The sequence below is a fragment of the Flavobacterium sp. ACN2 genome (genome assembly GCF_002303885.1).
In the GTDB taxonomy this organism is placed as follows: Bacteria; Bacteroidota; Bacteroidia; order Flavobacteriales; family Flavobacteriaceae; genus Flavobacterium.
Genome location: NZ_MRCM01000009.1, coordinates 1 through 57,671 on the forward strand (window position 1 = coordinate 1; position 57,671 = coordinate 57,671).

The window sequence follows — 57,671 nt, forward strand, 5'->3', positions numbered from 1 at the left end:
AAATAATTATTATGGTTTTGATAGATTAAAAAATTATGTTGAAAATTTATGGGGACAAGATCAAAATGGTTTCAATGATAATTCAATTTATAAAATAAACGATCCTGACGGCTATACAAATTTAAGAAAAGAGAAAAATACATCTTCTGAAATTCTTCAAAAAATAAACACTGGTTCTGAGGTTCAAGTATTTGATAATTCTGGAGACTGGTGGTTGATACAAACTAAGGAAGGTAAAAAAGGTTATGTTTATAAAACTAAGATAAAAGAGGAGTAAAAAATGAAGGTTTAAAGAATAAAAAAATATTTTTCTTAGATAAAAAACTCTTGCATTTTAAATCATGAAAATAAAATCACAATATCTTATTTTGTTTTTATTTCTAGTAATAAATTGTTTTTCACAGAGCAAAATAAATTTGGAATATCAAAATGATAACCTAATAAATGAAATAGGAATAGGACTGATTCAACAAATTAATGCTAGCGAAAAAATTATTTTATATAGTGACATTGACTGCAAAAAACTCAAATCTAAAGATGCTAAAATTGGAAAAGATATTATTCCATTACTAAATAAAATAGATTATAGTATACTATTTTTTGTATGCATAGAAAAAAATAGCAAATCCTACAAAATTGTAACCTCTATGGGAAAATATGCATATATAAAACCGTCAGATAAATTTATATTTTATAGTTGGAATGAGTTTTTAAAAAACCAAGTTACAAGTGTGGAAAGTAAAAATAAAAACTTAAATCCATTGTTTGATAAAATTAATGGAAAATCGGTTAGTTTGAAAAATATACAATTTGATGATGAAATCGAAGTAATCACTGTGAAAGATAATTGGTATTGATGGAAAGGATTGGATGAAAAACGACAAAATGAATTTAATGATGCATTATTTAAATATGGATGGAAAAAAATGCTTTCATGGAAATATAATAGAAAGCTATTGCATCATTCGATACATTATGAAGATCACCATCATCATTTACATGTACAATCTTTTGAACCTAATTTAAAAAAAATAAAATGAGATTTTTAAAAATTACAATAATCTGTTTTTTAGGATGTCTTACAATTTACTGTAAAAGAAACAATAATAAAAAAAATGAAATTGTCAAAGAAATAAAAAGTCAATCTTTTACAGATACTTTAATAAAAAATATTGATTCAAAAAACATAGGAAAAGAGATAATAGGAAGAGAAAAAAAGAGCTTGATAGATAAGTATTATTATGCTATAAATAGAGAAGTTGAAAGACCTGAAATGGCAGATTCATTTATGTCAGATATTGATTCATTATTTAAAATTTATCAATATAAAGTATTTGTCTTAAACAGTGTAAAAATTAATTCTTATGTGGTTAAAATACGCTTTGAAGATGCTCAATATGTATCAATACTTTTGATAATGAATAAAGAAAATTATCCCAACAATTGTTTGGTAGTTTATGAAAATTTAAAATCAGAAGTAAATTATAATTGCTATTCTAAAATCACGAAAAATATAATAACTATTAATAAAGTTGGTAATTCAAAAAAAACAATCGAAAAGTATATTATAGAACAGAACAATTTTTTAGAATATTTTGACAATTCACAAATTGATATTCCTAAGTGGGGTCGAGAAGAAATTGTTTACACAAAAGACGGACAAGATTCTACATATGAATATCAGTATATATTGGAAGGAAAAATAAAAAATCACCTTAAGCATGGTGTTTGGGATGAGAAGAAATATATTCTGCAATACGACAAATCTGTTTGGCTTCATGGTGAATATATAAATGGTTTAAGAAATGGAGAATGGATTTATGATGAAGGAGACCCATTTAGTAAAACGGAAGTCTATGATATGGGAAAATTGATAAAAACATATTTTCCATAGTCTACTGGAAAAATCGTTTAAAATTCTTTATTTTAATTGTAAAAATGATACAGACAAAAATCTTGACTACATCTTCGACAAGAGTAAATCATATAATGAAAAAAGGGGATCATTTGCCTGGGGTTTGTGGCATGATCCATATTTGAATAAGAGTAGCTGTACAAAAAATAAGGAAAAAGCAATAGAAGGCTATTCAAGGTTTATTGAGTTAGCGGGGGAGGGCTATGGAGAAACAAACTGGTACAATATAAATAATATCCCAAGTTTTAATAACTTAACTTATACAGTTAGTAGGAAAAAATATGTAAAAGTACTTGATGCTGCAAAACAAAGATTACAAGTTTTAAAAAATTTATAAAAAATGAAAATACTTTTAAATTCGTTTTTATTTATAATGGCAATATGCTGCTATTCAAAAGAAAAACAAAACGATTATGATTACAAAAGTTTAAATATCTCTGACTCAACATATTTTTCATTTTCTAGTTCATGTAATATTCAATTAACAATTTTGAATAGAAAAAATAGTATCTTAAGTATAAATGGAAAAACGAAGAAAGGTATTATTTGTGAAAATAGATATTCTAAATTTTTTTTTTGATTTCAAAGAAAGCAATAATGTAATTATTACCTTTTCTTTTGAAGATTCAAACATAGTAATTGAAAATCAAAAATATCAATTTGAATGTGAAGAAGCAAAATTTATTGTTTTGTATAAAATTAAAAACGACAATGAATCACTTATTAGGATAAAAGAATATTTAAACGACAATCAAACAATTTTTGATGACAACATAGAATTAATTAATGATAAAGCCTATATTTTAGAAAAAAATAAGCAGTTTAAAACATCAGCCTATATTTTGGAAAAAATAATTTTAAAGAGACCTGAAAGAGTAGTTGCATGGTTAAATTTGGGTGATGTATATTGGGAAATTAATAAACGGAAAGAATCCAAAAAAGTGTATTCAAAATATCTTGAGTTAATGAAAAGCCAAGGTAAAGATTTAAAAAAAATTCCGAATAGAGTTTATGAGAGATTAAAATAGATGAACACTAATCTATAAAGCGTACGATAAGAAACCATTAAAAATAAAAATTCCAAATCAATATTTTCGGGCACGGATTGCAAATCCAAATGGTATAGATTTGAATCTAAAAAAAAATATGATCTTAATCAGGATAGCATTGAAGATGAAATTTATGCTTTTTGGAATAGTAAAGAGAAAATATTTTCTATATACATTGTTATTTTAAATGAAGATTTATCAGTCCAGAAAACGTTTAAAAATGAATATATTAGCTCCTGTTACCCCCGTTCCCGCACGAATCCTTTCGTGTGGGGATATGTTGTTCAAGTCTCCGCTTCTAAACCATCTGAAACAGAAACCCAAAAAACATCTCCCGTAGAACAAAAAGGCCCTTCTAAAAAAGAAACCAGAGGAATAGCAAAAAAAGATGAAAAAGCTCATTATTACCAAGAGCAGAAAGTTGATGTACAGCCTACTATTACTTACAATCCGCAACAGGAATTTATTAATAGCCTGATGATGGTTAATGTTGGGGATTCTATGTGGAATCAAAAAAAATGTGATTGTAAAAATTATGATCTTATTTGGGGAAGTAAAGTAAGTTGCGAGTTTCGAAAGAAAGTTATTGAAATAAGTGAACGTCAAAATATAGATCCTAATAATTTTATGGCTGCTATGGCTCATGAAACTGGCGGTACATTTGATCCGACTTGTGGTACATTTAAGAGACATAAAGATGAAGATAAGGAAGGATATGTAGGACTATTACAAATTGGGAAAGATGCTGCGAAAGATATTGGAATTACTAGGACGGAATTATTGAAATTAAATCCTGAAGAACAATTAAATTGGATGGAAAAATATTTAACACGTCCACTTGTCAAGGGTAAACTAAATACGCTAACTGATTTTTATTTAGCCATATTATTTCCTGTAGATTGTGGCAAAGGTAGCCAACCCAATACTGTTGTTTTTGATAATACTCTAATTATAACATATGATTCAGTCGGAAAACCAATTAAAAATTTAAATTACTGGAGGCATGTGGGGTATAGTGCAAATCCCTCATTTCATAAGGAAGGGGATAGAGAAATAGGAAAAACATACATATGGGAGATCGCCCAAAATATAAAAGTTTGGTATGAGAAAGGTAAGCTACATGAAGTAAAAACGTTTTCTTGTCAAAAAACAGAAGAAATTAGCAAAACTCCTTTTATGGATTCAGAAACTTGGAACGTAATAATTACAGAGTATTATACAGGTCAAAGATGCACTCATGTTGAAAGGACAGCAATTCGAAGAAATTGTAGAAGAGGGAAAATAGAAGTATATGATCATAATAAAAATGTGGTATTATCAATTTCAGACTGTTTATTAGAAGGAACTTCCGGAGAAAATCGATTAATTACTGATGGAGATGCTCCTTTTGGAGTATATAGAATTAATTCGGAACCTTTCATTCAAGGATCGGCATCTGGCGAAAAACGGACTGCTTATGGTCCAAACCCGCGATTATTTTTTGAACCCATAAACGGAAGTGGAGATGAAGCGGATAGAAGCGGACGATCACTAATAAGAATACACGGAGGCAGACAAGAAACAAGACTATTTCAACCAAGAACAACCCCAGATCTTTTAAGGACACATGGCTGTATTAGGGTATGGGATGCCGATGCAAAAAGATTATATGATTGGTGGATTGAATATCATAACGAATATCCTAATATTAAACCAGGAAAACTTAAAATTCAAAAATAATAATGAAGCTTTTAATATTATATACACTTTTCACATTACCTATTTTGGCTGGTTGCCAAAATAATAGCAACAAAAATAGTAGTAAAGAAAAAACTAATCAAATGAATGAGAAATTGATAGATGGAATAGATATTCGAGAATCGATGTTTAGTACAAAAGAAATAGAATTAAATCATTATAGATATAAAAATGTTTTAATTGAAAATATAAAAATTAAAGATTTAATAGATAAAGATTTTAGAAAAGATTTTTTTTCTTATTTGGGTAAAAGGGAAGATGAAGATGATTTTAAAGCTACTTTATTTACAAAATTATTATTTATAAGAATCCAGCAATTAAGTGATAGTGATTCTTATAGACTGTTATCTGAAACATTTAAAAACGAGGCCATATCTTCTAATGGTATTGAATTAATAGATAGTTATTTAGTTGAATTATTTCTTCAAAATCCTTACTTTTTTGTACAGCAAGGAACTAAGTATAATGATTTTGAAATAATTAATTATGCTTTGGATTTACTGAAAGGTTTTATTGTTAGTGAAGAATTTTTTCTGGAAAATTTTGGATATGCAAAATATAAAAAAGGTATGTTAATATTAGATGCCAAAATACAAAAAGAATTTAGTAATAAGCAGCTAATCGAACGGCTAAAATCAAGTTCTAAAATTGAGGTTATATTTTCACCATCATTTTATTCAGATTGGGAAAATCAAACTATTCAATTTACAGAAATACATCATTTTTTTGGGGAGCAACTACTAAGTAAATTTAATCTCGCCGAAAGAAATTTTTATAAAATTCATGTCTTATCAAAAATTTCTAAAATGTTTGTACAAAATGATTTTGCTGATAATGAGAAAGTTACTTTGGTTTCTGGTGAACAAATGGGCATTGTTGTCTTTTGCATACAGGATAGCGATGGATATACAAATTTAAGAAAAGAAAAAAATGCTTCTTCCGAAATCCTGCAAAAAATAATTACGGGCTCACAAGTTGAAGTTCTAGATAAATCCGATAATTGGTGGCTTGTAAAAACAAAAGAAGGTAAAAAAGGTTATGTTTATAAAACTAAGATAAAAACGGAGTAAAAAACATTATTTTATCTTACATAACTATACATTAAACTTTAAGCTAGATCAAAATGGATTTTAATAAAATTATACTTTTCATTACATGTATTATTCTATGCATTCAACTTAGCAGCTGCCAAAAAAGTACAAAAATAGCTGCCAAAAGCGAGCCACTTGAAAAATCAATTAAAGACCAGTTTTTTAAAGAATTCACTACAATATATGGAGATAATGGACTATTGCAAACGGGTAACACCGATTTAAAAAAAGGCAGTTTTGAAATTTATCTCATCTCTAAAAATGGTGCTAAACAATGGTTTGATAATTTAAATGCAAAAAATAAGTATGAAATTACAATAGAAAAACTAAATCATTCCTCACCAAATGAAATTGCACAAGATTTTGATATTTGGGTTTTCTATACAAATAAGAAATATCTAATAGAATTAGAAGACCAAAGTTTAGGAAATAAAATACCTGGGTTGGTTGAACTTTATTACTTGAAAGCTGGAACAAGTAAATGGAAAAAGACAAGAGAATATCAACTTAAAACAGATGATGATAAAATAAAATTTAATGACTGGAAACAAAAGATTCTTGAAGATTTTTTGAGTCTTTCAAACAAACAAAACATTAATCCCTCTTCAAAACTATCGGCGAAATGGATTGGCACTTATAACGCATACTTTAGTTACGGGCTAATTGGAGGCGAAAATGCTGGATGGAATTTAAGAATAGAAATTTCAAATGATACAATTAAAGCTACTGGAGATGGCTATCAAATTAGTTTTTCAGATGTTTTGACAGCCAAAGAAGATGGTGACAAATTAATATTAAACCATTATAAAAATATCTCGGGCTATACTCTGGGTGAAAAAATGAGTCCCGAATTTATTCTGACAGAAGATAAAAAAAGCTATTTTGTTACGACCAAATGGATTGATAAAGACATTATTACCAAATCAACAAAACTTGGTTTTGTAATTTCAAAAGAAAAATATTAAAGCCCCCGTTCCTGCACGAATCCTTTCGTGTGGGGATATGTTGTTCAAGTCTCCGCTTCTAAACCAACTGAAACAGAAACAAAAAAACATCTCCCGCAGAACAAAAAGGTCCTTCTAAAAAAGAAACCAGAGGAATAGCGAAAACTGAAACAAAAGCTCATGATTATCACGAACAGAAAGTTGATGTAAAACCTACAGTTACTTACGATGCTCAACAAGAGTTTATTAATAGTCTGATGATGGTTAATGTTGGGCATCCTATGTGGCATCAGAAAAAAGGTGCTTGCCCAAATTGTGATAAAGATATTACACTTGATGAAATTAAAAAGATTTGTGTAGACAAAAGAAACAATTGCCTAGTTGAGGATGAAACCATGATAAGAGCCGCTCTTCCTTATTTAAATATATATCGTAAAAAAGTTGGTATAAATACTTGCATACGAAAGGCTCATTTTTTAGCTCAAATTTCTCAAGAAAGTAAATTTTATAGTTTGCAAGAAAATCTTAATTGGTATTGGGAGAAGCTTATAGGCAAGTTCTCATCATATTTTAATCAATTTAGGACACGCCTTGAAAAAGAAACCGAGGCGAAAAGGTTAGGAAGAATTAATGGATCACCTACGCCTGGGCTAACTTTAAATCAACAAATTAAATTGGCTAATGCAATATATGGACACACACACACGCTAGGCAGATTACACGTAAATACAGGCGATGGATGGTTGTATAGTGGGAAAGGCTTTAAACAGATTACGTGGAAGGAGAATTATCAAAATCTAGAAAAATATTTGAATACTCATATGAAGGTTGATAATGAACCTGATGTAGATTGGACAGATGGAGACAACCCTTACAAATTGAAAAATAATCCAAAAGATGCTATAACTAGCGCACTGGCTTATTGGGGCAAGAATAATATAAATTCTCTTTCAAATGAAAATAATGCAAAAGCTGTTGAAAAAGTTTCTTTAAAAATTAATGCGATCGCTGATGGGTTGAAAGAGAGGCAAAGATTTTTTAAAAAAGCTAATGATATATTAAAGTTAAGTGATTGTAAAGCAGGTACTTTGTCAAATCTAGATATAGGAACTGTTGTAGTTGTTTCTGGTGAGGGTTCAAAAAAAATCCAAGATTGGGTTGTTTATAAAACTAATATTTATCTTAATATGTCGCTAGATACATACAAAAAACAAAAAACTGAAAATAAATTACCTGTTGAAGATTATTCTATTTTTCTATCAAGAGATGCACATGGTGATAAAACCAAATATGGGAAGCATTCTAATAAGAGATACGGAAAAAATAATGAAACTCCACCTGGAGAATATTATTTAATCCCTAAATCTGATGGTCAAAAATACAAAATATATCTGAGTGATGATGGTAAATCTGCATCCATTAATGGACCACATGGAATAAGAGCAGGTATTGCTATTCATCAATATAGTCCAAAATATTCTATTGGCTGTTTGACGACAGTAACTGGTCAAGATACAAAATTAGTAGAAGAATTGCTTTCGAAATTAGAAGACTTACCACTAAATGATGACCGACCTGTAAGGATTATTTTAGAACAGAGGTCTGTAAAAGAAGAAAAATGGGATAATACAGAAATAGGAGATACGAAATGGACTGGAATATTATAAAAAACAAAATGAAATATATTAGTATTTCACTAATTATTTTATCTGCTTCTTGCAATGGACAACATGAAAAAAATCAAAAAATGAATAGGCAAATAAAGGAAAAAATTTCATCATTCAATATTTTTAATGATGGAGGTATGAATATAAATTTTGAAAAATTTATTATTGACAATAAGGAAAGAATAAGATCTGAAGTAAATAAGTATGGTTATAAAGTACCAGCTACAACAACATTCTACGATAAGATTAAATTCTATTATAATTGGGATATCAAAGATTATACAAATGTTATTGTTTTAGAAAATGATATGTTTCCTGTTGTTGTTATTAAGGATTATAATTTAATTTATATTGAAAATGCTGATGGGAAAGAAATAGATGGTCAATTAATTAGTTACTATAATAAATTTATATTTTATGATGACAAGCCATCTTTAACTTGGTTAAAATTAAGACATCCATATCTATTAGATGATTTGGTATTTGTATATGGATTTACTGAAAATAATGATATATTAAAATTTGTTTTTAGCCGTAGTAATTTTGAAAGTAAATCAGTACTTATCGAACTTCTGTTTCAAAACCATGAAAGTAAATTGAAATTACGTGAAAAGATGGTTAAGAAATTAAGGGAAATAAAATTTAATAATGAAATTTCAACAGACTATGGTGTCGTTGTTGGAGGTGATGTTTATTCTACTTTTTCAGACTTAATTCAAGAAATCAGAAAAAAAACAAATGAATTTCAAAAAAGTGATTATCAAATTGCTTTCTTATTAAATGAAATTATTTTGTCAGGTATAACAGGAATTGTTGATGAGGATTTGGATGAAAATCCAAATTATATAAAAGTTTTAAAGGATAATAATTATTATGGTTTTGCAAGGCTAAAAAATTATCTTGAAGATGAATATTCAAATTCTTTCAGTGATAAATCTAAATATAAAATAAACGATCCTGACGGCTATACAAATTTAAGAAAAGAGAAAAATACATCTTCTGAAATTCTTCAAAAAATAAATACTGGTTCTGAGGTTCAGGTATTTGATAATTCCGGAGACTGGTGGTTGATACAAACTAAGGAAGGTAAAAAAGGTTATGTTTATAAAACTAAGATAAAAGAGGATTAAAAAATGAAGTTTTAAAAGAAAAAAAAATATTTTAGTTTCCTCAAAATTGTATAAATAATGAAAATGCAGAAAGCAAGATTCTATATGTAGAAATTCTGGACAACAGCGGAAGAAAGCCCACAAAACTATTTAGTTATGGCGAAACTATTACAGCTCGCGTACATTGTCTTAACATGGAAAAATTTCGCATAAACGTTACTTTATGGGAAAATGACGGAGGGAAAAAAGACCTTTCTGATATTAGTATTGAAACAAAAGAAGCCAATGTATTAAATGGAATAGCCGATGTCAAATTTACTTTTGACCCTAGCAAGGTTTGGCTTGCCAATGCAAAAACGGCACCGAATGAATCTAACGAAGGCGCGTTCCATGAATATTATGTAACCGCTGAGTTTTACAAAAAAGTTTCGAAACCTACGCAAGACATTAATGTCATTAACCCAGATTATAAAATAGATATACTTTCAAAAACTTCTGCTTCTAAACCATCTGAAACAGAAACCAAAAAAACATCTCCAAGAGAACAAAAAGGCCCTTCTAAAAAAGAAACTAGAGGGATAGCAAAAGCTGATAGAAAAGCGCATGATTATCATGAGCAGAAAATTGATATAAAACCTATTGTTATTTACAATCCGCAACAGGAATTTATAAATAGTCTCATGATGGTTAATGTTGGGGATTCTATTTGGAATCAGAAAAAAAATACTTGTGCATGCAAAGAAAATAATTTTTACTGGAGCAACAAATTAACCTGCGACGAACGAAAAAAAGTACTAGAAGTATGCGCAAAACTTTGGGGAGAAGATAAAAAGAAAGACAAGGCTAGTGAATTAATGGCAATTATGCATTTGGAAACTGGTGAAAAAAACATGTTCAAACCTTATGCTGACAATGGAGCTGACTATTCTGGTTTAATACAATTTAGCGACACTTCGGCTAAAAAATTAGGAATTACAAGAGCTGAACTAAAGAAGATGACTTTTATAAAGCAAATGGATTATGTTCATGACTATTTTGCTTCAAAGAAAGAAATTTCAAATATGGTAGACTTGTATTTACATGTTTTAAAACCGAATGCTGTAGGAAATGGAAATAATCCTGATTATGTTCTTTTTGACGAAAGTATCTCGGTACCAGATGGAGATGGAAGCCAAACAAGTTTTGAACAGCGAAAAATAAATATTGGAAAAGAACCTTGGGTAACGAAATATGGCTATTCCTCAAATCCTTCATTTATGAAAGGCGAGGAACATACCCAAAGAAAGAAATGGGTTTATACCAGACAGCGTTTTGAAGACCGCTGGGGATTTATAAACGGAAAAACCACAGTTGCTGATGTTATGTTAGAATTAGAGGAAACACATTTTAATCCTGGGGCAAACTTTCTATTTAGTGGCTTATGTGAGAATTTAGACGAAGAAAACTCTAAAAATACTGACGGAAAAAGAGCACCTTGGGTAGACGTTGCCTTTACCGAATTTGAAAAATATAAAGGCTTAAGGGAAATCGATAGCCCTCTAAAAGAAAAAATACATGAATATTTTGAAGCATCTTCTGGAAAAGGATTAAAACTTCAATTTTCAGACCCTTGGTGTGGTGCATTTGTTGCTTGGTCTTTTGAAAAAACAGATTATAAAAAAGATAAATCTAAAAAAAGTGCAGCCGCATTTGGTTGGACTTCTTCAAATTGGTCTAAAGGTGAAAGTTGCGAACCATTTATAGGTGCGATCATTGTATTTTCTTGGTCTCATGTTGCTATTATAATTGGAGAAAATATGGACGGTACAAAATATGTATATCTTGGAGGAAATCAAACTGGTTGGGAAGGAGATAAATCAGGGACTCAGGTTATTTCTTTTTCTTCAATAATAAAAACAAGCAATCAAATTAAAGCTATTACAAAACCTAAAGATTATGAAATCTCAGAAAGAGAAAAGAAACTTCCCAAATATGATGTCGAAACAGAAAATGATTTTAAATCTACAAGATAAAAAACTATATATGAAAGTAGTGATTGTTCTATTTGTATTTTTTTTATTTCAATCGTGTAATAAAGAAAATAAGCAAGAAATTCAAAGTAAAGAAAATTATCCATTACAAGAAAAAAAATTAAAAACAATGAATGACATTTTAGAAAAACAACTTAAAGAAGGGGCATTACAATATGCTTTAGATGATGATGGAAATAGTGTTAGTGAAACTTTGAAACATTCTTTTAGTATAGATGAATTAAATACATGTACAGTAGTCATATCAGAAATATTAAAATCTAATGGTTATAAAGCACCAAGTGATATTGACTTTAATAATAAAATAAATAAAATTTTCGGAAGATTAATCAATCCTAATTCCTTAAATAAGTATTTATATATTAATTATTATAATAAGTGTGACAAAGAATTCTGTAATCAATCAAATGACGGTGTTAATTTTAATGGGACTTATATAATAAAAAATAAAAATTTTATCACCGATTTTTTCTACTTACCAGAACTAATTAATTATCAAGAAAAATTTCCAAATATTGCTCAGTTAGAAAAGAAATATCCTTCTGAATGGTATAATGATGAACTTAAGATGAAAGTAGGAATTGAAAAATGGATGGAATTTGAAGCAAGAAAAGATGATTATAACTTATCAAAGGCCCGAAATTTTAATAAATTATTGATTATTTCACGCAACAAATATCTTTTCAATGATAACAAAGCAAGTTTGGTATGGCTAAAATTCAATGACCAATATTTTTTAGAATCACTTGTAAAAGTTTTTGGTTACGTTCAAGATAAAGATTTATTAAAATGGGTTTTAGACAGAAATCTAAACGATGATGAGTTTGATAAATTAATATTCACCAAAACCTGCGAAAATAAATACATTTTTCATAAAGAGATTTTTGAAGTAATGACTGAAGCAGATGAAAGAACCAAAGAGAAATACATTATGTTTTTGAGAGGAAAAACAGAACTTCCAAAAGTTGAGGATGCAAATTTCAGTGATAAGGCAAGAATCTATGCGCTCTATTGTTATTATGCAACAAAATTTACTCAAAGTATTGATCAAGGTTATGTTTATACCTTTTTTCCAAAATTGAATGATGAGAAATTTGAAGAAGAATTCAAAAGAAATAACTACTACAATATTCCTGATTTTAAAAAATTATTCGAGGATACTAAAAATGGTGGTATCGGTTTGCCTATGTAAAAGATAAGCTTATTGCTTTTCAGTTTCTAAACTACTCACGAGAGAAACACTCGCGCAAGCAAGGGCAAATTAACAACTATATAAACTCAATTGGAATTGAGAATGCCAAAATCATTATAACTGAAGAATATGAATAAATTTATCATTACAATAATATTATCATTTTTAGTTTCTTGCTCATCAAAATCACAAAGCAAAGAGATAAGAATAAACAACTTAAAAACAGCCTTTAAGAAAAATGATGATAAAGCCTTTTTCCAAAATTTCCCAAAAGACTATGACCAGTTTGTAAAAGATTTTGGTTGGAATGATAATTTAGATACCTCATATACTCTATACAATGAAAGTACAGATTATATAGACCGATTTTTTGCAATATTATCTAAAGACAAAACCAATAAATCTCTTACATCAATTATTGATATCGGCATAGATGGCAAATATCAAGCTGATGGAGTGAATTATTTTAAGTTTAATATTGAAAAACTATTCACGAAAAATCCTAGCCTTGTCTGCAATCTTTTAAAGAATCGTAGACCTGATGATATAGATAGTTTTTGGTATTTCTATTTGGACTCTCCCCAGCCTTTAACTTCTGTTCCTGATTACTTACAGTCTTTAAAAAATGAATGCGGGAATGTTTTTATTTCACTCGAAAAGCAGTTAAAAATAATTCAAAAAGAAAATCTTGTTTCAGAAGTTGTAGATGAAAGCAAAACAAATAAATTAAAAATTTTAAATGATTTTATCCCAAAAAATTATTTAGTACTTGATAGTCTATCTGTTAATATTAATCAAGATAATCTTTTAGATAAAATAATAGTATTGTCACATAAAGAGGAATTTAAAAATAACGAATCACGCTTATTTATGATTCTTTTCAACATCGGTAATAATAATTATTCTTTAAAATTTAAAAGCCCTAATGTAATTCCTTGTTTAAAATGTACTGGAGGAACTGGAGGAGAAGAATCTTATAGTGATTTAAGTTTCAAGAATAATATTTTAAGTTTTACTCAACTTAAAATTATTGATTCAAATCTTATAAAAATAAGATATGCTTTTTTGAATAATAATATTGATTTTATATTAAATGAAGTCAATACTGTCAATTCAGATTTAACATCTAATAACTTCTATAAGAATACTATTATCCCTAAAAACAAAATTGCCTTAAAAAACTTTAACTATCAAAATTACACTCAATATCTAAGACAGACAGCAAAAATAACAGATCCAGATGGATATACTAATTTAAGAAAAGAGAAAAATACATCTTCTGAAATTCTTCAAAAAATAAATACTGGTTCTGAAGTTCAAGTATTGGATAATTCAGGAGACTGGTGGTTGGTACAAACTAAGGAAGGTAAAAAAGGTTATGTTTATAAAACTAAGATAAAAGAGGAGTAAAAAACATTATTTTTCTTACTTAATAATGCCTTCCATTTTTAATATATTTGCAGTCCTTAAAGTAAAGTTATGATTTCAGAAAAAAAGTTTGCCCATGTGGTATGGTGGTGGTATTGGAAACAACCGCAACGCTCACTTTACAGCGTAGGACACCTTTAGCTACATGGGTTTTATATTTCCTTAAAGTAAAGTTATGAGTACCAAAATCCTTTCAAAAGAAGCCGAAATCAGGCTGATGAACTTCTTCAACAACAGAATTGACCCAATCGATATGGCAAAAGCCATAAGACAGGTAAATTTAACTCTAGCATTAGGCGTTATGAACGAAGAGCAAAATATTTCTTCTAATGCCTCTAAACTTGGAGACAGCTTCTATTGGCTCAATGAATTAGCCGAGATTTTAAATCCTTATCTGGATTTGGAGTAAGGTTTATTCTTTTGAAAAAATTAAAACCCTCAATCTTTTTGGAGATTGAGGGTTTTGCTTTTGCCGATGTTTTTGCACTTGGTTTTATTGTTGGCTATAACACAAAGAATATTGAATTTGGTGTATCTTATCAATTATAAAAAGAAAAAGCCCAATACGTACGATATTGGGCTTCTTTATTTAGGGTAATTGATTTTATGCTTCAGCTAAAGGATTTCTCTGAGCTCTTATGATAAAGAAAAGTCCAATAATGATAAATGGTATGCTTAACCATTGACCTGTTGAAAATAAGCCTAATTCGCTTTCAAAACCTCCTTGGCTTTCTTTTACAAATTCTACAACGAAACGAACAGCAAATAATAACACTAAAAACAATCCGAATAAAAGACCAGATTTAAGTCTTGCATTTGTTCTCCAGTATAAAAAGAATAAAATAGCGAATACAAATACATAACAGAAAGCTTCATATAATTGAGTTGGGTGTCTTGAAGGGACTTCTGCTAATAATGTTGCAAATTTTGGATCGGTTGCAATTGCAGTATAAGCTTCTTTTGGGTCTGCAATTCCCGTTTTTTGTACTGCTTCGGCTTTGCTGAATGTATCGTGAAGAAATCGAATTCCGAATGCAGAATTAGTTTCATGACCAATAATTTCAGAGTTGAAGAAGTTTCCTAAACGCACAAAAATAGCACCGCTTGCAACAGGAATTACTACACGGTCTAATATCCATAATAAAGAGCGTTTTAGTATTTTTTTGCTGTAGTAGTACATTGCAATAATAATTGCAATTGCAGCTCCGTGACTTGCTAATCCTTGGAAACCTGTAAATTGAAACTCAGGTTCGAATTTAAATGGCAGGAAAATTTCAAGTAAATGATTTCTAAAATATTCCCAATCGTAAAAGAAAACATGACCTAAACGTGCTCCAATCAAGGTTGCTAGAACAGTCCAAACAAACAAAGAATCTAGTTTTTCAATTGATTCATTTTCTCTTTCGAAAATCTTTTTCATTAAGAACCATCCTAATCCAAAGGCAATTACAAACATTAAGCTGTAATAGCGAATCATAAAAAATCCTAAGTTGATTCCCTCAGAAGGATTCCAAACTAAATTTAAGGCGTGTGTCATGTATAAATGTTTTTATATAGCTGTAAAAATAAATATTTAATGTAAAGTACCGCTTTCTAAAAAGTTAATGTTTGTGGTTACATTTCTTTTCTGGTACAGGATCGTAACCGGTTCTTCCCCAAGGATGACAACTCAAGATGCGTTTAATGCCTAAATATCCGCCATAAAATAGTCCGTGAATTTGTAGTGCCTGAATCATATAAGTCGAACAAGTTGGCTCAAATCTGCAGGATGCAGGTGTAAATGGTGAAATGGCAGTCTGATAAAAACGGACTAACAATACAAATGGATATATTAGAATTTTTGAAAACATATTTTTTTTGTATAAGTTAGTTTGTAGTGGTCAGTGTTCAGTATTTTAGTGTACAGTCAGTTCAAAGTTTGAATCTGAATACTAAAATACTGAACACTGACCACTTTTTTTATTGTATACTAAAAGTAGTTCCTTCTTTTCCGTCTTTAAGCTGAATCCCTAAAGCAATTAATTGATCGCGAATCTGGTCAGAAAGCGCAAAGTTTTTATCTGCTCTAGCTTGATTTCTCATGCCAATAAGCATATTTACTACACCTTCCAATTTATCGCTATCAGCATCAGCGGCTTTGTCATCGTTAAGGCCTAAAACGTCATACACGAAAGCATTTACCGCTGTTTTGAAATCAGCTAAATCTTCGCTAGAAATCGTTTCTTTGCCATCTTTTAATAGATTGATATAACGAACAGCTTCAAACAATTGCGCAATTAAAATTGGCGTATTGAAATCATCATTCATTGCATCGTAGCAAAGTTGTTTCCATGCGCCGAAATCTATTGAACTAGAACTTCCTGCAGTAATGTTTGGTAAAGCATCAAGTGCTTCCATTAATCTTTTGTATCCTTTTTCGGCAGCCACAATTGCATCATCAGAGAAATCTAAAATACTTCTGTAGTGTGCTTGAAGCATGAAAAAACGCGTCACTGAAGCAGAAAATGGCTTGCTTAAGATGTTGTTGTCTCCGCTAAGAATTTCGCCTGGAAGAATATTATTTCCAGTCGATTTTGCCATTTTCTTTGCGTTTAAAGTAAGCATGTTGGCATGCATCCAATAATTTACTGGAGACTGACCTGTGCAAGCTTCGTTTTGAGCGATTTCACATTCGTGGTGTGGGAATTTTAAATCCATTCCACCTCCGTGAATGTCAAAATGATTGCCAAGATATTTGGTACTCATTGCAGTACATTCCAAATGCCATCCTGGGAAACCATCGCTCCAAGGTGAAGGCCATCTCATGATATGTTCTGGCTCGGCTTTTTTCCACAATGCAAAATCTTGAGGATTTCTCTTGTCAGATTGTCCGTCAAGATCACGCGTATTTGCCAGCATATCGTCGATATTTCTACCGCTTAAGATACCGTAATTATTGGTTTCGTTATATTTTACAACATCAAAATATACCGATCCATTGGCAACATAAGCAATGCCTTTATCTATGATTTTTTTAATAATTTCGATTTGCTCAATAATATGGCCTGTAGCTGTAGGTTCAATGCTTGGCGGTAAAAAGTTGAAAGCTTTTAGAATGTTATGAAAATCTACAGTATAGCGCTGTACAACTTCCATTGGTTCTAATTGCTCTAAACGTGCTTTTTTAGCAATTTTATCTTCACCTTCATCCACATCATCTACGATATGCCCAACATCGGTAATATTTCGAACATAGCGAACTTTATAATCCAAATGCAGAAAATACCTGAAGATTACGTCAAAAGACATAAAAGTTCTCACGTTTCCTAAATGGACATTACTATATACGGTAGGTCCACAAACATACATTCCAATATTTCCATCATGGATGGGTTTGAAATCTTCTTTTTCACCCGAAAGTGAATTGTATATTTTGATTGGTTGCGTTGTATATAATGGCATAAAATTTATGTTTAACCGTTTAATCGTTTATTTGTTTAATCGTACTGAACGGATTAGTCTTGTGAAAGATAATATTTTTTTAGATTATTTATTTGATTGCAAATTTTTTCCCTTGATGTCGTATATTCTAACTCTGAAACATAATTTAAATCTTTAGAGATAATTAAATGATTTAAAGTTTCCATTGCAGATGAATACGATATCGTCAAAAAATGAGCTTTGTCCTTGCTTGTATTTCTTGAAGTTCCTTCAGTAATATTTGTTGCAATCGAAGATGCACTTCTTTTTACTTGAGATGTTATTCCGAATAATTCATTTGACGGAAATTTACTAGTTAATTTATAAATATCCAAAATTAACATTCTTGCATTTTGCCACACTTCAAGCTTCTCAAAAGAAAAAATGTACATTTTTTTTGTTTAATTGTTTAGTTTGTTTAATCGTTTAACCGAAAATTAAGTTTAACGATTAAACGATTAAACAAATAAACGATTAACCCCAATATTTAGAACTGAGTGTCTAGTTTAATATAGTCTAAGAATTCTCTTTTCGTTTGAGGATCTTTGAATTTTCCGCCGAACTCAGAAGTTACTGTACTGCTTTCGATATCTTTAATACCGCGAGAGTTTACACAAAGGTGTTTTGCATCGATAACGCAAGCAACATCTTCTGTTCCTAAAGCTTTTTGTAATTCTTGAACAATTTGCATTGTAAGACGCTCCTGTACTTGAGGCCTTTTTGCATAATACTCAACGATACGATTCATTTTTGATAAACCAATCACACGTCCGCTTGAGATATAAGCCACGTGAGCACGCCCGATAATTGGCAGTAAATGGTGTTCGCAAGTAGAATAAACCGTAATGTTTTTTTCTACAAGCATTTCGCCATATTTATAATTGTTGTCAAAAGTAGAAGCTTTTGGCTGTTTTGCTGGGTTAAGACCACCAAAAATTTCCTTTACAAACATTTTTGCAACTCGGTTTGGAGTTCCTTTGATGCTGTCATCTGTCAAATCCATTCCAAGAGTCTGCAGAATGCTTTCAACATCTTTTTTAATTTTTTCTATTTTTTCTTCGTCAGTTATATCAAAAGCATCTTCTCTTAGAGGATTTTTTGCATTACTGCTAAAGTGATTGTCTCCTATTTCGTCTAAAAATTCTTCGTTGTTTATCATTAAAAACTACTATTAGTATATGTATTCCTTTTTAAGGCGGTAAAGATAATTAATAAATAGGAAACCTTTTCTATGGTTTTTAGGATTTAATTACTCCTTTTTGGATATAATTTAAATTTTGAAGAGAAATACTGTTATTAGAAACAAAAAAGACAAGAACGAAAAACGTTATTGTCTTTTTAAATCTATTATAATGAATTGATTATCTGTTATTGTAAACCAATAAAGCTTCCTTTAAAATGTTTACAGCTGTAATCAAATCTTTTTTATTTAAAACATAAGCAATACGAACCTGATTTAATCCCATTCCAGGTGTCGAGTAGAAACCTTTGGCAGGAGCAATCATTACCGTTTCGCCATTTAAATTGTAACTTTCAAGCAACCATTGTGCAAAATCGTCTGAATCTTTTATTGGAAGTTCTGCAATGCAATAAAAAGCACCTTTTGGTTTTGTTACAATAACACCGTCAATTTTGTTTAATTCGGCAATCAGCGTGTTGCGGCGTTCTTTATATTCAGCAATTACTTCGTCAAAATAACTTTGAGGTGTGTCAATTGCAGCTTCGCAAGCAATCTGCTCAATAGTTGGCGGACTCAAACGGGCTTGAGCAAATTTCATTACGGTTGCTAAAACATCTTTATTTTTAGTAACCAAACAGCCAATTCTTGCTCCACACATACTGTATCGTTTAGAAACAGAATCAACCATGATTACATTTTGCTGTACATCTTCTAAATTCATTACAGAAAAGTGCACATCGTCGCCGTCATATAAAAACTCACGGTACACCTCGTCAGCGATTAAGTATAAATCGTGTTTTTTAATTAAACTAGCCAATTGTTTAATTTCTGCTTCAGAATATAAATATCCAGTCGGATTTCCAGGGTTGCAAATCAGAATGGCTTTTGTTTTTGGTGTAATTAATTTTTCGACTTCTTCAATACTTGGTAATGCAAAAGCAGTTTCGATAGTAGAAATCAATGGGACTACAGTTGCGCTTGTTGAAGATGCAAAAGCGTGATAATTAGCATAAAAAGGTTCTGGGATAATAATTTCATCTCCAGGATCTGTAATTGTGGCCAGTGCAAAAAGTAAGGCTTCAGAGCCACCAGTAGTTACAATGATGTCTTCTGTGTTAACGTTTACATTTTGGCGCTGGTAAAATTCTGCTAATTTTTTTCTATAGCTTTCATATCCGGCAGACGGACTGTATTCTATAAGAGTTAAATCAATATTTTTTACCGCCTCGATGGCCACTTCCGGTGTCTTGATATCCGGTTGACCAATGTTTAAGTGATACACTTTGTGTCCTTTTTTCTTTGCTAAATCAGCAAAAGGAGCCAGCTTGCGTATCGGAGATTCGGGCATGTTTCTTCCCTTGAGTGAAATTGTCGGCATGAGTATAAATTATTGAAGTGCAAATTTGCATATTTTTTTCGTATTTAACGTAAATAATAAGGGTACTTCTAAAAATGTAACAATAATAAATATATTTACTAATTTTATAATAAAATATTGTCAATGAAAAAATATATAGTATTGTTTTTTGGGTTATTCTTACCTTTTTTGCTTTTTGGACAAGGCGATTTCATATTGGAAAACAATGCAACTAAGGCTACAATACCTTTTAAACTGATTAATAATCTTATTTTTATTCCTATAAAAGTAAATGGAGTAGAATTAAATTTTCTATTGGATTCTGGCGTAGAAGAAACAATTCTCTTTAGTATGGAAGAACAGCAAGAAGTTAGTTTTAACAATGTTGTAAAAATTAAACTTCGTGGTTTAGGAAGCGAAGAGGAAATAGAAGGCCTAAAATCGACAAAAAATATTCTAGAAACTCATGGTCTAAAATCGAACGATCATATGGTTTTTATTATCCTAGATCAAAGTTTTAATTTGTCTTCTCATATCGGAATTCCTGTCAACGGAATTATCGGACATAAATTCTTTAGAGATAATTTTGTTGAAGTTAATTATCAGAAAAAGAAAATAATAGTTCACGCAAAGACTGCTAGGTATCAAGAAAAACTAGATAAAAAGTTTAAAATGGTTCCGATAACTGTAGAAAAGGCGAAACCATATATCATGACAACCGCTACAGTTAATAATGAGCAAGTTCCAGCAAAGCTTTTAATTGATATTGGAAATAGTGATGCTTTCTGGATTTTTGAAAATGATAAAATCAAACTCCCAAATAAAAATTTTCCAGACTTTTTAGGAAAAGGATTTAGCGGAGACATTGAAGGACATCGTGCTAAAATTGATAAATTTTCTATTGACGAATTTGATTTTAAAAAACCAATTGTCTCTTTTCCAGATTCTGCTTCAATTCGTAACGTTAAGATGGTTCCAGGACGTATAGGGTCTGTTGGGGGTGAAGTTTTGAAACGATTTACACTTGTTTTGGACTATCAGGGAAAAAAACTATACTTGAAAAAAAATGGGAGATTTGGGGAACCATTTACATATAATAAAAGCGGAATCACGGTGCAGCACAACGGACTTCAGTGGGTACAGGAAACAGTACATTTAGAAACCGTGCGAGTTGCATCTTCAATGGGAGAATTGCAGGAAAAGGACAAAAACGACAATAATTTTAAATATAAATTTGCTCTTAAGCCCGTTTATGAAATAGTGAATGTGCGCAAAAATTCTGCTGCCGAAAAATGCGGATTGCGTAAAGGAGATATTGTTGTCAGCATCAACAAAACGCAACCCTACAAATATACTCTTCAGCAAATAAATAATCTTTTAAAATCAGAAGATGATGTATGGATTAATCTTGAAGTCGAACGAAATAGTTTGGTGCTAAAATTTAGATTTAAACTAGAAGATGAATTGTAACAATATTGAATTCTAGTTTTTGGTCGATTATTTGTAAAACCGCGTTTCATGTTGCTATATTGAAGGAATGACTGTTTTTTGTGAAAATAAGTTTGTTAAAAATTAGTTTTTTAGTTAAATATTTTCTTATGTTTAACAAAAAATTAATCTATGGCAAAAAACTACATTAGCTACCTACATTTTGTATTGTTTTTTATTTTTTTCACTGTACTTCCTTCAAAACTAACTGCTCAATGTGCTGGTAATGATAACGTAAATGAATTAATTTGCGATGTTACTAATCCAATATATCAATCCGTAGATTTATTTTCTTTGTTAGGCGGTTCTCCAGTTCCAGGCGGAACATGGACAGATGATAATAATTCAAAAGGGCTAAATCCTTCTACTGGTATTTTAAATGCTCAATTTATCCTTAGCGGAGGAGAATACCACTATACCTACACAGCTCCAGCCACTTCGGGCTGTACCGATAATAAAGCGGTAGTCACGATTACTATTGGTGCATATGTTGGAGTCGGATCTCAAGCAACAGTTTGTAATGAAAACAACTTTTTTAATCTGTTTACGGCCTTTGACAGTAAGGTAATGGGGCCGCATGTAAACGGAAGATTTACTACTACTGCAGGTCAGCCTGTAGAATCTACAATAGAGATTGGACAATATACAACCAAAACGACACTTGACTTCATTTATACCGTGCCACCGGTACTTGCATGTTCTCCTAACTCAAAGTCTACCAATGTACAAGTAACTATTTATATAGCTCCAAAAATAGGAAGACCTGTAGATTTGGAATTATGCGGCACTACAGATTTGGCAGGATATACCAATTTAGATTTATTTGACCAGCTAATTGGAGGAGACAGAGGAGGTAGCTGGACAGGTACAGGCTTAACATCTGCCACAGATCATAATATTAATCTTCAAGAATTGTTTGACGCGAATGGACCTGGCGTCTATTCTTATACCTATACTGTTTTAGCAGTTCCTGGTAATAATATATGTAAAAATAAAGACGTTAAAGTAAATATAACTCTCGAAAAAAGACTTGATTTTACAGGATCTAAAATAGAAGCTAGCAAAGATATTTGCGAATCTGAGATTTCGACCGCCACTTACTCGGCAAAAATTACGCAAGGGCCAGATAATATCCCTAACGGAACATACGATGTTAACTTTAGTGTTGTCGGTCCAGGAGTATCCTCATCTGAAAATGTAAGAGGAAATTTTGTAAATGGTGAATTTAATTTCCCAATACGATCGTCTTCTTTCAAACAAGTAGGGGAGTATACCATTACTGTTACAGGTATAGCGTCTACAACAAGCAAAGGGACATGTATAAACATATTTAATCCGTTTTCAACTGTTTTAAATATTTATCCGTTGCCACGTTTAAACAATGCTACATTAACAGCGCTTCCAATTTGTCAAAATGATATGGCAACAATTGAAATTGCTGCACCCCAATTACTTGATGGACTTTACCGTATTTCATACAATATTAATGGAGATAATTTAGCTCTGGGCGAAACCGCAGAAATGAGGTCTGTTGGCGGAAAAGCATCATTTACAATTCCAGGAAACCTGAGTACAAGAAGCGGATTATCGGTAATTACGATTTATAGCATAACAAATATTACCAATCCTTCACCACAGTGTGCCAATACGGCAAATGTTGCAGGAAATCTGTATATAAATCCGTTGCCAAATGCATTGACTGTAAAAGCAGCAGTAAAAGATTATTGTTTGAATGCGCCTGTTACCGTTGCCGTTTCAGGATTAGAAACTTTAACCAATGTCAGTATTTCTTATGTATTGTCAGAAGCTAATATTTCTGCGGTACAAACGGTTACTAAAGCAGTAGTAAATGGTAAATTAGATTTTGTTATTCCTGCCGAATTGCTTTTAAATTCAGGCGAGACAAAAATTACATTATTGAATCTAACGAATACAGTTACAAATTGTGATGTAGATTTAATCAACGTTACAGATGATTTTGTAATAAATCCAATTCCTCCAGCGCCATCTGTTTTAGACCAGCAATTTTGTAAAGTTGATGAAGCTGTAGTAGCCAATTTAGAGCCAAAGGGAACTCAATACAAATGGTACAATTCTGCGACAGCAACAACGCCACTTGCAGTCGATTATGTTTTAAAAACAGAAGATTACTTCATTAGAGAAACTGCTGCTACAGGCTGCGTTTCAGAACCTGCAAAAGTTTCGGTACTTATAAATGATACAGCTGCACCAGAAATGAATGAAACGGCAGATTTTTGCGGACTGGCCAATCCAAAAATAAGTGATCTTTCTAATAAAACAAATGTTCCAGCAACGGTGGCTTGGTATGATGCGGTGGATGGAAATTTACTGGCATCGACCACATTATTAGTTCATAATGCGATTTATTTTGGATATGATTTAAATGAAACAACCCACTGTTTGTCAGAAAGCTATAAAGAAGTAAAAGTCTCACTGCAGGACTGCGAGGTCGCACAGTACGAGTTCTTTATTCCAGATGGATTCTCGCCAAACGGAGACGGTGTAAACGATTCGTTTGTGATAAAAGATATTGAATTTTTATATCCAAATTATACACTTGAAATTTATAATAGATACGGAAACGGAATGTATAAAGGAGATAATAATAAACCTGCTTGGGATGGCAAAAACTACGAAAAAAGCGGTATCGCTGGAGGTATTGCACCCAACGGAGTTTATTTTTATGTGTTGCATTTCAATAAAGACAATAAACCGCCACAGCAAGGCCGTCTTTATTTAAATCGATAAATCCTTTTTACATTTTAATATAATTTTCAAATGAAAAAAATAATACTTCTTATAAATTTCCTTTTCTATTTATCCGTTTCTGCTCAGCAAGATCCAGAATACACACACTATATGTATAATATGAGTGTGGTTAATCCTGCTTATGCGACTGGAGTTCCTGCCATGATGAATTTTGGCGGATTGTACAGAACGCAATGGGTTGGTGCTTATGGCGCTCCAAAAACATTTACCTTTTTTGGGCACACAGCTATTAATGATAAAATAGAAGCTGGTATCTCATTCGTTTCAGATGATATAGGAGATGGAGCTAAAAAAGAGAATAATGTTTATGCCGATTTTGCCTATGTTTTAAAACTAGGCGGAAAAAATAAATTGTCTCTGGGTTTAAAAGCTGGATTTTCGTCTATGCAAAGCAATTTTAATGGTTTTCGTTTTACAGACCCTCAAACAGATATTGCTTTTTCGGAAAATATAAATGCAACAAAACCTAATATTGGAGTTGGAGCGTATTATTTTAGAGATAATCTTTATGTGGGATTGTCTGCCCCAAACTTATTGAAGTCAAAATATATTGAAGAAAAGTCAGGAATGAATGCTTTTGGTTCCGAAGAGATTCATACTTTTTTGACTGCTGGTTATGTTTTTCAGCTCAACAACGCATTGAAATTGAAACCCGCATTTATGTCAAAATTTGTAAAAGGTGCGCCAATAACTTTAGATGTTTCAGCCAATGTTCTTTACAACGAAAAGTTCGAATTTGGAGCTTCGTATAGAATAGATGATTCTGTAAGTGCGCTTTTCAATATTAATGTTACACCGACATTAAGAGTGGGGTACGCTTACGATTATACGCTTACGAACTTCGGACAATTTAATTCTGGAACACATGAAATTATGCTGTTGTTCGATCTGGACTTGTTAGGAAAAGGATTTGATAAATCTCCAAGATTCTTCTAAAATGAAAAATATGAAAAAATTACTCGTTATTATATTCGTATTTTCAATACAGTTTATAAATGCACAGGATCTAGAACTAGCTAGAGCAAAACGTTTTTTTGATAAAACATATTACAGCGAAGCTATTATTTTATACCAAAAATTGGCAGACGAAAAACCGTCTCAAGAAGTCATTAAAAATCTAGCCGATTCTTATTTCTATACTAACAATTTAGTAAAAGCACAGCGTTATTATCGTCTTTTGATTTCAAATTACAGCAATAATTTAGACCGAGAATATTATTTTAGATACGCACAGACTCTTAAAGCAACAAATAGTTATGACGATGCAAATGCCAATTTAAAAGAATATTATGCTAAATCTGCCAATGCAGACGATCTTGCCAATTTTGAAAAAGACATTAAAACATTAGAAAATGTTACGGCAATTGGCAAACGTTTTGAGATTAAAAACCTTGCGATAAATACACCAAATTCTGAATTTGGAGCTGTAAAATATAAAGAGGATTTAGTTTTTGCTGGGGTGAAATTGAAGCCTGGTTTATTTGATAAAAAGTTTAAATGGGATAACGAAACGTATTTGAATTTGGTTTCAATTCCTTTAAAAAATATTAATTCAGGAGATTCTATAGTTCATTATTTTGCTAAAGAATTAAAAACCGGAATGCACGAATCGAATGCTATTTTTACAAAAGATGGCAAAACGATGTATTTTACCCGAAACAATTCTAAAAACGGAAAGAAGAAAAAAGACGACAAGAAAATTTCCAATCTTCAGATTTTTAAAGCAGAATGGGTTGAAGGAAAATGGACAAATATTACGTCGCTTCCGTTCAACAGTCCGAATTATTCTGTGGAGCATCCTGCTTTGAGTGCAGATGAAAAAGTATTGTATTTTGCTTCAGATATGCCAGGATCTCTAGGTTCTTTCGATATTTATTCCGTTAATATTAATAAAGGAGCATTTGATACTCCGAAAAATTTGGGTCCAGAAATTAATACAGATAAAAGAGAGCAATTTCCTTTTGCCTCTGCAGATAATAAGCTTTATTTTTCATCTGACGGACATTTGGGCTACGGATCTTTAGACGTTTTTGTTTCTGATATTAACGGAAATGAGTATTCAAAACCTATTAATGTAGGACTTCCGTTAAACTCTAATTTAGATGATTTCGCTTTTAACATTGATTCTAATACCAAAGAAGGATTTTTTGCTTCTAATAGAGAAGGAGGAAAAGGGAGCGATGATATTTATCAATTCAAAGAAATAAAAGATTTGATTGTTGAAGATTGCAAGCAATTAATCGCAGGAACAATTACAGATATTGATACGCAATTGGCTCTCGAAAATGCAACGGTATTATTACAAGATTCAGAAAATAAGACTTTAAATACCATTACAACTTCTGCTGATGGAAAATTCAGTTTTACGGTTGCTTGTGAGGCTTCTTATAAAATTTCAGCTTCCAAAGAAAACTATACAAATGCTTCAAAAATACTGACTTTAGACAAAACAAGAGATAAAGTTAATGACGGTTCTTTGGCTTTAAAATCATTGGAAGTTATTAAACAGGAAGAAAAATTAATTGCTGAAAATAAGAGAAAACAGGAGATTATCATTGAAGAAGAAAACAAGAAAAAAGAAGCTTTGGTGGCAATTGCATTAAAAGAAAAAGAGAAAAAAGCCAAAGAAGCAGCAATCGTTGCAGCTGAAGTTAAAAAGCAGGAAAAAGTAAAAGAGATATTAGCAAAGGAAAAAGATGTTGTTAAAGATAAAGATCGTTTAATCATTAAAACAGATCCAATTTACTTTGATTACAATATGTGGTATATCCGAAAAGAATCAAAAGTAGTTTTAGGCAGGGTAGTAGAGCTAATGAGGAAATATCCAGATATGAAAATCGAAATTGGTTCGCATACCGATTCTAGAGGAAATGCTAAATTTAATGAAGATTTGTCTCAAAAAAGAGCCAATTCGACAAGAGAATTTATAATTCAGTCTGGAATTGATGCAAAACGAGTTACAGCAAAAGGCTACGGAGAATCGGTGCCAATTATAAAATGTAAAACAGACGAATCTTGCTCAGAGGAAGAACATGAATTGAACAGACGATCTGAATTTGTAATCAAAAGTTTGTAATTTTTTTGAAACATAGTAAACCCGACAGATTTTAAAAAACTGGCGGGTTTCATTTTTACAGAAAAACTTTGCCAAAACCTTTTTGCGGAAATCTTTTTTCTTTAATTTTATAGTGATATCAACGAAATAGAAAAAAATATGAGAAATCTAACCTTGTCTTGTTTGCTTTTATCCTTTATTGGATTGCAAAGCTGTAAAAATGAAGAAAAACAAAAAGCTACTGAAGCTGCAAAAGCAGAAGGTGAAGCGGTGGTAAGCACTGCATGCTATAAAGCGATTTATGAAAAGGACACAATAGATTTAAAATTGAATACTTTAAAAAACGGAAAACTAGCAGGAGATATGATTATGAGAGTTGCGCCTTCAACTGTTAGAACAGGAGAAGTTGCAGGTGAGTTTCATGGCGATACTTTATTTGTGGACTACACTTTTAAAGACAATGTAAATGGAGAAAAAACATTCAAGAACCCGATGGCACTTTTAAAGCGTAACAACCAGCTTATTTTAGGAAATGGTGTTATGCAAACTACAATGGGTGTTACTTATTTGGTAAAAGATAAGCCAATTGATTTTGAAAGCGTAAAATATAAATTTGATTCTGTTGAATGCGCTGCGAAGTAAATAAAGAATAAAGAATAAAGAATAAAGAATAAAGAATAAAGAATAAAGAATAAAGAATAAAGAATAAAGATGTGAGAAGCAAGAGTTTCTTTATAAAGATAAAAAGCCGTTTCTAGATTTAGAAACGGCTTTTGTTATTTAAAGATTTTTAAATTCTTATTGAACTTCACCCTTAATTTTAAGAGCTACTCTTCCGTCAGGATAGTTTACTGCGTTGGTTTCAACAGTAATTGTTTTACGAATAGGTCCTGCTACCATGTTATATTTTACATCGATTTTCCCTTTTTTGCCCGGCATAATTGCTGCTGTAGGTTTGGTAACAACGATTGAACTTAGCGTAGATTCTGCGCCTGTAATTAATAAAGGAGCATCACCAGTGTTTATAAATTCAAACGAACGAAGTCCATTGTCACCTTTAGAAATTTTTCCATAATCAATTGTATTGTCTGGGGCTGCAAATTCAATTTTCGGGCCGTTTTGTGCATAACTTACTGCGCTAAACAATAAGACTGCAATAAAAGAGGCTGCATTTTTCATATGAAATCTTTTTTTTAATTGTAAGTAAATATACATTCTTTTAATTAACACACAAATTATTATTTCTCTTTTTATAGTCTACTTAATTATTTACTTTTGCTGTCAGTTATAAATACAAAAATTGAACCAGTTTTTTGTTTAACTGTTTAATCGTTTCTTTGTCTAATCGTTGAGATTGATTTATAAATGATTTTTTAAAACAGAAAATAAGAAAACAAATCAATTTGAAATTCGATGATCAAAACCGATTAAACGGTTAAACAAATTAACGATTAAACAACCCTAGTAAATGACAATTCCAGCACAATTTGACGCTAAGACGATTGAGAGTAAATGGTATGATTACTGGATGAAAAACAATTATTTTCATTCAGAACCAGATCATAGAACACCGTACACCATTGTAATTCCGCCGCCAAACGTCACTGGAGTCCTTCACATGGGACATATGTTGAATAATACGATTCAGGATGTTTTAATTCGTCGTGCACGTCTTAAAGGATTCAACGCTTGTTGGGTTCCAGGTACAGATCACGCCTCTATTGCAACTGAAGCAAAAGTGGTAGCGAAATTAAAAGCAGAAGGAATCAATAAAAACGATTTGACCCGCGAAGAATTCCTAAAACATGCTTGGGAATGGACCGATAAATATGGTGGAACAATCTTAGAACAACTTAAGAAATTAGGAGCTTCTTGCGATTGGGAACGTACTAAATTTACGATGGATCCAGATATGTCTGCATCTGTAATTAAATCGTTTGTAGATTTATACAACAAAGGTTTGATCTACAGAGGATACCGTATGGTTAACTGGGATCCAGAAGCAAAAACGACTCTTTCTGACGAAGAGGTAATCTATGAAGAACAGCAAGGAAAATTATTTTTCTTAAAATATAAAATTGAAGGTTCAGAAGATTTCTTGACGATTGCAACGACACGTCCTGAGACTATCTTTGGAGATACTGCCATCTGTATCAATCCAAACGATGAGCGTTTTACACATTTAAAAGGTAAAAAAGCGATTGTTCCAATTTGCGGAAGAGTAATTCCAATTATTGAAGACGAATATGTTGATGTTGAATTCGGAACAGGATGTTTGAAAGTAACGCCTGCACACGATATGAACGATAAAACTCTTGGTGAAAAACATAACCTTGAGATTGTTGATATTTTTAATGAAGATGCGACATTAAACAGCTTCGGATTACATTATCAAGGAAAAGACCGTTTTGTGGTTCGTACTGAAATTGCAAAAGAACTAGAAGAAATTGAGGCTTTAGCAAAAACAGAAACACACTTAAATAAAGTAGGAACTTCTGAAAGAACAAAAGCGGTAATCGAACCAAGATTATCTGACCAATGGTTCTTGAAAATGGAAGAATTAGTAAAACCAGCAATTAAGTCGGTTTTAGAAACAGGAGAAATTAAATTACATCCAAAACGTTTCGAAAACACGTATGCGCATTGGTTAAACAACATTCGCGATTGGAATATTTCTCGTCAATTATGGTGGGGACAACAAATTCCTGCTTATTATTACGGAGATGGAAAAGAAGATTTCGTAGTTGCAGAAAATATCGAAGATGCTTTAGCTTTAGCAAAAGAAAAAACATCTAACAACTCACTTACAACATCTGACTTAAAACAAGACGTTGACGCTTTAGATACATGGTTTTCATCTTGGTTATGGCCAATGTCAGTTTTTGGTGGAATTATGGATCCAGAAAGTGCAGACTTTAAATATTATTATCCAACAAACGACTTGGTTACAGGTCCGGATATTTTATTTTTCTGGGTTGCGAGAATGATTATTGCAGGTTATGAATATGCTGGAGAAAAACCATTTACAAACGTATATTTAACAGGTCTAGTTCGTGATAAACAACGTCGTAAAATGTCTAAATCATTAGGAAATTCTCCTGATCCTTTAGATTTGATCGATAAATTTAGTGCAGACGGAGTTCGTGTAGGATTGCTTTTAAGTGCTTCTGCTGGAAACGATATTATGTTTGATGAGGAATTGTGCAGTCAAGGAAAAGCGTTTTCAAACAAGATTTGGAATGCTTTCAAATTGATTAAAGGATGGGAAGTTTCAGAAACTATCGCACAGCCAGAATCGTCAAAAGTGGCTATTGAATGGTACGAAGCGAAATTGCAACAGACTTTAGTTGATATTGAAGATAATTTCGAGAAATACAGAATTTCAGATTCTCTTATGGCAATTTACAAATTGGTTTGGGATGATTTCTGTTCTTGGTTCTTAGAAATGATTAAACCGGCATACCAACAGCCAATTGACAGCGTAACTTTCGCGAAAGCGATCGAAATGTTAGAAAACAACTTGAAGTTATTGCATCCGTTTATGCCTTTCTTGACAGAGGAAATTTGGCAGTTAATTGCAGAAAGAACTCCAGAAGAAGCTTTAATTGTTTCGACTTGGCCAGAAGTAAAACCGTTTGACGCAAAATTAATTGCTGATTTTGAAAACTCAATTGAAGTAATTTCTGGAATAAGAACAATTCGTAAAGACAAAAATATTCCGTTTAAAGATGCCATCGAATTAAAAGGAATCAACAGCGAAAATGTTTCTACTTATTTTGATTCAATCATAACGAAATTAGGAAACGTTTCTGCTTTCGAATATGTTTCAGAAAAAGTAGACGGAGCATTGTCTTTCCGTGTAAAATCAAATGAATATTTCATTCCGATTACTGGAAACATTGATGTTGAGGCTGAAATTGCAAAACTGACAGAAGAATTAAATTATACTAAAGGATTCTTGAAATCTGTTGAAGCAAAACTTTCAAACGAGAAATTCGTAAACGGAGCTCCAGAGAAAGTCCTTAATTTAGAAAAACAAAAACAAGCTGATGCTCTAGCAAAAATAGCTACAATTGAGCAGAGTTTGGCTGGTTTGAAGTAAGAAATCAAATTAGTTTATAAAACTAAACCCGACAGGTTTCCAAAATCTGTCGGGTTTTTATTTTTTTTCGCCACGAATTCACGAATTTTATTTTTAAAATCTATTCGTGAAATAATTTCTAAATTATTGTTTTGCCCAACGATTGTAAAATAAAATTCGTGAATTCGTGGCTATCTTTTCTTCTTCAAAAACAAAAACAAAGGATAAGAAACTATCGTAATCGCAACAATAATAATAAAACTTTTAGGGTCACTGTAAATAAATCCTCCAAGTAATGCAATAGAAAATATAATCGCAATTATAGTTGTCCAAGGATACCAGAAAGAACGGTAAGGTCTTGGCAAATCAGGTTCAGAAGTTCTTAATTTTAAAAGGGAATAATAAGCCAATCCCCAAACGATTATAGAGATAAAGGCAGCGAAAGAAAATAATACTTCAAAAGAGCCAATGCAAATTAAAAACAAACTGAAAAGAGAGGAAACCAATAGCGCAACAATTGGAGTTCCACCTTTGTTTACTGTTGTTCCTTTTTCGATAAAGAAACCGTCACGGCTTAATCCGTAAAGGATTCTTGGCGGAATCATCATAAAGGCATTCAAAATACTAATTAAAGAGAAGATCGAAATTACGGTTACAATTTTTGCACCACTTTCTCCAAAAAGAATTTTGGCAACATCGGCAGCGGCGAGATTAGATTTGGCTAAAGTTTCGATTGGCAAAACATGAAAAAATGCTGCGTTTACCAAAATATAAATGGCCACAACTAGTAAAACACCACTGTATAAAGATTTCGGAATATTTTTACTTGGATTATCATTTTCTTCTGCAAAAAAGCAAACGGCATTCCAACCATTATAAGTTCCAATAATGAGTTGTAATGATTTAAAAAATCCAAAAATAAGCCCGATTTGAAAAATAGAACTATCCGTTTTTATCGCTGGAACTTCAACTCCAGAATACATAAAACAAGCCACAACCAAAGCCACAAAGCAAATGACTTTTAGTAAACTGGTAATCTGCTGAATTACACTTCCGTTTTTTACGCCGCTTAAGTGCAGCAAAACAAATGCAACCAATAAAGAAATAGACAATACTGTCGAATAATTGGCTAATTGCGGAAATAAAATAATCGTGTATTCGCTAATTACGATGCAATAAAACGCGGGCGGAATAGCGTTTACAATATAATCGTACCAGCCAGAAAGAAAACCGGCATACTCGCCCAAAGCTCTTTTAATATAATTGTACGATCCACCGGCTTTTGGCAACATTGTCGCCAATTCTGAATAGGAATTTGCTCCTAATAAAACATACAAACCTCCAAAGAGCCAAGAAGCAAGAATAAGCCAGTAATTATTCAACATTTCTGCAATAGTTCCTGGCGTTCTTAAAATTCCAACACCAATTGTTCCGCCAATTAAAACGGCAATATTGAAACTAAGTCCTAAACTTTTTTGTAATTGGTTTTTTGTAGAATCCGACATTCTTGAATTGGGTTTTAAGGATTATAATTTCAAGCAAAAATAGTGTTAATTGAATTAGTTTTGAGCTTAAAATAAAAATCCCAAGATTTTCGAGTGAAACTGAAAATCTTGGGATAAAATCAAAACTCTAATTCAATATTTTAAAACTTGTAACGCAAGCTTGTCATAACTTGACGAGGCGCGATTGGGTTCACACTATAATTTTCGTGAACGGTGTAATTTAATTCGTTTGTAATGTTTGATAATTTACAAAGGATCGAGAATTTTCTCCAAGTATATCCAACAGATGCATCAATTGTAACATAACCTTCTAGCGGAATTTCTCTATGGTAGATTCCATCAGGATATTTAGTAAGATCTGTACTGTATTGGTCATTCCAGCCTCCTAAACGATCACCGATGTAGTTTCCAACAGCTCCAACAGATAAATTTTTAAATAAGCCTTCTTGTACCGTATAAAAGAAACTTAAGTTGGCTGTGTTTGCTGGAGTTCTAACAAGACGATCGCCTTCTATAAAACTTCCGTTTAAACCAGATGTTTTAGTATAACGCATATCGTTGTAGCTGTAACCTGCAATAATGCTAAGTCCGTCAATTGGTCTTGCAGTAACATCCACTTCAATACCTTTACTTTTAGTTTCGCCGCTTAAAACTTTTACGTTTGTGTCAGTGTTTAAGCTTCCATCAGCTTTAAATTCTGCAGTTTGAGCCAAGTTGCTGTTTGTAATTTGATAAACCGTAACATTTGTACTTAATAATCCTTGTAAAAAGTCAGTTTTGATACCAGCTTCATATTGATCAATAATAGAAGGCTCAATTGGTTTTAAATCTGCTGTAGTTCCTGTGTTTGGAGTAAACGAAGTAGAGTAGCTACCAAAGATAGAAACCTCTTTTCTAGGCTGATAAATTAATCCAAATTTTGGAGAAAATGCATTGTCTAATTTTTTAGCGCCTACTGTAGGAACTGCATTTTCAGGCGTAACAGTTTGTTTTCCTCCAGCAAAAGTTTCTTTGTAAGTTGTAACTTCGGCTTCTTGCCAAGACCAACGTACACCTGCTAATACTTTAAACTTCTCTGTAATCGAAATTAAATCCTGAAAATAGACACCAAAACGGTTGGTTTCTGTTTTTGCAATTTGAGTTGCTCTAGCATCTGGAATATCATTTCTTTGTGTTGACGGATCAAAGTTGAAAAGATTGATGGTATCATAATTTGCAGGATTAAATGCAAAAGTATAGGCTGTTGCAAACGAGTTTTCCCAGTCTGCACCTGTAAAAATTTGATGTTTTACAGATCCTGTATTAAAGTTTCCTTGAAGACTTAATTGATCTCCTAAAATTTGTTCTGAGTTGTCATTTTGAACCAAAGGTCTTGTCCAGTCTCCATTGTCTTTTACAGAAGATAATTGTGCTGTAGATTTCGAAGCTCTATCATAATTCTGGAAAGAAGAATTAAAGTTTAATTTCCAGTTTTTATTGAAATCGTGATTTAAGAGTACAGATGCACTAGCCGATTTTGTGTTACCATTAGACCAAAGTGCTCCATAAAAAGTATTTCTAGGCAAATCAAGAATTTGCGTGCCAATGATTCCAGTTCCAAAATCAGGCGTCCAATCTGCACTTAAATAATCTCCTTGTACTGTAATTTGAGTTTTAGGATTAATGATAAAAAGCAACGATGGATTTACATATACACGTTTGTTTTTTACAACATCTCTAAAGCTTTCTGAATTCTCGTAAGAACCGTTAATTCTAAAGGCGATTGATTTAGTAAGACCTCCGTATAAATCAAATGCTGGCTTATAATAAGAGTAGCTTCCAATTTGCATTGAAACTTCTCCGCCACTTTTAAATTGAGGTGTTTTGGTTACTAAATTAAGAATTCCTCCTGGCGCTACGTTTCCAAATAGTAATGCTGAACCACCTTTTAAGAATTCTACTTTATCTAAGCCAGAAACATCTGGAATTGATCCTGCATTATAGCGGAATCCGTTTTTAAACATATTGTTTGCAGACATGTCATAACCTCTAGAGAAGAAAGATTCCTGCGCACCACCACGAGCAGAACCAACGTAAACACCGTTAGCGTTTTTAAGAACTTCGCTTAATCTAATTGCTTGCTGTTGTTCGATAATTTCAGAACCAATAACTTGTATGCTTTGTGGATTATCCATTGGTTTTAATCCAGAGCGAACCGCTGTTACGGGTTTTGGTTCTTTGGTTTTAGTAACAACTACTTCATTTAAAATTTCCCCTTTTTTATTCTTAACGGTATCGTTTACTGAAGAAGTAGATTCGGCGCTTGAATAATCTTGCGCATAAGAGGCAAAACTCAATAATCCTAATACAAATAGTAAATTATATTTCATGGTATTTATTTAGATTCAATAAAAATTATCGAGTGCAAATATAAATAGACATATTCTTTAACAGGAAATTATGAAGTGGATTTCTTACTTAAACCTTTCTTAGTCTTTTCTTAAGATTTGCTTAAGGATTTTCTAATGTTATTTTAATTTTGTATTTAAAACAGATTAAAATGTCTCATAGGATATTCTAGGAAGGTATTTTATAAAAAAACAGGGCTGGCTCATTTTTGAGTCAGCCCTGTTTCAATTGAAATTAAAACCTAAGAATGAGATTTCCTGAAGTTATTTTACAGCAATTTGGTAAGTTGCCATTTTCCAGATTTCATCGTATTTTTTTCCGTTATGTTCACCTGCAGATTTCTCTGTATAAGCAAACTCAACCATATAATTTCCAGACCAGATAGGAGTAAAAGAGATTTCTCCTTTATCATTTGTCCACAATTCTTTTTCCCATCCGTTTGGAGCGATTACTTTAATTTTTTGAGATTTTGCAATACCACCTTCGTATAAAGCAGAAACATTAATTACAGTATTTTTTTTCGCGATATCGGCATTTTCAGAAAAAACGCTAATTTTATTATTGTTAGCAGCAGCTACATTTCCAGCCGATTTGTTTCCAACAACAACGGTTGCGCTTGAATTGTAGTCTAATTTCATTGTTCCGTAAACATCTCCAACGGTATGATGCATTACGATTGTATAAACTCCGTCTTCATCTGGTGTAAAGAAAGCTTGGTATTTATTATCTAGAGCTTTAGAAGTTAGTTTAGTTTCTTTTTTTGAAGGAGAAATTACAACTAAAGAGAAATCCTTTAAATCAGAAAACCATTTATCAGCTTTTGTAATATCATTATCAGAGAATTCTCCAAAATAAACAGAAATTTCCTGAGCTTTTCCTTTTGTTCCTGTTGCATTGGTGTCAATCCATAAAGCATGGGCAAAAAGCTGAGGTGCAGCAAAAAGCATTAGAAATAAAAAGCTTAGTGTTTTTAAAGTATTTGATTTCATAAGATCAAGTTTAAATTATTAGAATGATATTTTTTACAAACATAAGTCTTATTTAGAATAATTAAAAATAAAACACTAAAAAACCTCGAAATTCATTTCATATGGAACGTATTTCGAGGTTGTGGAAAATATTTGAGTAAGAAAACTAAAGTCTTACGGTTAGGTTTACTAAGAAGTTTGCTGGAGTTTGAGCCATTCCATAAGAATCCCAATACTTTGTGTTGGTCAGGTTGTTGAATTTAACTCCAAGTCTCCAAACGGGTCTGTCGTAAAATACTGTTGCACTATAAATAGAATAAGAAGGAGCATAAAAGCTTTCGTCTTCAAATTTATACTGTTTGTCTACATAATTTCCTCCAAAACCAAAGCCTAAATTTTTTAGTGTGTTTTGAAGTTTGTACGAAACCCAAAAATTAACCACATTTTCTGGTGCTCCGCTAGCTTTGTTGCCTTCAATTAGAGGGTCAGACGATTTAACGATACGATTGTCATTATAAGCATAACCAGCCGTCACGTTTAAACCGTTTATTGGATTGGCAATAAATTCAAAATCAATTCCTTTACTTACTTGTTTTCCATCCTGAACATTGTATCCGTCTGGTTTTGTTCTTGTAGCATTATCAATTGTAATGTTATAATAGCTCAGTGTTGTGCTTAATTTTTTATTGAAAGCTTCTACTTTTACACCGCCTTCATATTGATTAGCATAAACTGGTTTTAAGATTAATATTGATCCATCTGGCTGATTTACTGGACCTGAATTTTGAAAACCATTCATGTAATTTCCAAATAAAGAAACCTGATTTTTAACTACTTCATAAACCAAACCTAATTTTGGAGACAAAGCAGTTTGGTTGTAGCCCTCTGTATCTTCGATTTTTTTCTGAACAAAGTTATCCAAACGAAGACTAAGCATTACAGATAAGCGATCTGTAAAACTAACTACATCTGAAGCATAAACGCTAAAAGTCTGTTCATTTGGAACGCCAAATTGCATTTCTTTCAATTTTGGGTCTACATCGCTTTTTCGAATTGGTTCGAAATCTGTTGTTACATCAATTTCATCTAATACTTGTGTGGTAGCATATTTAAATGTTCCTTTTGTAAATCTGTAATTAATACCTGTTAAGAGTTTATGTTTGATGCTTCCTGTAGAAAATTCACCATTAATATTTTCTTGAAAATTGGTAAAATTATTATGAATTGGCCCAAAACGGGATACCATTCTTTGAACTTCTGTAGGCGATTTCCATGCAGTGTAGTACTGATAACTATGATCGAGACGTTCGTCTACCAATGAGAATAGTGTTGTAGATTTCCAGTTGTCAGAAAGTTTATATTCTGCCTGAGCAAATATTTTAGGAGAACTTGTTTTAGCATCAAGATCATCTGCAAATAAGCTCGTTCTATAATCTACTTTTAGGTCTGTTGGGTTGGTAAGTCCTGCCGCATACGAACGTCCGTAAGTAGGACGTGTGTTGTTGGTATTGAAAATCTCGGTGTCTAGACTCAGCGTTAACCTATCGGTTGCTTTATAAATAATGCTCGGTGCAAATAAGACCGTTTTATTAAAACCATAATTTAAGAAGCTGTTTTCTGTATTTGCCGAAGCGTTCATTCTAAACAAAACTTTTTTGTCCTGAGTCAAAGGCATATTAAAATCAACCGCAACACGCTGTAGTCCAAAGCTTCCTCCTGTATAAGATATCTCTGTTTTGCTAGTTTCAAAAGGCTTTTTGGTAACCAAGTTTACAACTCCTCCAAATGAAGAAACAGAAGAACCAAACAAAGTTCCAGAAGGCCCTTTTAGCACCTCAATTCGTTCGGCATTATCAATTGAGATAGAGCTTCGTCCAGAAAGAGTCTCCATGCCGTTTCGTGCATTTACACCCGTGCTGAATCCTCTAAAACTAATTTCAAGTCCGCCAGAAGGATATATTTTTGAGATTGCGCCCGTAGCATTTTGAACCGCGCTTCTTATGTCTACCGCAATTTGCTCTTGTAATAGTTCTTTGTGAATAACATTATAAACCTGAGGATTTTCCAGATTCTTTAGTGGCATTCTGGCTACATAATCGGTCTTTTTTGATAAGTTGCTTTTCTTGCCATTTACGATAACTTCATTCAATTCCTTATTAGAAACCTTAAGCTGTAAATTAATTGTTGAGGTTTCATTTTCTGTAACTGTAACTTCAGTTTCTGCGGTTTCGTAACCTGCCAAAGATACTTGAAGTGTATAAGAATTGGCTCTTACTTTATTAAAATCAAAAGCACCATCGTCATTAGAAACAGTACCATATTTAGAGTTTTTAAGAATAATATTTACACCTGCAGCAGCATCGCCGTCTGAGGTAGTTATGGTTCCTTTAATTTTTCCGTGGTTTTGTGCAAAGGAAGATAAAAACGAAAATAAAAAACTGATAGAAAATAGAAAACGTGAAGTTTTCAAACTGAGGTAATTCATTGCTATTTATTAATTGGTTTATAAATAATATTTATTTAGAATAAATAAAAACAATGCAAATGTAAAAATTAAAATAACTTTAACAATTTTATTTTTTTTGTCATTTAGTTTTGAAATTGTTAAATGTTGATTATTGAGATAATTAAATGAAATTCTTAGTTGATGTTTTAGCGAGATAAAGTTTTAAAGCCTTAATTTTGCAGTCTGAAAAATGACTTCATGATTTTACCATTCTTTAAAAAGATTCAAAATACGCCTAGAGGATATCGTATTGCCAATACTGTTTTTTTCTTCCTTTCTGGTTTTGGATATTCTTCGTGGGTTTCAAGAATTCCACATATACAAGCCCAATTAAAATTGTCTGAGGCCGAATTTGGTGCAGTTTTATTTGCTTTTCCGATAGGTTTAATGCTAACAATGCCTTTTACAGGAAAACTATTAAATAAATACAGCAGCCGTTATATCATGCTTCTTGGTGCGGTTATGTTCAATATTGCACTGTCTTTGCCTGGTTTGGCGGCATTTGTTTGGCAGTTGGTTATTATACTTTTATTCTTTGGGGCTTCTCGTAATATTTTCAATTTATCTATAAATGCACAGTCTCTAGAAGTGCAGAAACTATATCCGAAATCTATTATTACGCGTTTTCATGCCGTTTGGAGTATTGCCGTTTTCTCGGGTGCGGGATTAGGTTATGTAATGGTAACGCAGAAAATTGCACCATCGCATCATTTATTGGGAGTAAGTATTTTTATGCTGGCGCTAACGGCTTGTTTTTATCCGATGAGTATTCATAATGAACCTGTTCCAGTTAAAAAGAAGTTCTTCTCGATGCCGGAAAAAAATCTGGTAAAATTCTCTCTAATTTGTTTCGTTTCAATGGCTTGTGAAAATACCATGTACGACTGGAGCGGAATTTATTTCGAAAATATATTGAAAGCTTCTCCAAAATTAACCAGTGCAGCATTCGTGTTTTTTGCTTCGGCAGTAACGTTAGGACGTATATTTGGAGATTATGGCGTAATGAAATTTGGAACTAAAAAAATCTTGCTTTATAGCGGAATTTTAATCACAGCTGGTTTCGGTGTTTGTTTTATTTTGCCGTATGCCTACCCAACAATTTTCGGTTATGTTTTAATCGGATTTGGGGTTTCTTGCGTGGTTCCGTTAGTATTTAGTATTGCCGGAAGATCTTCAAAATTAAGCAGTGGTTCTGCTTTAACTTCGATATCAACAATTGGTTACCTCGGATTTTTATTGGTTCCGCCAATGGTTGGTTTTATCTCCGAGTATTTAAGTATGAAATGGGCGTTTCTTGTTATGGCGCTTCTTGGTATTCTGATGATTTTTATGGTGAATAAGATCGGCGAGAATGAGTAGTTTTTGTTTTTAGTTGTGAGAAGATTTAAAGATTATATTTAATGGTTTGTTGCTTTTGGAGCAAATTTAAAGAGTAAATATATAAAAGAGCCTTGAATTAGAATGTTTATTATATAATTTATAATCCAAGAACCATCCCAAATTTTTGGAATTAAACTGCATAGCCAAAACAAAAATATTCCAATACCAGCAAACATCAAACTTAAGATAAGCCCCATTGCGATTCTCTGTGAAAAAGAAGAGGTTCTATCTAAAAAGAACATCATAGGAATCATTATAATAGCTAAAAAATAAAATAAGATTGATGAGGTTAAATGGAATGCTGAATTTCTAGATTCAATTACATTTACTTTAACGTTATCATTTCTAGATTTATTTATAATGGTTTTATTTGAAGAAAAACTTGAGATATATTCTGAGAAGATCTCTATGATGTTTTTACGATTAACAACTTCATCTCTTAACTTTAGCATACTACCTTTTGTGGCATCATCGGCTTTAGTATCCGAAATTATTAAATTCAATTTCTGAATTTGTTCTATTTTATTACTGATTTTGTAATTATACGAAAATCCAACTAAGTTATCTACAAGTAAAATTCCCAAAAGGGAGAGTGTAATGATGGCTGCCTTCGAAGAGATTTTTTTTCTCTCATCAAAAACAAAGTCAATTAATTTATCAAAGAAAATCATAAATTAAGTAAAAAAATTATTTCTTCGTCATAACAAACTTCTCAGAACTTGGTTTTCCATTCAAATTCCCAGAAATTTCAGCTGTCAAAGTATTATTTACACCTTTTGTATACGTGATTTTTTGAGGATAATCGTGTTTCGGATTTTCAAAAATCAATTGTTGCTCTGTTTCTGAAGTAGAAGGGAAGAAGACCGGTTTGTCTTCGTTTTGCCCTTTTACTGTTGCTTTGTAAGTAAGGGTTTCGCCTAGCTGAGCCAAAACAATAGTTTCAAAATGCAAAGTGTCTTTCCCTTTTATAAAATAAGAAGAAGCACTGAAAGTACTGTCGTTTAGTTTTTGCCAATTTTCAGATAAAATGCCTTCAGGAGTTTTGTTTTCCCAGTTTCCAATTAACCAGTCGGCTTTTTTGATTTTATCTTTTTCTACGGTTTCTTTTTTCTGACATGAAACTGCGGCTAATACAAGAGCTAAAAGAGTAATTTTCTGAAACATATTTATGAGGTTTTTGATAGCACTAATGTATGAAAAAAATGTTTGCCACAAATTTCACAAATTTTCGCGATTTTTTTTTATATCTGCCACAGATTAAAAGGATTAAAATGATTTTTTTTACTGTGTGTTTTGCACAAGTTCTCTTTTTTTTATTTCACGCAGATTTAAAAAAGATTTAAGCTGATCCACGCAGATTTAGATAAATAAAAATCTAATTAATCTGCACAAATCTGCAAAATCTGCGTGAAATAAATTAGTGTAAATTTGCATAATTACTACGTCAGTCCCTTCGGTCGAGTCGTGGCAAAAAAAATAATCTGTACTAATCATTTTAATCTGTGGCAAATAATATAGATACAGTAATTTTCAAAAAAAAATCGTGGAAATTCGTGAATTGCTTCGCCTGTCCCTTCGGTCGAGTCGTGGCTAAAAAAACTAAACACTTGCACTCAAAATCGAGTAAACCAATTCCTTAGTTGGTTTTTGATCTTTTAGTTTTTCGCGAACTTCGTCAAAAGTCACTTTAAAATCACAGCCCGATTTATATTCTGCGCAACCATAAGCCGTTTTGCCTTTTAGAATTGTTCCTTTTTTACATTTCGGACAAACCAATGCATCTGAACTTTCTTTGGGTTCGGCTTTTTTATCGGTTTTCTTTGGTTCCAATTTCAGTTTGTAATTTTCTTCAAAACGAATTAAGCCTTCAACAGTTCCAGAATCGGTTTTAAAGCCTTTTATGTTTACTGTAGAACCTTTCTGAACCAATCGTAAATACTGACTTTCGGTTATTTTTTTATCATGAAAAACAAAAGGCAATACAAAATCACAGCCCGATTTGTACTCGCTGCAGCCAAAGGCCGATTTTCCTTTCAGTATCTTTCCTTTTTGGCATTTCGGACAAGTTTCTGCCGAAATTCCAGAGGCTTTCTTTTTCTCTTTTTCCGCTTTTACAACTGGTTTCTGAATCGTTGCCGCATGCGAAATATTGGCGTGCTTGGTTTCGCTTCGAACTTCATAAACCAAAGCTTCAACCATACGTTTCATGTTTCTGATGAAGGCCGCTGCGGTGAAAGTTCCTTTTTCTATATCTTTCAATTGTTTTTCCCAAGTTCCTGTAAGTTCGGCCGATTTTACCAATTCGTTCTGAATCGTATCAATCAACTGAATTCCAGTCAAAGTGGGTAAAACTTGTTTTTTGTTTCGAACAATATATTGGCGTTTGAAAAGCGTTTCGATAATATTTGCACGTGTTGACGGACGACCGATTCCGTTTTCTTTCATCAATTCGCGTAAATCTTCGTCATCAACCTGTTTTCCTGCGGTTTCCATGGCACGCAATAAAGTCGCCTCTGTAAACTGATTAGGCGGTTTGGTTTCTTTTTGAAGAAATGAAGGTTCGTGTGGACCTTTTTCGCCCACGGTAAAACTCGGCAGTAAATCGGGTTCTTTTTCCTTCGCATTCGGATCTTCAAAAACAACACGGAAACCTTTCTTCAAGATTTCTTTTCCGGTCGCTTTAAAAGTCACATCGGCAGCTTTTCCAATAACTGTGGTATTTGCAACCAAACAATCATCATAAAAAACAGCAATAAAACGTCTGGTAATAATATCATAAACCTGCTGCTGATTATGAGGCAGATTATTTTGAACTCCCGTTGGAATAATCGCATGGTGATCGGTTACTTTTTTATCATTGAAAACCTTTGGCGATTTTTTGATTTTTTTTCCTAAAAGAGGCTGAGTCAATTCGGCATAATTGGTTAATTTCTGCAGAATTCCAGGCACTTTCGGATAAATATCACCGGGTAAAAAAGTCGTATCAACTCTGGGATAGGTAATAACTTTCTGTTCGTACAAAGTCTGTGCAATCTTCAATGTTTCTTCGGCAGAAAATCCAAATTTTTGATTGCAATACACCTGCAAACCAGTTAAGTCGAAAAGTTTTGGGGCATATTCATTTCCGTTCTTCTTATCAATAGAAACGATTTCGAAATCACTTTCTTTGACTTTGGCTGCGATAACTTGTCCGTCTTCTTGGTTTAGAAAACGACCTTCTTCATAACTAAAAAGCGTTTCTCTGTATAAAGTCTGCAATTCCCAATACGGCTGTGGTTTAAAGTTTTCGATTTCTCTAAAACGCTCTACAACCATCGCCAATGTTGGCGTTTGTACACGACCGATAGACAAAACTTGTTTGTAGCCTCCATGTTTTACAGTGTACAAACGTGTGGCATTCATTCCTAAAAGCCAATCTCCGATAGCTCTAGAAAATCCGGCGTAGAATAAATTATCGTAGTTGGCAGAGGGTTTTAAGTTTTCAAAACCTTCTTTAATAGCTTCTGTGGTAAGAGATGAAATCCATAATCGCTGAATTTCGCCTTTGTAATGCGCTTCATTCATCACCCAGCGCTGAATCAATTCTCCTTCTTGTCCAGCATCCCCGCAGTTTATAACGACTTCGGCTTTGTCAAAAAGACTTTTAATGATTTTAAACTGCTTTTGAATTCCTGAGTTCTGAACCACTTTGGTTTCAAATTTTTCAGGAAGCATAGGGAGATTATTCAAATCCCAGCTTTTCCAATGCGGTTTATAATCGTTGGGTTCTTTTAAGGTGCATAAATGCCCGAAAGTGTAAGTTACTGCATAACCGTTTCCTTCGTAATAGCCATCGTGTTTGGTATTGGCACCCAAAACAGATGCAATTTCACGCGCTACACTTGGTTTCTCAGCAATACAGACCTTCATTTTTTCTTTTCTAGTTGGACATGCGAAAGTAAGGATTTTATGGGAAAGGGGCAAAGATTATTAGGTCCAAATGGGCAAAGCTTTCTAAAAGAAAGTTTAATAATCAAACATTTTGTAATATGCCTCCAATTCAATCGCTCTTCTTTTTACTAAGTCTCTTTTTAAGCTTTCGGAAACGGCATACCACAAAGTTCCTTGCTTTATTTCGGAAAAGTATTTCGAGCTAAACTCATATTCTTTATCGCGAAAAAGAAGCCATTGTCTTTGAGATTCTTTTAAAGTTTCAAAATTTTCTTTTGGGAGTTTTGTTTTTAGTAAATTGTAACTTTTGTTCAATTCTTTGTCCCAAGATTCGCGGGCTTGTATGATACAATTGCACTTGTCTGCATCAGAGATGTCTTTTTGATTTATACATTTTGATTCTAAAACGTCGATTGGATACTCTTTTTTGTTTTGTGAAAACGCTACGATTGATAAAATCAGACAAGTTAAAAGAAATACTTTTTTCATTTTTCATTTATAATTTAAAAACATCTATACTCTTCATCCAGAAAATTTCCGATTCTAAAAATTGAAGTTTGGTCTTAACAACCTTATCGCTTTTATCTCTCGGATTTTTAGCAATAAATCTAGCGGTTGAATTATTGAAATCTAAAGTATATTTTGAGTCGAAATCTTCTTTTTTGTTTGCTGAAAAAGTAATCAGATTGTCTTTTGCACTCCATTTTCCTTTTCCGTATTTATTGTCTTGTACTGAATTTCCGCCTCGGATTTTCGAATACGAATGAAACAGAAAAGTTCCGTCTGGGTTTAAAGTCAGTTTATATTCGATTGTGTGTTTTTCTTTTTCAGAAAGTGAACGAGAATATTCGCCAACAAATTGATTGGATTGTGCGGATAAAGTTAAGGAGAGAATTAAAAGAAAAGAGGTGATTAGTGATTTCATTGGTTTGGTTTTATTGGTTGTTATGCATTCTTTCAATTGTTAATCATCGGGTCCAAATCACGATCCTTATTTCTCAAATCTAATCCACCTTCGTAAACCGATTTTAGATTTGTGAGATAAAAATGCCAACCGTTGGAACAGCCCAATCTAATGTATTGTTTCGAATGATCATCTGTTGGAATATTATAATGACGAAGTTCCACAATCGTATAATCGTCTTTCTGGCTTAGATTTATATCTACAAGGCAGTTTCCTTCAAAAGTAAATTGCAGTTGATCTATTCCATTGGCAGAAACGATTTTTCCTGACATAGCATCATCGTACAAATACCAAAGCCATTCGTACGTATTATCTTTTTCTGCGTTTTTGTCTTTGCTTATAGATTCCTGATTAGCTCCAAAAAAAGATACTTTTTCAAGAAACCATTTTTCTAACTCATTCGCTTTTGTCCACGCATCGTAAATGTCTGAAAGTTGAGCTTTAACGGCTATTTTTTTGGTGAAAGAAGTCCAATCGAAGTTTTTCATAGTAAACTGTTTTTAATTCTCTTTTGTACTAAATATTTAGAAATTAAGTTCAAATTTTAAGATTCAAAAGATTCAAAAGATTCAAGATGTTCCTTTAGTTCTTTTTCCGTATAAAGTATTTTATGATTTGGATTTTTCGGATAATTATTTTGTGTGCTTTCAAAGACATCATCTTTATGCATAGCCCATTTCAGTTGCTTGTAATGGTGGTGAGAAAGCTTTTTTTCTTCCATTTCTTCGTTCTTTACTCGCCAAGTCTTTATGTAGCTGTTCCAGGTTTCATTTTCACAGCATTCACATTCATCAAAATAAACTGCCTGATATCCACATATTTTACAATATTCTAGATTTTTAAAATTTTCTATATAACTATAATCTAGGTTGTTAATAGATTTTGGTAAATGATTTAAGAAATTGCCAAATCCCATGACATATTTTGAAATGTATAATTTTCTATCTTCCCAACCAGCATGTCTAACTATTTGATTGTTGAATTGGATATTCAAAAAATTATATTTATCTCTTCCCATTAAATCTTCAAAATTTGCATTTTTAATATCTTTCCAAGGAAAGAAATTGTCATTCAAATTAAAACCACGTTCTAATATCGTTATTTTTCCACGATTCTCTAAGTAGTGTTTTCTGCACGCTACATAATCCCAACCTGAATTAGACCTAATTTCTCCCGGTTCGCCACAAGTTTCGCAAACATTTTGAGATTTGTTTTCGTACTTTTCAACAATATTTGAAATAGTATCACCATAAACACATTCGGCATGAAATCTAAGACCTGCATATTTTTCTTTTATGCAAGTCACTTTTTTATTCCAACCGTAGGCATTTAATTTTTTAATAAGTTCAATAACTAATGGAAACCATCCTGATCGAATCTGTAAGTCAATCCCATTTAAATCAGCAAGCTTCAACAAATCAAATTCGTTAATTTCATCATTTATAATAAAGTCTTCCAGATTTGTACAATTTTTATTTACAAATTCGACTTTGGCATAAAAATCTTGTTTTTTTGTATTTTCAATGGACAAATTTTCAAGAGAATATTGTTTCATTGAAGCCCCATTTGCTTTAGCAATTTTTGCATGAATACTATCAATAAGATCTTGATGCTCAGATCTCTTTTTGGGTTTAAATTTGTCTATATTAATTGTAATGTATATAATTATAAAAGTAATGCACAGACCTAGTATAATGGTGGTTACTATTGACATATTTTGGTTTTAATTATAGCTTTATTTTTGCAAGATAAGCGATTTTGTTTCGAGCAAATATAAGATATTTCCTCTAGCTTTTATTTCAGAAAAAAAGCTGCAGAAAATGTTTCTCTGCAGCTTTTAAGTTTACGCTTGATATTATTTATTTCTTTTGTTTCAAATGTTTGTCTAGAAATTTTTCCATGGCACCATAAAAATCAAAACGATTGTCTTGATTTCTAAAACCGTGTCCCTCGTCATCTTTAACCATGTATTCTACAACTACACCACGTTTTTTCAGCGCTTCAACCATTTGGTCGCTTTCGGCTTTATTTACTCTTGGATCATTTGCTCCTTGTGCAATAAACAAAGGCGTTTTTATTTTGTCTGCGTGTAATGCAGGCGATGCAGAGGCCAGCAACAAACTATCTTTTTTAGGATCGCCCACCATTTCATGAAACTGATCCAGATAAGGTGTCCAATAAGGCGGAATCGTATTCATGAAAGTAAACAAATTGCTCACGCCCACATAATCTACTGCCGCCGCATACAAATCGGGCGTAAAAGTGATTCCGGCAAGTGTTGCATAACCACCGTAACTACCGCCATAAATAGCAATTCTATTTGGGTCTGCAATGCCTTCTTTTTTCAGCCATTCAACACCATCGGTAATGTCGTCTTGCATTTTTTTACCCCATTGTTTAAAACTAGATTGCCAAAATTCCTTTCCATAACCGGTGCTTCCTCTGTAGTTCATCTGTAAGACAGCATAACCGCGATTTGCCAAGAACTGAACTTCTGGATTATAATACCAACCATCTCTTGCCCAAGGACCGCCATGAGGGTTAATAATGACAGGCAGATTTTTAGGTTCAACTCCCAACGGAAGCGTTAAATAGCCGTGAATTTCAAGACCATCTCTCGATTTATACGTAATAGGTTTAATATGGCTCATGTGTTTCTCTTCGATCCAAGGAAACGGGTTTGCAACTTCTTTAACTTTTGTAGTTTTGAAATCGTAGATATAGTATTTTCCTGGAGTTCTATCATTTCCAGCCCAAACAATAGCTTTGGTTCTGGCATCGTCGTAGTTTACAATTTCAGTTTCGTAACCTTCAATCTGTTTTTTCAAATTGTTTTTGATTGCTTCCCATTCTTTATCAAAAAAATGTTCTTCCTGTTTTTCTGCTTCCCAAGTTACAGAAGTCAAGGCTTGTTTTTTTCGATCGTAATTAACCGCATCTAAATCATATTTAGGGTCAGCAAACAATTCTTTTACATTTTTTTTGCCAATTGGGTCATATTCAACCAAAACCACTTTATCCTTGCCAATATTACTCAAAGCATAAATGTTTTTATTGTCTTTGTCAAAAGAAGCAGGAGAAAAGAAATCTTTGAAAGTTGTGGTAATAAGGGGCCTAAAAGGTTCTTTGTCAGAATTTCGATAATTCCAAGTAATGTTTACCCCGTCCGTTTTTGAAGCAAGACGAATAACGCCATTATTGTCTGTAACCCATCCGTCAAAATTTTCCTTGTTGTTGTAAAGCAGTGTCAGAGTTCCAGTTTCGACATTTAAAAGATAAGGATCAAAATATTCTTTTACCCTTTTGTTGATTTGTACAATTAGTTCTTTCTCTTTGCCTGGAACGTCAATTAGAGCGTCTATAATGTCACTTCTAACACCCGGAAAAGGCGTTAATGCTTTTAAATCGGTTCCATCTGTTTTTACCGAAAAGAGTTGGAAATTCTCGTCTCCGCCTACGTCTTGCGCATATATAATTCGGTCACCTTTCCAGAAATAATTGAAAATGCTTCGCAAAGTGTCGTTTGTTACACGAACTGCTTTAGTATCGTTTACTTTCTGAACAAAAACGTTGGTTTTTCCTTTATAATCGGCACGATAGCTAAAGTAATTTCCGTCGGGCGAAATCTTGAAAGAGCTTTTTTCTCCATTCTTGAAGAAGGTCTTTACATCAATTAATGGGGCAGGTGTTTCTTTTGGTTCCTGTTTGCAGGAATTTAAAGTGATTGCCAAAAGAACTAAAATGGATAAAATGGATTTTTTAATCATGTTTGGTTTGTTTTTGGTGATTGATGAATTATAAAACTACTCTGGGAATATATTGTAATGGTATTGATAATCTGTTTTTTATCAACTCAAAAATAGGAAAAAGTTTGCAATATAAATGGAGTTAAATTATTTTGCTACTTTATTTGGATTACACTAGGAAATTAAAGCAAGTTCTCTTGACGCTTCATTTTTTTGTAAGATAAAAAAGGCGTATATTGCCAAAATAATTTGATATTATAATGGTCACTGCAAATTTTTATTTAATAAACAGTTCTTTGATGTGCTTAATGTGCACGTTATTGTATTTGCATGACGATACTTTCTTAAAAAACTCAAAAGAGTTTATTTCTTTAGCCCTGTCACAACTCTAGGCAGGGGATATTTTAGTATTTAATTTTTAGTATTTAATCTCATTTTTTCAGGATAGGATATCACTGAATAGTTCGTGTTGCGTGCTATTCACTGAAGAGTTGTGTCCTATTTTAGAGAAAATGAAACCAACGAGAAAGTCATGTCACAAAATATAATTTTAACAACAGGAACATACGATTTAATTAAAGATCACGTAAGAAGAAAAAAAGTAACCGTACAAGAAGAAGAGCTTTTATTAGGCCAGCTAAAACATGCTACGCAAGTATTGCGAAAAAATCTACCTGAAGATGTAGTTTCGATAGATCGAAAAGTTACTTACAAAGACCACATCAATAACGAAGAAAAAACAATTCTTATAGTTGGTCCAGATAAAGCGAAAGCAAGTAAAAACAAAATTTCGGTTCTTTCAGACGAAGGAATTGCAATGGTGGGTTACAAAGAAGGCGATATTGTTGAATGGCCTGCTAAAAAAGGAAATCTCAAATTAGAGATTTTAAAAGTAGAGGAGTAGGTTTACTATCGTTTCGTTTTCGTTTTAAGTTTAGTAAAATCCCAAAAGAGTTTTTCTTTTGGGATTTTTTTTATGGATACTATTTTAGAATAATCTATTTCATTCCAGTTTCGAGATAATCTTCAAAACCTCCGTTGTATATTTTTTCGACCCATTTTTTAAAATCTGCCGTATTTTCAATTACATACGTTTTAGTATATTCTTTGCCAATATTTTCAATGATTTTGATTGTTTCTCCGTTTTTAATCCTTTCGTTTATTCTGTAAAGATTATTTACGCAGAATTTAAAAACTGACAAAGTATCGTATTCGCTAGAATTATTGAGGTATAAAATCTCTGTTTCAGCATTATAAAAATGATATCCCATTTTAATTGAATGGTTTTTGAATTACGTAGTAAAGATAATGAGCAGCATTATGAAACCTCCCAAAAAAAGAACCCCAATCATATGATTTCGATTACTATTATCATCTTTTTTCTGGTTACTTCCGCTTGGCGACCAGAAACTTGAAAATGTTCTAAAATCATTGTCGTTGGAAAGAGTCCATAAATTATAACCAAGAAATCTCGCTGAAGCGCCCAAAAACTCCAGAATAATTCGTCCTACTATTATTTGTTCAAAATCCATTTTAAGCGGTTCAGTCGAAGTTTTCCATGATTTGTTTTTTATTAATTAAATGCTCAAAGCTGCATTTTTTTAGTGTTATTCGAAACAGCCTTTTTCTTAAAGACCTGCTCGTAATTGGCATCCATTAACTCTCCAATTAATTGAGGACTGTTGTGGTTAAGCAGAATTACCATTCCCCAGTTTGATTTTTTATCGTAGGCAAATATGGTAGCACATCCCATTGTATTTCCTGTTTTATAAAAATAAACATCGTCGGCAACTCGTTCCATCTGCTGCCCAAAACCTACTTCTCTTTCTGTATTTTTAAAAAACGTGGTTTCGGCAATTGCTGTTGCTTTTGAGATTTCACCATTATTGGACAAAATAGTTTTTAGCAATTTTGTCAAATCTGAAGTATTCGATTTTACAAGACCTGCGGGAGCGATTAAATAATTCCAGTTAAAAAAATCCTGCGGAATTCCATTAAATTCATAACCCGTAACTTTATTTTTTACATTAAAATTACTAGTCAGCGTATTTTCCATTTTAAGAGGTAGAAGCATTTTTTCTTTCAATATATCTTCAAAACTCTTTGCGTAGACTTTCTCCAATATCATTCCCATTAACGTATAACTGATATTAGAATAACGATAACTTCCGTAATCTATTAGTTTTGTATTTTCGTTTATTAGAGCATGAACACTCTCTTTAGTTATATCTAATGGCTGTTTTGGATTTATTTCCATTAGTTTTCTAAAATCAAAATTAGGCAGACCAGATTGGTGCGAAGCCAAATCTGAGATTTTAATCTTGCCTTTTATTTCGTTTGATAAGACATATTCTTTTGGCAGATAATCATCTATAAAATCATCAATTTTAAGTTTGCCTTCGTTGTGGGCTTGCGCTATTAAATTTCCTGTAAGAAGTTTGGTAATCGAGCCAATCTCATAAATAGTATTCTCGTTTACGGCCTGTGTACTTTCTTTGCTGATTTTTCCGTAGTTGAAAAAAGTAGTATTACCATTTTCGACAAATCCTACGCTCATCGCTATTTCTGGATTATAAGTGGCAATCGAACGAAAAATCGAATCAATTTTTTTTGCAGCTGTTTGTCCAAAAGTAATTTGGGAAATAAGTAATAGCGTAAAAATACTGGTGGTTACTTTCATTGGTTTTTTTGAGATTAGTTTTATTTTTTAAGATTGTACAAAGGTTATTTTTGAACTTGTAAAGTAGTTATATTTTTCGAAATATAAGAGAATTCTGCAGCGAGTTAGTAAATTTGTTTTTGGTATTTTCTAATTTATAAATTTCTTGATAAAATACTGATTTAATGAGGGTTGTTTTTTGTTTATCCGCACAGTTTTGTCATTTCGACGTTAGGAGAAATCACACTAGTTTATCTACAAAGATTGGCAAATATACTTTGCGAAGTTTCTAGTGTGATTTCTCGTTCCTCGAAAGGACAAAACTAGAAGGAAATAGAATGAGAAAATAGATTTACTGAGTAAATTGCGTTCACGAGAGAAACGCTCGCGCTAGCAAGGGTTTTTAAGTTTAGTGCCCTAGATTTTTCTGAATCAATGAAAAGATTAATCCAACAGTCAAAATAATGATAAAGATAAGCCATCCATATCCTTGATAGCTTTTTATACTTTTATTTCCTGTATGTAATTTAAAATAGGACTTCGTGACGGTTTTTAAATTTTGTGCTAGTATTTCGTAATTCGATACTTCAAAAGAAGTAATTGTTATTTTCTTTAGTTCAAAAAATTCAACCGTAATTTGTCGGCCATTATAAACTTCAATTCTACTAGAATCATGTGAAGAATTTATTTGGTGATTGCCTTCAGAAACCTTTTTTATATCGTCTAGTGAAACTTTTTTAGTTTTAAAAAGTAAAGGATATTCAATCGATAAAAATTCATTTGTCAGTTCTACTTTTTTTGAGCATAATAACATATATAAGCAACCGAACGCGAAGAAGCAAAAGAGTGAAACTATAACCCACATTGCTCGATAATCTGCTTTCTGATAAGATTCGACTTCAGGATTATATGCTAAATAAGCCAATGATAAAAAAAATAGCATTCCAAATATGCTGAATCCAATTTGAAGAAAACTTGGATTTGCAATTATTTTATTGTTATTCATGTTTAAATGTGATGTTTAATTTTTTCAAATCCATGGAGTTTGTCATTTCGAGGAACGAGAAATCACACTCGTTTATCTACAAAGATTGACAAATATACTTTACAGAGTTTCTAGTGTGATTTCTCCTTACGTCGAAATGACAAAAGTAGAAGGAAAGAGAATGAAAAAATAGATTTCTTACGTAGGTTGTATGCATGCTCGCGCTAGTTTGGGGAATTTGTAATTTTTGATTTCAAAATAGAATATACTTCTTTAACCTTTAAGATGTTATATAATACAATGTCATTTTCACTAAGATTTAAACGTGATGATCCTAAAAATACAGGTTCTTTTTCTCCAATTACTAAGTAACCATTTCCATATGCATTTTCTTCAAAATTTAAAGTAGGAAAACAATTAAAATAAAAAGAATGTTCGATTAAATTTTTATGGTTTTTAATAATTAATCTTTGATTTGTAACGATATATTCCCATTTATAAGCAACTAAAAACCTTTTGTAAAAATTAACTATTAAAATAATAAGAACACTCGACATCATTACTAAAGGAATTAAATCAGTTATTGAGAATTGTTTATTAAACCTTTTTATATCATAAAAGATTTGACTAACAAAAAAAGAAAACATTACGATAATTATTAATTTTAATAAATCTTCAACTTTAAAAGGAAGGTATTTATTTTTCTCTATCGAGAAATCGATATATTCATCAGGATTTAGCTTAATATTCATGTCCTTTTACGATATAATTTTTCGCCACTTATTAATTGATGTGGTAAATAATAAACCCAAAATAAAAAATAGTAAGAAGAATATAATAAAGAAATCCCATTCGATTTTTCTTTGGAATAAATTTATTACGATTAAAACTCCAATAAAAAATAGAGCATAAGTAAGGCTATTTAATAAAGCTAGAACGAAACTATTTTTATCTTGCTTAAGAATAAAATTGCCAACAACAATTTGATAAAAACTAGAAAAAGTGATTAGTATTAAGGCGTATGTTAAATAAGTTGTATTACTAAGCTGATAAGTTTCGCATGCTATATTTGGTTCGGTAAAAAAAGTTTGATTAATGAAAAAGAATCCCATAACAATTAGTGTTGTAATTGCTATCGGAATAATGGTTCCTAATAGAATTTTAGAGATTTTCATTAATTTCTTTTTATAGATTAACGTATACCTGTTTTATATTTTTGTCAAATTTTCCGAACCGTAACCACAACTAGCACAATATATTGCTCGCGATGTTCTAAAAGGTTTTTTGCAATTTGGACAATCTTTTCCAAATCGACTACTTTGGTGATGTAAAATAGCTAATGGATTTGATTCATATTCTCCAGTTAATATACGATACATTTCAAGTAGATAGCGATATTTCTCAAAAGTTTCAATTTTGTCCAACCAAACAAAATCTTTAGTTTTTCTTCTTTCGAGTTCTTTTTCAACGATTTTTTTCCCATGGATAAATGCTTCTTGACATAATGAAAACTCCTCTTCATTTAGCATTACAACATTTACATTACAGCGCCAACAAAATCTCTCTTCCATATTACTAATTCTAAAATTTATTCACATAGTAAAGTATCAAAATCAACATGAAGTTGAGTTGTTTCTTGGTCAACATTAACCCAATTAAAACTTTTTAAAATGTACGCGTTTCCTCCATCAATTTGAACCCATTCATCTATTCCTTTAGCGGCATTTGTCAAATCGTTTTTTGGTGTCATTCCAATAGGAGCGACGTAGCTTCTATTTTTGGTTAAAGGTTTGCAATTACTTGTTTCTATTTCTGATTGTGTAACATATTTTGATTTGGTTAAAGTCGGAAGTGTGTTATGTACTTGAAGTGGAGACATTGAAGTACAAGAAGTAAGAAATAAAATCACTCCAACAAGATTTAGTTTGATTAGCTTATTCATTTTGGATAGGTTTAGTTTTTTCAAATATAAGATATTTAGTGTAAGTTTAAAATTCGGTTGTATACACTCGATTGTTTACAATCACTTAAAAATAATCTGTTATTTCTAATTTCGTTTTGAAATAAAAAACAGAAAAACATGGAAACGCAAAATAAAGAAAGAGCCGAAGAATTGTTAGAATTAATAAATAAAGGAAGATATTTCAGCAAACTAAAACCAGTGCCAAAAGAAACCAACTCGTATACAATACCGCTAAAAGTATCTTCTTATAACGAAGTAAATCTAATGGTTTCAGATTTGCTAAAAGCAAGTATTATTTTGCTTAATCCTGATGCAAACGGTTTGTCGAGTTTTACAAAAGACAATAATGTCAATGTAATGACTTTACTTGAAATTGCCTTGCAGTTATTGCCAGAAGATGAAATGGAGTTGTTGGATGATTTGTGTAAGGCTCAGTTGTGATTTTTTGATATAAAAAAAGCGCAATAAGTTTTTTAGACTTTTGCGCATATTTTTTATTTTAGAATAAAATCTAGTAAGTTATCTATGAAAATTTTGAGCCAATTTTTCTTTTTTGGTTTAGTCTCGTTCATTTTTAGAAATTATTACGAATTAATTTTTGATTTTGTGCACGAGCGAGAGCAAATTTTCAATTTAGAATATTTGAGAAACGCTAAGATTCATCTACAATCCAAGATGGATATTCATCTACATACACCCATTTATTATTTTCTTTTTTAATGAAAATAAAACTTCTACAAATCTTATTTTGACTGCAGTAAAAAGAAAATAAATAGCACCCTTTAGTTTTATTGTTGTTTAAAACCAATCGATATATTTTGGAAGCTCGTATATTGAATTCATCTTTAGAGGTAAGATTTTCTTTTTCATATTTATAATAAGAATGATCTAGCTCGGATCTTAAAAATGTTTTGTCTTCACCTTTATAGTACACTTGTTTTTTAATCAAATCGATATATTCTTCACCAATGATTGTATCCATTCGTGCCAACTCATTGTATTTAAAATCAGAAAGTAAATATTGGTAGTTTTGTTTCCAATCGGTTTCATTCTTTAGATTGTTAGCAGTGGGAATATATTTGTAAGCGAATAAAGTATCGCTAATAAACACTTTTATTTTTTTTGTTTTTAAAGCATTTGAAATAGAATCAGAATAGTAATTTAAATGATTTAGATCTTTTTTAAGATCTTCTCTTTTTAGCGAATCTTCTTCCATTGCAATTCCCATTTCGAGCCCAAAAGTAGCAAGCTTATAACCTTTTCGCCCTTTAAAAAAACTTGCGATGGAGTTTGGGTTTGTGTCTAAATATTGACTAAGGGTTTGTTTAATAATTTCTTTTTCAGTTGTAAAGTCAATGGTTTGCGAATACGAAAAGTTGAAAAGAAAAATAAAAAAAAAAAAGGAAAGTAGTTTCATTTAATTTTATTGAATTATGAATATCAGATTAGAAACTGTGCCTCTAAAAATTGGCTTATTTTTTTGTAAATATAAAAAAAAAGCTACATGATTTCTTGTAGCTTTTGTATTTAATAATTGTTTGTTTCATACTGTTGCAGGCACAGATTACAAATCCACAGTACTGGGTTTAGAATTTTGATTTGTTTTTTTCGACGCTGCGCAAATGTCTCTGACTTTGCGCCATTTTTGCTATCGTTAATTTGAAAACAGAAACGTCTCAAAGTCTCTGACTTTAAATTACCCGTGCTTATAAAAATAATCATTTTTGAACGATTCGTAAAAAGTCGGGAGACTTTTGAGGGGTTTTCGGATTTATAAGAAACAAAAAACGCAAAGTCAGAGACATTTGCGTAGTGTTTCAGTTGAACATTTCGGATAGCTAGGCACAAAGTTCAGGAGACGTTCGCGCAGTTTTTTAAATATAGACTCTTTGTATAGTAGGGATTTTTATTATTTTTTAAATTCTACATTTTTTATTATATCATTAAAAACAGAAATTTTATCAAATGGAATTTCTGCTTGTACATGGGTATTTATATATTTAATTTTATCCTTATCATTTAAAGAAGTTCTAAAGAAAAATAGATCAAATGTGTAGGTGTAAACCTCCTTTTTACTAATTAGCTCCATTTGGTCATATGGTATGTAAGGTACAAATGTTATTTTAAAATCTAAATCTTCGTTTCCAGTAAATCTATATAAAGTATCTTTTAATTGATTTTTAAATAAAATATTTCGATTAAATTCTGTCCTCGAATTAGGGAAAACTTCTAAAATTGCATTTAAGATTAATTGATCGACAAAATCAGGAGCTTTCTCATTGTATTCGGGAGTAATTGTTCTTAAATAGTAAACATATCCTGAAAAATAATTCCAATTAGAAGCATCTTCTATTTTTATTACCTTTAAAACTTTCCAATCGTCTATTGGTAACCATTCAATTTTTGTATTCATAAGGTGTTTTTTTCTGATCGATTTTATTTAATACTTAGGTTTTAATGAGTACTTGTTTGGTTAAAATAAAATTTATTTTAATCCTACTTTTTTTAAATTTATATCAACTATTTTAAGCACTTCATTATTTACAAAGTCGTTTTGCTCTTCGATTCCAATTTGTACGCTTTCCATCAAATTTTTAAAAGTTAATTTCTTGCTCTTATCATTAGATAGTAAATTGTTAGTTGACTTTACATGTCTTAGATAGAGCCTCTTTTCGACTGGAAAAAAAGTTTCAGTCCAATCAATTTTATTATTTGGAAATTCTTTTTGAATTAATGAGGCAAGTTCGTACAATATGTTTTCTTCAATCCATGTTTTTGTCATAAGATGATTAATCCATTCAGATATTGAATACCCATTTTCATTAATTACAATTGGTAATTCAGCCTTTCTTATAGAATAAATTGGTGATTCAATACTGTCCTTGTAAAAGTTTAATATGTTTTCTTCAAGTTTTATTATTATCATTTTTCAGTATTTTTTAATTCAATATCTGGGATGGAATATTATACTTTAACGTAAGCTGTTCAAAAAGGTAATCTGTAAAATCTTTTGATTTTGCTATGTTAATTAGATTACTTGCCTTATTTAAACTAAGATAATGATCTATATTGGCGCCAAGAAGTTCTATAGATTGTTTGAATAAG

General features: G+C 31.8%; 54 protein-coding genes (1 of these 54 running past the window's edge). 23 read left to right on the plus strand and 31 right to left on the minus strand.

Features of this window, described 5'->3' with window-relative positions; translation table 11 throughout:
* The 14 genes from BSF41_RS12275 to BSF41_RS12340 all read left to right on the plus strand — a co-directional run.
* Positions 1-277 (plus strand): SH3 domain-containing protein (locus BSF41_RS12275; RefSeq protein ID WP_141248139.1); only part of this gene is annotated, 277 nt, incomplete at its 5' end.
* 64 nt (positions 278-341) lie between these two features.
* Positions 342-857, plus strand: a complete 516-nt coding sequence (locus BSF41_RS12280) for a hypothetical protein (protein WP_095929787.1) — start codon at positions 342-344, stop codon at positions 855-857.
* Between the two features lie 179 nt (positions 858-1,036).
* Entirely contained in the window at positions 1,037-1,894 is an 858-nt protein-coding gene (locus tag BSF41_RS12285) for a hypothetical protein (RefSeq protein WP_095929788.1), read from the plus strand.
* Positions 1,895-2,036: 142 nt separating this feature from the next.
* Positions 2,037-2,252 (plus strand): hypothetical protein, encoded by a 216-nt coding sequence (locus tag BSF41_RS12290; protein ID WP_095929789.1) that lies wholly within the window; start codon positions 2,037-2,039, stop codon positions 2,250-2,252.
* Between the two features lie 184 nt (positions 2,253-2,436).
* Complete coding sequence (locus tag BSF41_RS12295) at positions 2,437-2,943, plus strand: M48 family metallopeptidase (protein ID WP_095929790.1); 507 nt, start codon at positions 2,437-2,439, stop codon at positions 2,941-2,943.
* Positions 2,944-3,231: 288 nt separating this feature from the next.
* Positions 3,232-4,683: a L,D-transpeptidase gene (locus tag BSF41_RS12300; RefSeq protein ID WP_095929791.1), complete on the plus strand. Its 1,452-nt coding sequence runs from the start codon at positions 3,232-3,234 to the stop codon at positions 4,681-4,683.
* A gap of 2 nt (positions 4,684-4,685) precedes the next feature.
* On the plus strand, positions 4,686-5,771 hold the full coding sequence (locus BSF41_RS12305; RefSeq protein ID WP_095929792.1) for an SH3 domain-containing protein: 1,086 nt from the start codon (positions 4,686-4,688) through the stop codon (positions 5,769-5,771).
* Between the two features lie 53 nt (positions 5,772-5,824).
* Positions 5,825-6,757, plus strand: a complete 933-nt coding sequence (locus tag BSF41_RS12310) for a hypothetical protein (RefSeq protein WP_095929793.1) — start codon at positions 5,825-5,827, stop codon at positions 6,755-6,757.
* 236 nt (positions 6,758-6,993) lie between these two features.
* Positions 6,994-8,403 carry a hypothetical protein gene (locus BSF41_RS12315; protein WP_141248140.1) on the plus strand — a complete coding sequence of 470 codons (1,410 nt, stop codon included), beginning with the start codon at positions 6,994-6,996 and terminating at the stop codon, positions 8,401-8,403.
* 8 nt (positions 8,404-8,411) lie between these two features.
* Entirely contained in the window at positions 8,412-9,533 is a 1,122-nt protein-coding gene (locus BSF41_RS12320) for an SH3 domain-containing protein (protein ID WP_172426899.1), read from the plus strand.
* 173 nt (positions 9,534-9,706) lie between these two features.
* Positions 9,707-11,524 (plus strand): hypothetical protein, encoded by a 1,818-nt coding sequence (locus BSF41_RS23885; RefSeq protein WP_216359045.1) that lies wholly within the window; start codon positions 9,707-9,709, stop codon positions 11,522-11,524.
* A 10-nt stretch (positions 11,525-11,534) separates the two neighbouring features.
* A complete protein-coding gene (locus tag BSF41_RS12330) occupies positions 11,535-12,734 on the plus strand; it encodes a hypothetical protein (protein ID WP_141248141.1) in 1,200 nt (399 codons plus the stop codon).
* 129 nt (positions 12,735-12,863) lie between these two features.
* Positions 12,864-14,144, plus strand: coding sequence for an SH3 domain-containing protein (locus tag BSF41_RS12335; RefSeq protein ID WP_095929797.1), 1,281 nt, complete (start codon positions 12,864-12,866; stop codon positions 14,142-14,144).
* Positions 14,145-14,337: 193 nt separating this feature from the next.
* A complete protein-coding gene (locus BSF41_RS12340) occupies positions 14,338-14,571 on the plus strand; it encodes a hypothetical protein (protein ID WP_095929798.1) in 234 nt (77 codons plus the stop codon).
* 195 nt (positions 14,572-14,766) lie between these two features.
* Here the strand turns inward: BSF41_RS12340 and lgt are convergent, their stop codons facing one another.
* The 6 genes from lgt to BSF41_RS12370 all read right to left on the minus strand — a co-directional run bounded on the left by lgt (position 14,767) and on the right by BSF41_RS12370 (position 20,179).
* Positions 14,767-15,699, minus strand: a complete 933-nt coding sequence (gene lgt / locus BSF41_RS12345) for a prolipoprotein diacylglyceryl transferase (protein WP_095929799.1) — start codon at positions 15,697-15,699, stop codon at positions 14,767-14,769.
* Between the two features lie 64 nt (positions 15,700-15,763).
* On the minus strand, positions 15,764-16,012 hold the full coding sequence (gene yidD, locus BSF41_RS12350) for a membrane protein insertion efficiency factor YidD (RefSeq protein ID WP_095929800.1): 249 nt from the start codon (positions 16,010-16,012) through the stop codon (positions 15,764-15,766).
* Between the two features lie 109 nt (positions 16,013-16,121).
* Positions 16,122-17,603, minus strand: a complete 1,482-nt coding sequence (gene cysS, locus BSF41_RS12355) for a cysteine--tRNA ligase (RefSeq protein WP_095929801.1) — start codon at positions 17,601-17,603, stop codon at positions 16,122-16,124.
* 53 nt (positions 17,604-17,656) lie between these two features.
* Complete coding sequence (locus BSF41_RS12360) at positions 17,657-18,013, minus strand: four helix bundle protein (protein ID WP_095929802.1); 357 nt, start codon at positions 18,011-18,013, stop codon at positions 17,657-17,659.
* A 95-nt stretch (positions 18,014-18,108) separates the two neighbouring features.
* A complete protein-coding gene (gene folE / locus BSF41_RS12365) occupies positions 18,109-18,780 on the minus strand; it encodes a GTP cyclohydrolase I FolE (protein WP_095929803.1) in 672 nt (223 codons plus the stop codon).
* 202 nt (positions 18,781-18,982) lie between these two features.
* The gene (locus BSF41_RS12370; protein WP_095929804.1) at positions 18,983-20,179 is read right to left on the minus strand and encodes a pyridoxal phosphate-dependent aminotransferase; all 1,197 of its coding nucleotides are present in this window, start codon (positions 20,177-20,179) and stop codon (positions 18,983-18,985) included.
* 123 nt (positions 20,180-20,302) lie between these two features.
* Here BSF41_RS12370 and BSF41_RS12375 point away from each other — a divergent pair, with 123 nt between their 5' ends.
* The 5 genes from BSF41_RS12375 (at position 20,303) to BSF41_RS12395 (ending at position 28,133) form a co-directional block, all read left to right on the plus strand.
* The gene (locus BSF41_RS12375) at positions 20,303-21,628 is read left to right on the plus strand and encodes a PDZ domain-containing protein (protein ID WP_095929805.1); all 1,326 of its coding nucleotides are present in this window, start codon (positions 20,303-20,305) and stop codon (positions 21,626-21,628) included.
* A gap of 150 nt (positions 21,629-21,778) precedes the next feature.
* Entirely contained in the window at positions 21,779-24,415 is a 2,637-nt protein-coding gene (locus BSF41_RS12380) for a gliding motility-associated C-terminal domain-containing protein (RefSeq protein WP_095929806.1), read from the plus strand.
* A 30-nt stretch (positions 24,416-24,445) separates the two neighbouring features.
* Positions 24,446-25,372 carry a type IX secretion system membrane protein PorP/SprF gene (locus tag BSF41_RS12385; RefSeq protein WP_095929807.1) on the plus strand — a complete coding sequence of 309 codons (927 nt, stop codon included), beginning with the start codon at positions 24,446-24,448 and terminating at the stop codon, positions 25,370-25,372.
* A gap of 10 nt (positions 25,373-25,382) precedes the next feature.
* On the plus strand, positions 25,383-27,512 hold the full coding sequence (locus tag BSF41_RS12390; protein WP_095929986.1) for an OmpA family protein: 2,130 nt from the start codon (positions 25,383-25,385) through the stop codon (positions 27,510-27,512).
* A gap of 138 nt (positions 27,513-27,650) precedes the next feature.
* A complete protein-coding gene (locus BSF41_RS12395; protein ID WP_095929808.1) occupies positions 27,651-28,133 on the plus strand; it encodes a hypothetical protein in 483 nt (160 codons plus the stop codon).
* Between the two features lie 156 nt (positions 28,134-28,289).
* On the opposite strand, the gene BSF41_RS12400 is transcribed toward BSF41_RS12395, so the two are convergent.
* The gene (locus BSF41_RS12400) at positions 28,290-28,670 is read right to left on the minus strand and encodes a DUF1573 domain-containing protein (protein ID WP_095929987.1); all 381 of its coding nucleotides are present in this window, start codon (positions 28,668-28,670) and stop codon (positions 28,290-28,292) included.
* Positions 28,671-28,959: 289 nt separating this feature from the next.
* On the opposite strand from BSF41_RS12400, the gene BSF41_RS12405 reads away from it, so the two are divergent.
* Positions 28,960-31,593, plus strand: coding sequence for a valine--tRNA ligase (locus BSF41_RS12405; protein WP_095929809.1), 2,634 nt, complete (start codon positions 28,960-28,962; stop codon positions 31,591-31,593).
* Between the two features lie 170 nt (positions 31,594-31,763).
* On the opposite strand, the gene BSF41_RS12410 is transcribed toward BSF41_RS12405, so the two are convergent.
* From BSF41_RS12410 to BSF41_RS12425, 4 genes are all read right to left on the minus strand, one after another.
* Positions 31,764-33,077 carry an APC family permease gene (locus tag BSF41_RS12410; protein ID WP_095929810.1) on the minus strand — a complete coding sequence of 438 codons (1,314 nt, stop codon included), beginning with the start codon at positions 33,075-33,077 and terminating at the stop codon, positions 31,764-31,766.
* A gap of 140 nt (positions 33,078-33,217) precedes the next feature.
* Complete coding sequence (locus BSF41_RS12415) at positions 33,218-35,446, minus strand: TonB-dependent siderophore receptor (protein WP_095929811.1); 2,229 nt, start codon at positions 35,444-35,446, stop codon at positions 33,218-33,220.
* Positions 35,447-35,728: 282 nt separating this feature from the next.
* Positions 35,729-36,454, minus strand: coding sequence for a hypothetical protein (locus BSF41_RS12420; protein WP_095929812.1), 726 nt, complete (start codon positions 36,452-36,454; stop codon positions 35,729-35,731).
* Between the two features lie 145 nt (positions 36,455-36,599).
* Positions 36,600-38,918: a TonB-dependent receptor gene (locus BSF41_RS12425; protein ID WP_095929813.1), complete on the minus strand. Its 2,319-nt coding sequence runs from the start codon at positions 38,916-38,918 to the stop codon at positions 36,600-36,602.
* A gap of 219 nt (positions 38,919-39,137) precedes the next feature.
* Between BSF41_RS12425 and BSF41_RS12430 the strand changes: the two genes are divergently transcribed.
* The gene (locus BSF41_RS12430) at positions 39,138-40,298 is read left to right on the plus strand and encodes an MFS transporter (RefSeq protein ID WP_095929814.1); all 1,161 of its coding nucleotides are present in this window, start codon (positions 39,138-39,140) and stop codon (positions 40,296-40,298) included.
* A 38-nt stretch (positions 40,299-40,336) separates the two neighbouring features.
* On the opposite strand, the gene BSF41_RS12435 is transcribed toward BSF41_RS12430, so the two are convergent.
* The 8 genes from BSF41_RS12435 to BSF41_RS12470 all read right to left on the minus strand — a co-directional run bounded on the left by BSF41_RS12435 (position 40,337) and on the right by BSF41_RS12470 (position 48,980).
* Positions 40,337-40,990 (minus strand): hypothetical protein, encoded by a 654-nt coding sequence (locus BSF41_RS12435; protein ID WP_095929815.1) that lies wholly within the window; start codon positions 40,988-40,990, stop codon positions 40,337-40,339.
* A gap of 16 nt (positions 40,991-41,006) precedes the next feature.
* Positions 41,007-41,483: a DUF6265 family protein gene (locus BSF41_RS12440; RefSeq protein ID WP_095929816.1), complete on the minus strand. Its 477-nt coding sequence runs from the start codon at positions 41,481-41,483 to the stop codon at positions 41,007-41,009.
* A gap of 435 nt (positions 41,484-41,918) precedes the next feature.
* Positions 41,919-44,228 (minus strand): type IA DNA topoisomerase, encoded by a 2,310-nt coding sequence (locus BSF41_RS12445; RefSeq protein WP_095929817.1) that lies wholly within the window; start codon positions 44,226-44,228, stop codon positions 41,919-41,921.
* Positions 44,229-44,324: 96 nt separating this feature from the next.
* A complete protein-coding gene (locus BSF41_RS12450) occupies positions 44,325-44,738 on the minus strand; it encodes a lysozyme inhibitor LprI family protein (protein WP_095929818.1) in 414 nt (137 codons plus the stop codon).
* A 7-nt stretch (positions 44,739-44,745) separates the two neighbouring features.
* Positions 44,746-45,174 (minus strand): copper resistance protein NlpE, encoded by a 429-nt coding sequence (locus BSF41_RS12455; RefSeq protein ID WP_141248142.1) that lies wholly within the window; start codon positions 45,172-45,174, stop codon positions 44,746-44,748.
* A 32-nt stretch (positions 45,175-45,206) separates the two neighbouring features.
* Positions 45,207-45,701 carry an SRPBCC domain-containing protein gene (locus BSF41_RS12460; protein ID WP_095929820.1) on the minus strand — a complete coding sequence of 165 codons (495 nt, stop codon included), beginning with the start codon at positions 45,699-45,701 and terminating at the stop codon, positions 45,207-45,209.
* Between the two features lie 56 nt (positions 45,702-45,757).
* On the minus strand, positions 45,758-46,927 hold the full coding sequence (locus BSF41_RS12465) for a hypothetical protein (RefSeq protein WP_095929821.1): 1,170 nt from the start codon (positions 46,925-46,927) through the stop codon (positions 45,758-45,760).
* A gap of 145 nt (positions 46,928-47,072) precedes the next feature.
* A complete protein-coding gene (locus BSF41_RS12470) occupies positions 47,073-48,980 on the minus strand; it encodes a S9 family peptidase (RefSeq protein WP_095929822.1) in 1,908 nt (635 codons plus the stop codon).
* Between the two features lie 511 nt (positions 48,981-49,491).
* Here BSF41_RS12470 and BSF41_RS12475 point away from each other — a divergent pair.
* Positions 49,492-49,863, plus strand: coding sequence for a GreA/GreB family elongation factor (locus tag BSF41_RS12475; RefSeq protein WP_095929823.1), 372 nt, complete (start codon positions 49,492-49,494; stop codon positions 49,861-49,863).
* 94 nt (positions 49,864-49,957) lie between these two features.
* Here BSF41_RS12475 and BSF41_RS12480 read toward each other — a convergent pair whose 3' ends face one another.
* From BSF41_RS12480 to BSF41_RS12515, 8 genes are all read right to left on the minus strand, one after another.
* Complete coding sequence (locus BSF41_RS12480; protein ID WP_095929824.1) at positions 49,958-50,230, minus strand: hypothetical protein; 273 nt, start codon at positions 50,228-50,230, stop codon at positions 49,958-49,960.
* 21 nt (positions 50,231-50,251) lie between these two features.
* Entirely contained in the window at positions 50,252-50,491 is a 240-nt protein-coding gene (locus BSF41_RS12485; protein ID WP_095929825.1) for a hypothetical protein, read from the minus strand.
* A 53-nt stretch (positions 50,492-50,544) separates the two neighbouring features.
* Positions 50,545-51,639 (minus strand): serine hydrolase, encoded by a 1,095-nt coding sequence (locus BSF41_RS12490; protein ID WP_095929826.1) that lies wholly within the window; start codon positions 51,637-51,639, stop codon positions 50,545-50,547.
* Between the two features lie 388 nt (positions 51,640-52,027).
* Positions 52,028-52,624: a hypothetical protein gene (locus tag BSF41_RS12495; RefSeq protein ID WP_095929827.1), complete on the minus strand. Its 597-nt coding sequence runs from the start codon at positions 52,622-52,624 to the stop codon at positions 52,028-52,030.
* A gap of 203 nt (positions 52,625-52,827) precedes the next feature.
* Positions 52,828-53,355, minus strand: coding sequence for a hypothetical protein (locus tag BSF41_RS12500; protein ID WP_095929828.1), 528 nt, complete (start codon positions 53,353-53,355; stop codon positions 52,828-52,830).
* A 6-nt stretch (positions 53,356-53,361) separates the two neighbouring features.
* Positions 53,362-53,778, minus strand: a complete 417-nt coding sequence (locus BSF41_RS12505; RefSeq protein ID WP_095929829.1) for a hypothetical protein — start codon at positions 53,776-53,778, stop codon at positions 53,362-53,364.
* A 33-nt stretch (positions 53,779-53,811) separates the two neighbouring features.
* Positions 53,812-54,174, minus strand: coding sequence for a hypothetical protein (locus BSF41_RS12510; protein ID WP_095929830.1), 363 nt, complete (start codon positions 54,172-54,174; stop codon positions 53,812-53,814).
* Between the two features lie 17 nt (positions 54,175-54,191).
* Positions 54,192-54,545 (minus strand): hypothetical protein, encoded by a 354-nt coding sequence (locus tag BSF41_RS12515; protein ID WP_095929831.1) that lies wholly within the window; start codon positions 54,543-54,545, stop codon positions 54,192-54,194.
* 138 nt (positions 54,546-54,683) lie between these two features.
* Between BSF41_RS12515 and BSF41_RS12520 the strand changes: the two genes are divergently transcribed.
* Entirely contained in the window at positions 54,684-55,007 is a 324-nt protein-coding gene (locus tag BSF41_RS12520) for a hypothetical protein (protein ID WP_095929832.1), read from the plus strand.
* Positions 55,008-55,218: 211 nt separating this feature from the next.
* On the opposite strand, the gene BSF41_RS12525 is transcribed toward BSF41_RS12520, so the two are convergent.
* The 4 genes from BSF41_RS12525 to BSF41_RS12540 all read right to left on the minus strand — a co-directional run.
* Entirely contained in the window at positions 55,219-55,983 is a 765-nt protein-coding gene (locus BSF41_RS12525; protein ID WP_095929833.1) for a hypothetical protein, read from the minus strand.
* Positions 55,984-56,475: 492 nt separating this feature from the next.
* On the minus strand, positions 56,476-56,979 hold the full coding sequence (locus BSF41_RS12530) for a hypothetical protein (RefSeq protein ID WP_095929834.1): 504 nt from the start codon (positions 56,977-56,979) through the stop codon (positions 56,476-56,478).
* Positions 56,980-57,051: 72 nt separating this feature from the next.
* A complete protein-coding gene (locus BSF41_RS12535; protein WP_095929835.1) occupies positions 57,052-57,492 on the minus strand; it encodes a hypothetical protein in 441 nt (146 codons plus the stop codon).
* 13 nt (positions 57,493-57,505) lie between these two features.
* A protein-coding gene (locus BSF41_RS12540; protein WP_095929836.1) for an AIPR family protein crosses the window boundary here: on the minus strand, positions 57,506-57,671 show its end. The gene runs 1,571 nt beyond the window's last position; 166 of the gene's 1,737 nt are visible here — the last part of the coding sequence; its start codon lies off the right edge, out of view; its stop codon occupies positions 57,506-57,508.

Bases quoted from the DNA above. Each gene is read 5' to 3' on its own strand.
- BSF41_RS12280 (WP_095929787.1), top strand. From the start codon at position 342: ATGAAAATAAAATCACAATATCTTATTTTGTTTTTATTTCTAGTAATA.
- BSF41_RS12285 (WP_095929788.1), top strand. From the start codon at position 1,037: ATGAGATTTTTAAAAATTACAATAATCTGTTTTTTAGGATGTCTTACA.
- BSF41_RS12295 (WP_095929790.1), top strand. From the start codon at position 2,437: ATGGAAAAACGAAGAAAGGTATTATTTGTGAAAATAGATATTCTAAAT.
- BSF41_RS12305 (WP_095929792.1), top strand. From the start codon at position 4,686: ATGAAGCTTTTAATATTATATACACTTTTCACATTACCTATTTTGGCT.
- BSF41_RS12310 (WP_095929793.1), top strand. From the start codon at position 5,825: ATGGATTTTAATAAAATTATACTTTTCATTACATGTATTATTCTATGC.
- BSF41_RS12315 (WP_141248140.1), top strand. From the start codon at position 6,994: ATGATGGTTAATGTTGGGCATCCTATGTGGCATCAGAAAAAAGGTGCT.
- BSF41_RS12320 (WP_172426899.1), top strand. From the start codon at position 8,412: ATGAAATATATTAGTATTTCACTAATTATTTTATCTGCTTCTTGCAAT.
- BSF41_RS23885 (WP_216359045.1), top strand. From the start codon at position 9,707: ATGGAAAAATTTCGCATAAACGTTACTTTATGGGAAAATGACGGAGGG.
- BSF41_RS12330 (WP_141248141.1), top strand. From the start codon at position 11,535: ATGAAAGTAGTGATTGTTCTATTTGTATTTTTTTTATTTCAATCGTGT.
- BSF41_RS12335 (WP_095929797.1), top strand. From the start codon at position 12,864: ATGAATAAATTTATCATTACAATAATATTATCATTTTTAGTTTCTTGC.
- BSF41_RS12340 (WP_095929798.1), top strand. From the start codon at position 14,338: ATGAGTACCAAAATCCTTTCAAAAGAAGCCGAAATCAGGCTGATGAAC.
- lgt (WP_095929799.1), bottom strand. From the start codon at position 15,699: ATGACACACGCCTTAAATTTAGTTTGGAATCCTTCTGAGGGAATCAAC.
- yidD (WP_095929800.1), bottom strand. From the start codon at position 16,012: ATGTTTTCAAAAATTCTAATATATCCATTTGTATTGTTAGTCCGTTTT.
- cysS (WP_095929801.1), bottom strand. From the start codon at position 17,603: ATGCCATTATATACAACGCAACCAATCAAAATATACAATTCACTTTCG.
- BSF41_RS12360 (WP_095929802.1), bottom strand. From the start codon at position 18,013: ATGTACATTTTTTCTTTTGAGAAGCTTGAAGTGTGGCAAAATGCAAGA.
- folE (WP_095929803.1), bottom strand. From the start codon at position 18,780: ATGATAAACAACGAAGAATTTTTAGACGAAATAGGAGACAATCACTTT.
- BSF41_RS12370 (WP_095929804.1), bottom strand. From the start codon at position 20,179: ATGCCGACAATTTCACTCAAGGGAAGAAACATGCCCGAATCTCCGATA.
- BSF41_RS12375 (WP_095929805.1), top strand. From the start codon at position 20,303: ATGAAAAAATATATAGTATTGTTTTTTGGGTTATTCTTACCTTTTTTG.
- BSF41_RS12380 (WP_095929806.1), top strand. From the start codon at position 21,779: ATGGCAAAAAACTACATTAGCTACCTACATTTTGTATTGTTTTTTATT.
- BSF41_RS12385 (WP_095929807.1), top strand. From the start codon at position 24,446: ATGAAAAAAATAATACTTCTTATAAATTTCCTTTTCTATTTATCCGTT.
- BSF41_RS12390 (WP_095929986.1), top strand. From the start codon at position 25,383: ATGAAAAAATTACTCGTTATTATATTCGTATTTTCAATACAGTTTATA.
- BSF41_RS12395 (WP_095929808.1), top strand. From the start codon at position 27,651: ATGAGAAATCTAACCTTGTCTTGTTTGCTTTTATCCTTTATTGGATTG.
- BSF41_RS12400 (WP_095929987.1), bottom strand. From the start codon at position 28,670: ATGAAAAATGCAGCCTCTTTTATTGCAGTCTTATTGTTTAGCGCAGTA.
- BSF41_RS12405 (WP_095929809.1), top strand. From the start codon at position 28,960: ATGACAATTCCAGCACAATTTGACGCTAAGACGATTGAGAGTAAATGG.
- BSF41_RS12410 (WP_095929810.1), bottom strand. From the start codon at position 33,077: ATGTCGGATTCTACAAAAAACCAATTACAAAAAAGTTTAGGACTTAGT.
- BSF41_RS12415 (WP_095929811.1), bottom strand. From the start codon at position 35,446: ATGAAATATAATTTACTATTTGTATTAGGATTATTGAGTTTTGCCTCT.
- BSF41_RS12420 (WP_095929812.1), bottom strand. From the start codon at position 36,454: ATGAAATCAAATACTTTAAAAACACTAAGCTTTTTATTTCTAATGCTT.
- BSF41_RS12425 (WP_095929813.1), bottom strand. From the start codon at position 38,918: ATGAATTACCTCAGTTTGAAAACTTCACGTTTTCTATTTTCTATCAGT.
- BSF41_RS12430 (WP_095929814.1), top strand. From the start codon at position 39,138: ATGATTTTACCATTCTTTAAAAAGATTCAAAATACGCCTAGAGGATAT.
- BSF41_RS12435 (WP_095929815.1), bottom strand. From the start codon at position 40,990: ATGATTTTCTTTGATAAATTAATTGACTTTGTTTTTGATGAGAGAAAA.
- BSF41_RS12440 (WP_095929816.1), bottom strand. From the start codon at position 41,483: ATGTTTCAGAAAATTACTCTTTTAGCTCTTGTATTAGCCGCAGTTTCA.
- BSF41_RS12445 (WP_095929817.1), bottom strand. From the start codon at position 44,228: ATGAAGGTCTGTATTGCTGAGAAACCAAGTGTAGCGCGTGAAATTGCA.
- BSF41_RS12450 (WP_095929818.1), bottom strand. From the start codon at position 44,738: ATGAAAAAAGTATTTCTTTTAACTTGTCTGATTTTATCAATCGTAGCG.
- BSF41_RS12455 (WP_141248142.1), bottom strand. From the start codon at position 45,174: ATGAAATCACTAATCACCTCTTTTCTTTTAATTCTCTCCTTAACTTTA.
- BSF41_RS12460 (WP_095929820.1), bottom strand. From the start codon at position 45,701: ATGAAAAACTTCGATTGGACTTCTTTCACCAAAAAAATAGCCGTTAAA.
- BSF41_RS12465 (WP_095929821.1), bottom strand. From the start codon at position 46,927: ATGTCAATAGTAACCACCATTATACTAGGTCTGTGCATTACTTTTATA.
- BSF41_RS12470 (WP_095929822.1), bottom strand. From the start codon at position 48,980: ATGATTAAAAAATCCATTTTATCCATTTTAGTTCTTTTGGCAATCACT.
- BSF41_RS12475 (WP_095929823.1), top strand. From the start codon at position 49,492: ATGTCACAAAATATAATTTTAACAACAGGAACATACGATTTAATTAAA.
- BSF41_RS12480 (WP_095929824.1), bottom strand. From the start codon at position 50,230: ATGGGATATCATTTTTATAATGCTGAAACAGAGATTTTATACCTCAAT.
- BSF41_RS12485 (WP_095929825.1), bottom strand. From the start codon at position 50,491: ATGGATTTTGAACAAATAATAGTAGGACGAATTATTCTGGAGTTTTTG.
- BSF41_RS12490 (WP_095929826.1), bottom strand. From the start codon at position 51,639: ATGAAAGTAACCACCAGTATTTTTACGCTATTACTTATTTCCCAAATT.
- BSF41_RS12495 (WP_095929827.1), bottom strand. From the start codon at position 52,624: ATGAATAACAATAAAATAATTGCAAATCCAAGTTTTCTTCAAATTGGA.
- BSF41_RS12500 (WP_095929828.1), bottom strand. From the start codon at position 53,355: ATGAATATTAAGCTAAATCCTGATGAATATATCGATTTCTCGATAGAG.
- BSF41_RS12505 (WP_095929829.1), bottom strand. From the start codon at position 53,778: ATGAAAATCTCTAAAATTCTATTAGGAACCATTATTCCGATAGCAATT.
- BSF41_RS12510 (WP_095929830.1), bottom strand. From the start codon at position 54,174: ATGGAAGAGAGATTTTGTTGGCGCTGTAATGTAAATGTTGTAATGCTA.
- BSF41_RS12515 (WP_095929831.1), bottom strand. From the start codon at position 54,545: ATGAATAAGCTAATCAAACTAAATCTTGTTGGAGTGATTTTATTTCTT.
- BSF41_RS12520 (WP_095929832.1), top strand. From the start codon at position 54,684: ATGGAAACGCAAAATAAAGAAAGAGCCGAAGAATTGTTAGAATTAATA.
- BSF41_RS12525 (WP_095929833.1), bottom strand. From the start codon at position 55,983: ATGAAACTACTTTCCTTTTTTTTTTTTATTTTTCTTTTCAACTTTTCG.
- BSF41_RS12530 (WP_095929834.1), bottom strand. From the start codon at position 56,979: ATGAATACAAAAATTGAATGGTTACCAATAGACGATTGGAAAGTTTTA.
- BSF41_RS12535 (WP_095929835.1), bottom strand. From the start codon at position 57,492: ATGATAATAATAAAACTTGAAGAAAACATATTAAACTTTTACAAGGAC.